Raw genomic sequence first — 57,540 nt, 5'->3', positions numbered from 1 at the left:
TTCCTCACCGACAAGCGGGTGATCGAATGGCCGCGCATCCTGTGGTACCCGATCCTGTTCGGCATCGTCCTCAACACGCGGCCGAAGCGCGTCGGCAAGGCCTATGAGGAGATCTGGAACCACGATCTCGACGAGAGTTATCTCAGAACCTACACCCGCAACCAGTCCGACCAGCTCGGCGCCGCCCTGTCGGACCATCCGGCGGTCATGGTCGATTGGGCCATGCGCTACGGCCAGCCGTCGATTCCCGACCGGATGCAGGCGCTCAAGGATGCCGGCTGCGACCGCATCGTGCTGTTTCCGCTCTATCCGCAATATGCCGCGGCAACCACCGCCACCGTCAACGACAAGGCCTTCCAGGCGATGATGGGCATGCGCTGGCAGCCCGCGCTGCGCACCGTGCCGCCCTATCATGACGATCCCGTCTATATCGACGCCATCGCCCGCTCGATCGAGACTCATATCGCCGGACTGGGCTGGGAGCCGGAGATCGTGCTCACCTCGTTCCACGGCATCCCGCAGTCCTATTTCCTCAAGGGCGACCCCTATCACTGCCAGTGCATGAAGACCGCGCGGCTGGTGCGGGAGCGGCTGGGCTGGCCCAAGGAAAAGCTGATGCCGACCTTCCAGTCCCGCTTCGGCCCGGAGGAGTGGCTGCAGCCCTACACCGACAAGACCGTCGAGAAGCTCGCCCGCGACGGGGTGAAGCGCATCGCGGTGATCAATCCCGGCTTCGTCTCCGACTGCCTGGAGACGCTCGAGGAAATCGCGGGCGAGGCCGGCGAGCTGTTCCACGAGAATGGCGGCGAGCACTTCACCCATATCCCCTGCCTCAACGACAGTCCCGAGGGCATGAAGGTGCTCGAAGCCATCGTCCGGCGCGAACTGCAGGGCTGGATCTGACAGCCGGCCAGATCTCCCCGGAAGGCGCGGGGACGCCGGGCGCGGGGCCGGGCGCAAAGATATTGCCCGGTTAAGATTGCATGCTCCTTCGAGACCAATTACCTGTTGTCGGAGCGGCTTCGCGCCGCCAACCACAAGCCCGCTGCGGCATCGACCCGGAGCTTGATCGGGAGACGCGGCAGGCCGCGTGGACAAGTGTTGGATAGAGCCGCCGCCGCATCGGACCTGACGCGGCAGGCGCGCCAGGGAGGTCACGGGCATGTTGGGACTGGATATTACAGTCATCGTCGTCGTCGTCATTGCGCTGCTGATCCTCGTATCAGGCATCAAGACGGTACCGCAGGGCTATGCCTATACGGTCGAGCGCTTCGGCCGCTACACGAGGACGCTGACGCCGGGGCTCAACATCATCGTCCCCTTCGTCGACCGCATCGGCCGCAAGATCAACATCATGGAGCAGGTGCTCGACATCCCCACCCAGGAGGTCATCACCAGGGACAACGCCTCGGTCTCCGCCGATGCCGTCTCGTTCTACCAGGTGCTCAACGCCGCCGAGGCCGCCTATCAGGTGTCCAATCTCGAGCAGGCGCTGCTGAACCTGACCATGACCAACATCCGTTCCGTCATGGGGTCGATGGATCTCGACGAGCTTCTGTCCAACCGCGACGCCATCAACGACCGCCTGCTGCGCGTCGTCGACCAGGCAGCGGCCCCCTGGGGCATCAAGATCACCCGCGTTGAGATCAAGGACATCGCCCCGCCGGTGGACCTGGTCGAATCGATGGGCCGGCAGATGAAGGCCGAGCGCGAGAAGCGCGCCGAGGTGCTGGAGGCCGAGGGCTTCCGCAACGCCCAGATCCTGCGCGCCGAGGGCGCCAAGCAGTCGGCCATCCTCGAGGCCGAAGGCCGCAGGGACGCAGCCTTCCGCGACGCCGAGGCGCGCGAACGGCTGGCCGAGGCCGAAGCCAAGGCGACGCAGATGATGTCGATCGCCATCTCCGAAGGTGATCCCGCCGCGATCAACTACTTCGTCGCGCAGAAATACACCGAGGCGCTGGGCAAGATCGCGTCGGCCAACAACCAGAAGGTCATCCTCATGCCGCTCGAGGCCTCCGCGCTGATCGGCACGCTGGGGGGCATCGGCGCGATCGCCCGCGAGGTCTTCGGCAAGGATGGCGATGCGCCCTCGGCGATCCCGGTGCGCGCTCCGAGCCAAGCTGGCCGCCCGGCGCGGCCCACGACCCCCGGCTTTTCCGCCGGCACCACGGAACCTGACGCATGATCGCCTGGCTGGTCACCGAACTCGGGCCCTGGACCTGGTGGATCGTCGGCCTGGTGTTCCTGGGACTCGAGATCCTGGTGCCGGGTGTTTTCCTGCTCTGGATCGGGCTGGCGGCCATCATCGTCGGCGCCCTGTCGTTCCCGCTGTGGGGCGCGGCGATCTGGGGCTGGCAGATGCAGATGCTGGTGTTCGCGGTTCTCGCGCTGGTTCTGGCGCTCGCCGGAAGGCGCTTCTCCGGATCCAACACCAAGACGGATCAGCCCATGCTCAACCGGCGCATCGAAGGGCTGGTCGGCCGCACCGCGATGCTGGAGGATCCGATCCGGGAAGGCAGGGGTCGCATCCGGCTCGACGACACCACCTGGTTGGTAGAGGGCCCGGACATGCCTGCGGGCGCGCGGGTGCGGATTGTCATGGCCCAAGCGGGATGCCTGACGGTGGAGCCCGCCGCCTGAGCGGCAGGGCCGCGGTTCAGGCGACGCCGATCCTCAGCAGATCGTGGAAATGCACGATGCCGATCGGCATGAGGCCAGGATCGGTGACGATCAGCGCACCGATGGCGTTCTTGTTCAGGATGGCCATCGCGGTGCTGGCGAGCGCGGTGGGCGCGATGGTCTTGGGCTGGTTGGTCATGATGGCGTCGATCGGCTGATCGACCAGGTTCCGTCCGAGGTTCCGCGCCACGTCGCCATCGGTGACGATGCCGATCAGGCGCCCGTCCGGCCCGGTCACCCCGACACAGCCGAATTTCCGCTGCGACAGCGTCATGATCGCGTCCTGCGCCGGCGTGCCGGACGGCACCAGCGGCACAGAATCGCCGGTGTGCATCACGTCCGCGACATGCGCCAGATTGGCGCCGAGCTGGCCACCGGGATGGAAGGTGTGGAAATCTCCGGCGGTGAAGCCCTTTGCCTCGAGCAGCGCCACGGCCAGCGCGTCGCCGAGCGCAAGCTGCATCAGCGTCGAGGTGGTCGGCGCCAGCCCATGCGGACAGGCCTCCTGCTCGCGCGGCAGCAGCAGGACGATGTCGGCCTCCCGCGCCAGCGCCGAATGCGCGCCCGCGGTGAAGGCGATGAGCGGGATCTGGAACCGGCGCGAATAGGCGACGATGCCCTTGAGCTCGGCGCTTTCGCCCGACCAGGACAGCACGATGATCGCGTCGTCATGGGCGATCATGCCGAGATCGCCATGATTGGCTTCCGCCGGATGGACGAAATGCGACGGCGTGCCGGTCGAGGCCAGCGTCGCGGCGATCTTGGCGCCGATATGGCCGCTCTTGCCCACGCCGGTGACGATCACCCGGCCCGAGATGCCGCCCAGCGCCTCGACCGCACGGATGAAGGGCTCCGCAAGACCATTGTCGAGGGCGGCGGCCAGCGCATCGAGACCGTTCTTCTCCGTGAGGATCGTCCGCCGCGCGGACAGCGTGATCTCGTGGGCTGGGTAATCGGGCAGGATCTTCTTCATGGCGCCGGAATATCGCTTTGCCGCCTCCGTGTCCATCAACCAGACAAGCCTGCGGCAAAAGGCAGGATCGAAACCTTGCGTTAACCACATGTGTTTACGGTTTGACAAGATTTCGATGGCTCCGGATCCGACAAACGCATGCGCAAGCGAGACACGACGGCACTGACACACACGGCGGCCCGACGCCCGCGCTTGCGCGCCTACGCTTCGGCGGTCTGCCTGATCGCGCTGATGTCGGCGGCGCAGGCGCAATCGGTTTCCGGCGCCGATGCCGCCGACGAGACCTACGGGCTGCGCGGCACGACTACGGCTGCCCCGTCGGCGCAATCGAGCGCTGCCGCCACCCTGTACGGAGCCCTGCCCGCGCGCCCCGATACCGGAACTGCGGCCGCCAGGGGCGCGGTCGCGGCCAGCCCCAGCCAGCCGGTACAGCCCGTCGCGGCTCCCGTGGAAGCCGTTGCGGCAGACCAAACCGGCGCCGTTGGCCCCGTCTCGGATCTGAGCCAGGCCGACCGGGACTACGCCGCAAGCCTTGAGCGCCAGAACGAGCGCATCGCCACGGTCGACGGTCTGCCCCTCAATCCGCCCGCAGATGACGCCACCGTGCCGGGCTTCATGCTGGGGACGCTGACCCTGCGGCCAACGCTTTCCGAGCGGCTCGTGCACGAATCGACCAGCTATGGCGGGTCGAAGACCAGCAGGATCTACAGCGAGACCACCGCATCCGGGGTGCTCGAATCCAACTGGTCGCGCCACCAGCTCCGGGTCGAAGGCTCCGGCACGTTCCAGAAGAACATCTCGGGCACGGGCGCCGAGGAGCCGCGCGCCAATCTGGATGCCCGGCTCAACCTCGATCTCGTCAACGACGTGACCGGGATCCTTGGCGCCGGATACAGCTATTCCCAGGAAAGCCGCACCGACCCGAACGCCATCGCCGGGGCGACCACGCAATCGGGGATCCACGAACTGCGCGCGCTCGTAGGCGCCCAGAAGGACCTTGGGATTCTACGCGGCACGACTACGCTCGAAGTGACCCGCAAGATCTATGGCGACGCCACCTCCGCGGATGGCAGCACCATTGCGGTCAACGACCGCGACACGCTGGGGGCCGAACTCACCACGCGCATCGGCTACGCCGTGTCGCCGGCCCTGATTCCGTTCCTGGAAGCCTCGGTCGGCCGCGAGCGCTACGACCAGCGCATCGACAACACCGGCGCCGAACGCTCGTCGACGACCTATGGCGTGCGCGCCGGCTCCGAATTCGACTTCGGCGAGAAGCTAACCGGCGAGCTTGCCGCGGGCTATGTGCTGAGAAACCTGGACGACGGCAAGCTGAGCGACCTGTCGGGGCTGACGCTGGACGGCGTGGTCAACTGGTCGCCCCGGCGCGGGACCGACGTGAGGACCGCGCTCGCCACGACGCTGGAATCGGCGACGGCCGCCGGCCAGTCCGGCTCGGTCGTCTACGCCTTCAATTCCACCCTCACCCAGCAGATCCACAGTTCGGTGGTGGCGCGGTTGGGCGCTGCCGCGGGCCTGAGGGATTACGATTCGGGCAGCGGCCGCAGCAACCAGCGCAGCTACGGCGTCTCCACCGGGCTGACCTGGAGCATCAACCGCTATCTCGACCTGGAGGCGGATGCGAGCTACACCCGCACACGGGAACCCGGCGTCACCGACGAGAAGACGACCCGCGTCGGGCTCGGCCTCAGGCTCAGGAGATGACGGGCCGGGCAACCGCCCGTCCCCTCGATCCGGCCGCGTCCTCTGGGGCGCGCGAGCGCGTCAGGCGCTGGCGATCAGCTTTTTCAGACCGTCCGCCACCAGCGGCCTGATGTCCTCGCGCTCGAGCGCGAAGGCGACATTGGCGAGAATGAAGCCCTCCTTCGAGCCGCAATCATAGGTCTCGCCGGCGAAGGGATAGGCCGAGAACGGCTGGCCCGCGGCAAGCTTGAGCATGGCGTCGGTCACCTGGATTTCATTGCCGGCGCCGCGCTCCTGATTGGACAGGATGTCAAAGATCTCGGGCTGCAGGATATAGCGGCCATTGATGTAGTAATTCGAGGGTGCGGTGCCCTTCGCCGGCTTTTCCACCATTTCGGTGATGCGAAAGCCGCCGTCGAGCGCCTCGCCCTTGCCGACGATGCCGTATTTGTGCGCCAGCTCGGGATCGCACTCGCCCACCGCGACAATGTTGCCGCCCACCTTGTTGTAAAGCTCGACCATGCCCGACAGGCAACCGACCTTGTCGCGCATCACCATGTCCGGGAGCAGCAGCGCGAAGGGCTCGTCGCCGACGATGTCGCGCGCGCACCAGACCGCGTGGCCGAGACCGAGCGGCGCCTGCTGGCGCGTGAAACTGGTCGCGCCGGCCTTGGGCAGCATGTCTTCGAGCGATTTCAGTTCCACCGTCTTGCCGCGCTCGCGCAGCGTCGCCTCGAGTTCGACCTGAATGTCGAAATGATCCTCGATCACCCCCTTGTTGCGGCCGGTGACGAAGATGAAATGCTCGATGCCGGCCTCCATGGCCTCCTCGACGACATATTGCACCACCGGCTTGTCGACCACGGTCAGCATCTCTTTCGGCACCGCCTTGGTGGCGGGCAGAAAGCGGGTGCCAAGACCTGCGACCGGCAGGACGGCTTTTCTGATTTTGCGCGTCAATGTCATGTCTTTTCCTCATTTCTCATAAATGATCTTATCCGGTACATCCCGGCCGCGGCCACCGGCAATAGACGGCATCTCTTAGGAATTGGCAAAAGGAAGCGCCGACGCGGCAAATATGGTAAACGTTTTGTTGACGGCTGAGAGCTAAGATCATTGATCAGTCACCCGATACAGCCTCAAAAACAGGATGCTTGGAACATGATCCGAACACCCAGAAACCTTGTCCGCGCCGCCGGCCTCTGCCTCTTTGCCACACTGTCGGCCCCTCTCTCCGCCCATGCCGATGCGGGGTTTCAGAAGTGGGTCTCCGGCTTTTACGGCACCGCCGCCAAGTCCGGAATCACGCGCTCCACCTATGAAAAGGCGTTCAGCGGCGTGACCGCGCCGGACTCGATCGTGCTCGAGAAGGCGCGCTATCAACCGGAATTCACCACCAAGGTTTGGGACTATCTGGATTCCCGTGTCAACCCCTACACCATCGCCAAGGGCCGCGAGATGGCCTCCCGGCACGCACGGACGCTGTCCGCCATCGAAAGCCATTTCGGCGTGGATGCCAGCGTGCTTCTGGCCATCTGGTCGATGGAATCCAACTATGGCGAGATCCTCACCAAGACCGATCGCCTGCACTACGTGCCGCAGGCGCTGGCGACGCTGGCCTATGCGGACAAGAAGCGCGCGAAATTCGCCCGCCAGCAACTGGTCGCCGCCTTGAAGATCCTGCAGTCGGGCGACATCTCGACGCGGGAGATGACCGGCTCCTGGGCCGGCGCCATGGGCCATACCCAGTTCATTCCCACGAGCTACCTGGCCTACGCCATCGACGCGGACGGCAACGGCCACCGCGATATCTGGAACTCGATTCCCGACGCGCTGGCGACGGCGGCGAACCTTCTCAAGAAGAACGGCTGGAAAACCGGGGAAACCTGGGGCTACGAGGTCGCCGCCCCGCGCGGCGGCGCCAAGTACGACGGCCAGACCAAGACGCTGTCGCAATGGTCCGCGCTCGGATTCGGCCGGACCGGCGGCAGGGCCTTTCCCGACGGAGGCCGGCGCGCGGAGCTGAAGATGCCCGGCGGCGCCGGCGGACCCGCCTTCCTGATGACCAAGAATTTCTTCGTCATCAAGCGCTACAACGCGTCCGATTCCTACGCCCTCGGCGTGGGTGTGCTGGCGGACGAAATCGCCGGATATGGCGGCGTCGACCAGCGCTGGCCGCGCCCCGAAGGCACACTCGACGTCAAGGAAAAGTTCGAACTGCAGACCCGTCTCAAGCAGTTGGGCTATTATGACGGAGACATCGACGGCAACTTCGGATCGGGCTCAAAGGCCGCGATCGCGGCCTTCCAGTCGCGGATTGGCTTGACCGGCGAACCGATTCCGTCGCAGAAGGTACTGGACGCGATCCGCCGTTATTGAGCCTGTGCCAGACGACGGATGGCGGCTGGCCGGCATCCGAACCGGCCGCCATCCGAAATGGAGATCGCTCCCCCGTGCCAGATCGCTTTCCAGTGATTCGTCTTCTCGCCGTCGTGCTGATCGCCCTGGTCGCCGGCCTGGCGGTCCTGCAGGCGGCGCAGCCCGCCGCGGCCCAGGAGCGCGTCGAGCGCAAGTCGATCCTGCAGCTTCTGTTTGGCGGCGGCAGCGGCGGGGAGACCCGAAGCCCGAAGCCGGAAAGCCCGACCACCCGCACCAGCCGGGTGAAGAAGCCGGTTGCCAGCGCCCCGGCCGCGCCCGCGCCGGAGCCCGCCGTCGAGAAGCTCGAGAACGCCCGGAAGATCCTGGTGCTCGGCGACTTCCTGGCAAACGGCGCAGCCGACGGCCTGACCGAGGCCTTCGCCGAGGCGCCGGGTGTGGTGGTGGTCGACCGCACCAACGGATCCTCCGGCCTGGTGCGCGACGATTACTACAACTGGCTCGAACAGGCCCCGGCGATCGTTGAGGAGGTGCAGCCCTCCATCATCGTGGTGCAGATCGGCTCGAACGACCGGCAGCAGCTCATGGTCAACGGCGTGCGCGAACCGGTGCGCTCCGTCAACTGGATGGCCGAGTACGAGCGCCGCAGCCAGAGGCTGATCGATATCCTGCGCGCCCGCAAGACGCCGCTGCTGTGGGTCGGATTGCCCGCTTTCAAATCCCCGGCGATGACCACCGACATGGTCGCGCTCAACGGCGTGCACCGCAAGCTTGTCGAGAAGGCCGGCGGCGAGTTCATCGACATCTGGGACGGCTTTGTCGATGCCGAGGGCAAGTTCATCTTCACCGGTTCGGACATCAATGGCCAGCAGGTGCGGCTGCGCGGCTCGGACGGCATCAACCTGACCGGCGCCGGACGCCGGAAGGTGGCCTTCTATGTCGAGAAATCCGCGCGCCGGCTGCTGGGCGACGCCGCTGCTGCCGGCGTCGCGACGATTTCCTCGCAGGATTTTCCCGAGATCTTCATGCCGCCCGCGCCCGACGACAGCCCGGCGGCGATCATGCGAACGCTGCCGGTGGCGATGACCGACCCGGACCTCGACGGCGGATCGGCGCTGCTGGGCGAAATGCCTGTCTCGGCCACGCTGGTGCGCACGCCGCGCGACATGATGGTGATCGACGGCGTGCTGCCGGAACCGCCCGAGGGCCGCGCCGACAACCACGCCTGGCCGCGCGGCAACCGCTGAGCCGACCGTGAAGGTCGATCAGCGCGGAAGGTCGGTCGCCCCCATCAGACTCAGATCGATGTCCCGGGCCGCCTGTCGGCCTTCGCGGATCGCCCAGACCACCAGGCTCTGACCGCGCCGCACATCGCCCGCCGCCCACAGCTTGTCGACCGATGTCCTGTAATCGTCCTCGTTGGCGGCGATGTTGGTCGAGCCGCGACGATCGACATTGATCGACAGCTTCTCGCCAAGCTCGCTGACGACGCCGGTGTCGAGCACGCCGCGGAAGCCGATGGCGACGAACACCAGGTCGGCCTTGATGACGAATTCCGATCCGGCGATGGGCTTGCGCTTTTCATCCACCTGGCAGCATTTGACGCCGGCGAGAATGCCGTTCTCGCCGACCAGTTCGAGCGTCCCCACTTGGAACTCGCGGATGGCGCCCTCGGCCTGCGAGGACGAGGTCCGCATCTTCGTCGCCCAGTAGGGCCAGACGGCGAGCTTGTCTTCCTTCTCCGGCGGCTGCGGCCGGATGTCGAGCTGGGTCACCTTGACCGCGCCCTGGCGGAAAGCGGTGCCGACGCAGTCGGACGCCGTGTCGCCGCCGCCGATCACCACCACATGCTTGCCGCCGGCAAGCACCGGCGAGGACGGCCAGCCGACATTGTCGATGTTTTCGCGCGCCACGCGCTTGTTCTGCTGGACCAGATAGGGCATCGCGTCATGCACGCCGATCAGGTCGGCGCCGGGAATGCCAACGTCGCGCGGCTTCTCCGAGCCGCCGGTGTAGAGCACCGCATCATACGTGCCGAGCATCTCCTCGACGCTCTTGTCGACGCCGACATTGACGTTGCAGAAGAACGTCACGCCCTCGCCCTGCATCTGCTCGACGCGGCGGTCGATGAAGTGCTTTTCCATCTTGAAGTCGGGGATGCCATAGCGCAGCAGGCCGCCGGGGCGACTTTCGCGCTCGTAGACATGAACCTCGTGCCCTGCGCGGCCAAGCTGCTGCGCCGCAGCCATGCCGGCCGGGCCGGAGCCGATGATGGCGACTTTCTTGCCGGTCTTGGTGGTCACCGCCTGCGGCACGACGAAGCCGAGCTCATAGGCCTTGTCGGCGATCGCCTGCTCCACGGTCTTGATCGCCACCGGCGCATCCTCGAGGTTGAGCGTGCAGGCTTCCTCGCACGGCGCGGGGCAGATCCGGCCGGTGAACTCGGGGAAGTTGTTGGTCGAATGCAGGTTGCGGATCGCCTCTTCCCAATTGTCGTTGTAGACCAGATCGTTCCAGTCGGGGATCTGGTTGTGCACCGGGCATCCGGTGGGGCCATGGCAATAGGGAATGCCGCAATCCATGCAGCGGGCCGCCTGCTTCTGGACTTCCTGGTCGCTCATCCTCAGGGTGAACTCCCCGAAATGGCGAATGCGGTCGGACGCCGGCTGATATTTCGCCGTCTGCCGGTCGATTTCGAGAAAACCCGTTACCTTGCCCATTTATCTGTCCTGTTCGCTCACGGTCCGGCGCTTGACGCACTGTACCGGAATGACTGCACTAATCCGACTTGACTGCCTGGCGTCACTTGGACGACCGGTTCCGGATCACGATCCGGCCAGAACCACGGCCGTGCCGGAAGCGGAAACCATCAGCATCGAGGAGTTGCTGCCGGCGGAGATGTTTTCGTAATCCAGATCGATGCCGATCACGGCATTCGCGCCGATCCGCCTGGCCTCGTCCTGCATTTCCTCGAGCGCGATCTCGCGCGCCTGGCGAAGCGCCTTTTCATAGGCGCCCGACCGGCCACCGACAATGTCGCGGATGCCGGCGAAGAGGTCACGGAAGATATTGGTGCCGAGAATGGCCTCTCCCGTGACGATACCCTTGTACTCGGCGATCTGCCGGCCTTCGATGCTGTGGGTGGTGGATGTGATCATGATGCCTACTCCGCAGCCACGCCCATGCGCATCCGTTCCATCTCGATCAGCGCGCGGCGGTACTCGACCGGCATCACCTTGCGGAACTTCGGACGGAAATCGGCCCAATTGTCGAGGATCTCCTTGGCGCGCGTCGATCCGGTGAAATGCATGTGGTTGGAGATGAGCTGGAACAGCCGCTCCTCGTCATGCCGCGTCATGTCGCCCGACACGTCGACCCGGCCCTTGTGGGCAAGGTCGCCGCCGTGATGGTGCAGCTTCTCGAGGATGTCGTCCTCCTCGGGAACCGGCTCCAGCTCCACCATCGCCATGTTGCAGCGGCTGGCGAAGTCGCCGGCCTCGTCGAGCACATACGCCACGCCGCCGGACATGCCGGCCGCGAAGTTGCGCCCGGTCTCGCCGATGACGACGACAAGCCCGCCGGTCATGTATTCGCAGCCATGGTCACCCACGCCCTCGACCACGGCGATGGCGCCCGAGTTGCGCACCGCGAAGCGCTCGCCGGCGACGCCGCGGAAGTAACACTCGCCCTCGATGGCGCCGTAGAGCACGGTGTTGCCGACGATGATCGAGCGTTCGGCGACGATCGACGAATTCTCCGGCGGCCGGACGATGATGCATCCGCCCGACAGGCCCTTGCCGACATAGTCGTTGGCGTCGCCCGACAGCGTGAAGGTGACGCCATGGGCGAGGAACGCGCCGAACGACTGGCCGGCGGTGCCGCTCAGCCGGACCGAGATCGTGTCCTCGGGAAGTCCCTTGTGGCCGAAGCGCTTGGCGACTTCGCCCGACAGCATGGCGCCGGCGGAGCGGTCGACATTGCGGATCTTGACGTCGAACTCGACCGGTTCCTTGCGCTCGAGCGCAGCCATCGATTTTTCGATCAGCTTACGGTCGAGGACATCGGCGATCGGGTGGTTCTGCCGCTCGGTCCAGTAGGTCTTCTGCTTGGGGGCATCTGGCTTGTGGAAGATCCGGCTGAAGTCCAGCCCCTTGGCCTTCCAGTGCTCGATCATGCCGTCCTTGGAGAGCAGCTCCGACTGGCCGATAATGTCGTCGAACCTGCGGTAGCCCATGGCGGCGAGCCACTCGCGGACCTCTTCGGCCACGAAGAAGAAATAGTTGATGACATGCTCGGGCGTGCCCTTGAAGCGCTTGCGCAACACCGGATCCTGCGTCGCCACGCCCACCGGGCAGGTGTTGAGATGGCACTTGCGCATCATGATGCAGCCTGCGGCGATCAGCGGCGCGGTTGAGAAGCCGAATTCGTCGGCGCCCAGCAGCGCGCCGACGATCACGTCGCGGCCGGTCTTGAGCCCGCCATCGACCTGCAGCGCGATGCGCGAGCGCAAGCCATTGAGCACCAGCGTCTGGTGGGTCTCGGCCAGGCCGATTTCCCAGGGGCTGCCGGCATGCTTGAGCGAGGTCAGCGGCGAGGCGCCGGTGCCGCCGTCATAGCCGGAAATGGTGATGTGGTCGGCGCGCGCCTTGGCGACGCCGGCGGCCACCGTGCCGACGCCCACTTCGGACACCAGCTTGACCGAGATGTCGGCTTCCGGATTGACGTTCTTCAGGTCGAAGATGAGCTGCGCCAGGTCCTCGATCGAATAGATGTCGTGGTGCGGCGGCGGCGAGATCAGGCCCACGCCCGGGGTCGAATGCCGGGTCTTGGCGATCGTCGCGTCGACCTTGTGGCCGGGAAGCTGGCCGCCCTCGCCGGGCTTGGCGCCCTGGGCAACCTTGATCTGGATCATGTCGGCGTTGACCAGGAATTCCGTGGTCACGCCGAAACGTCCCGAGGCCACCTGCTTGATGGCGGAGCGTTCCGGGTTGCGGCCGCCGCCATAGAGCGGCAGGTAGCGGTCGGGCTCCTCGCCGCCCTCGCCGGTGTTCGACTTGCCGCCGATCCGGTTCATGGCGATGGCGAGCGTGGTGTGCGCCTCGCGGCTGATCGAGCCGAACGACATGGCGCCGGTCGAGAACCGCTTGACGATATCGGCCGCGGATTCGACCTCGTCGAGCGGCACCGGCTGGCGTCCGGCGGCCTCGGCGGTGCGGATCTCGAACAGGCCGCGAATGGCGTTCATCCTCAGCGTCGAGCGGTTCACCATGTCGGCGAATTCGCGGTAGCGATCCTTGGCGTTGCCGCGCACGGCATGCTGCAGCGAGGCCACCGCATCGGGCGTCCAGGCGTGTTCCTCGCCGCGCATCCGGTAGGCGTATTCCCCGCCCACTTCCAGCGTCGTGGCCAGGACGGGGTCATTGGAGAAGGCGAGCCGGTGGCGCTCGGCGGTCTCGGTGGCGACTTCCGCCAGGCCCACGCCCTCGATCGTCGTCGCGGTGCCGGTGAAATAGGTGTCGACGAAGTCGCTCGACAGGCCGATGGCGTCGAAGATCTGCGCGCCGCAATAGGACTGGTAGGTGGAAATGCCCATCTTGGACATGACCTTGAGAATGCCCTTGCCGATCGCCTTGGTGTAGCGCGACACGATCTCGTACTGGTCGACTTCCGGCGGGAACTCGCCGCGCTTGTGCATGTCGAGCAGCGTGTCGAAGGCGAGATAGGGGTTGATGGCTTCCGCGCCGTAGCCGGCGAGGCAGCAGAAATGATGCACTTCGCGCGGCTCGCCCGATTCGACCACGAGGCCGACCGAGGTGCGCAGGCCCTTGCGGATCAGGTGATGGTGCACGGCGGCCGTCGCCAGAAGCGCCGGGATCGCGATCCGGTCGGCGCCGACCTGGCGGTCGGACAGGATGATGATGTTATAGCCGCCGGTCACGGCTTCCTCGGCCCGGTCGCACAGCCGCTCGAGCGCGGCCTTCATGCCGTCCGAGCCCTTTTCGCTGGCATAGGTGAAGTCCAGCGTCTTGGTGTCGAAGCGGTCCTCGGTATGGCCGATGGACCGGATCTTCTCGAGATCGCCATTGGTCAGGATCGGCTGGCGGACTTCCAGCCGCTTCTTCTTGGCCGCCCCCTTGTGATCGAGCAGGTTCGGCCGCGGGCCGATGAAGGACACCAGGCTCATCACCAGCTCTTCCCGGATCGGGTCGATCGGCGGATTGGTCACCTGCGCGAAATTCTGCTTGAAATAGGTGTAGAGCAGCTTCGACTTGCGCGACATCGCCGAAATCGGCGTGTCGGTGCCCATCGATCCCACGGCTTCCTGGCCGGTGGTCGCCATCGGCGCCATCAGGATCTTCGTGTCTTCCTGGGTGTAGCCGAAGGCCTGCTGGCGATCGAGCAGCGACACATCCTTGCGCAGCGCGCGCGGCTCGACCGGCTTCAGATCCTCGAGGATCAACTGGGTGCGCTCGAGCCATTCCTTGTAGGGATGCTTGTCCGCCAGGCTCGACTTGACCTCCTCGTCGGAGATGATCCGGCCCTCTTCCATGTCGATCAGCAGCATCTTGCCGGGCTGCAGCCGCCACTTCTTGACGATGGTCCCCTCATCGACCGGCAGCACACCCGCTTCCGACGCCATGATCACCCGGTCGTCATTGGTCACGATATAGCGCGCGGGCCTGAGGCCGTTGCGGTCGAGCGTGGCGCCGATCTGGCGGCCGTCGGTGAAGGCCACGGCGGCAGGGCCGTCCCACGGCTCCATCAGCGCGGCATGATATTCGTAGAACGCCTTGCGGTCGGCGCTCATCAGCGCGTTGCCGGCCCAGGCTTCCGGGATCAGCATCATCACCGCATGCGCCATCGAATAGCCGCCGCGGATCAGGAATTCGAGCGCGTTGTCGAAACAGGCGGTGTCGGACTGCCCCTCGTAGGAGATCGGCCACAGCTTGGAAATGTCGCTCCCGAACAGCGGCGAGGAGACCGAGGCCTGGCGCGCCGCCATCCAGTTGACGTTGCCGCGCAGCGTGTTGATCTCGCCGTTGTGCGCCACCATGCGGTAGGGATGGGCGAGCTTCCAGGACGGGAAGGTGTTGGTCGAAAACCGCTGGTGGACCAGCGCCACGGCGGTTTCGAACCGCGGGTCGCTCAAGTCCTTGTAATAGGCGCCGACCTGGTAGGCCAGGAACATGCCCTTGTAGACGATGGTCTGCGTCGACAGCGACACGAAATAGAAGCCGTTGTCGCGGCCATCGGTCTCGTCATAGACGCGGTTGGAGATGACCTTCCTGAGCACGAAAAGCTGCCGCTCGAACGCGACCTGATCCTCGACGCCGTCGCCGCGGCCGATGAACACCTGCACATGGCGGGGCTCGGTGGCGGCGATTTCCGGCGCCTTGGACAGCGATGCATTGTCGACCGGCACATCCCGAAACCCGAGCAGCCTCTGGCCCTCGGCGGCCACGACCTCGGCGATGATGTTCTTGAGATGCGTGCACAGCGCGTCGTTCTGCGGCATGAACACGAAGCCCACGGCATAGTCGCCCGGCTCGGGCAGGGTCACGCCCTGCGCCGCCATCTCCTCGCGAAACAGCCGGTCGGGAATCTGCGCCAGAAGCCCGGCGCCGTCGCCCATCAGCGGGTCCGCGCCCACCGCGCCGCGGTGGGGGAGGTTTTCGAGCATGAACAGGCCGTCGCGCACGATCTGGTGCGACTTCTGGCCCTTGAGATGGGCGACGAAGCCGACGCCGCAGGCATCATGCTCGTTGCGCGGATCGTAAAGACCCTGTTTCGACGGCATTCCAGAGGTCTGGCCAAAGGCTTGCAGGGCGGCCGGCTTGGTCTCGGCGTTTGCCGGGCCAGCGAGTGCGTCCGTCCGAGATGGTGCATGATCTGCCATCTTCATTCCTCCTTCGTGACCGCCGCGGCGGGTGATCCCGGCCTGCCGTCCGCCACCGCCCGTGCGGCGACGCTTTCGTTCCGGATGCATCTGTTCGTCTGGCCTCGTGCGGCGTGTGGTCCGCACCTTTGATTAAGGGCGCGCGGCGCACTTTTCTACCATGAAGGGGCAAGACGGTCACCTTGTTCGGGTGGAAAGCGCGATCGCCGAGTGCAGCCCAATGCCCCTTGCGCCTGCCAGGACCTTGGCCAGACGGCCCGGGCGGACACAAATAGGACAGCAAGGCTGTCCTATTTCCAGTGTTCTATGACAGAATGCACCCGCTTGCGCAAGAGACCCGGCCCAAAAAACCTGGGCCCGGCGACCGTAAATGATCGACGGGATGCCGATCGCACAAGATTATTGCGCAACCGCGTCAGTTTCCGGCGTTTTGCTGTTTCAGCGCCGGAAATGGGCGGATCGCAAGGGCTGCGCATCAGGCTGCGCGCGCGGGCGGAAATTGTCCGTGCGATTCTCCCCAACGCTTTGAAAGCGGGTCAAATCATGCGATAGCCGGACGGCCATCAGCTTGGGAGCCTTGCACGCATGATCTTCACGTCAGACAATTGGGCCGGCGCCCATCCGGCGATCGCCGCCTCGCTCTCGGCCCATTCGACCGGCTTTGCCGCCGCCTATGGCACGAGCGATCTCGACCGCAAGGTCGAGGCCAGCTTCAACGAGATTTTCGGCCGCGAGGTCGCGGTGTTCTTCGTCGGCACCGGCACGGCCGCCAACTCGCTGGCGCTGTCCGCGGTCAGCAAGCCGGGCGGCGTCTCCTTCTGCCACCGCGAAGCCCATGTCATCGCCGACGAATGCGGCGCGCCCGAATTCTTCAGCCAGGGTTCGCGGCTGGTCCCGGTGGATGGCGCCGAAGGGAAGATGGACCCGGCGCTTCTGGAAGCCGAAATCGCCCGTTTTCCCAAGGGCTTTGTCCACGGCGGCCAGCCGGTGGCAATCACGCTGACCCAGGCGACCGAGGCCGGCACCGTCTACACCGCCGATGAAATCCGGGCGATCTCGAAGATCGCCAGGGCGCACGGCCTGCCGCTGCACATGGATGGCGCGCGCTTCGCCAATGGGCTGGTCGCGCTCAACCTCACGCCCGCGCAGATGACCGTGGATCTGGGCGTCGACATCGTCTCCTTCGGCGGCACCAAGAACGGCTGCTGGTGCGCCGAGGCGCTGGTGTTCCTCGACCCCGGAATGGCCACCCAGGTCCCCTTCATCCGCAAGCGCGCGGCGCAGCTCTTCTCCAAGAGCCGCTTCATCGCCGCCCAGTTCGACGCCTATTTCGAAGGCGGCCTCTGGCTCGATGTCGCCCGCCACGCCAACGCCATGGCGGCGCGGCTGCAGGCGGGCATCGAAGCCTCCACCCGGACGCGGCTGGCCTGGCGAAGCCCCGCCAACGAGATCTTCCCGATCGTGCCCAAGGACCTTGCCAGCGACATGGCCGCCAAGGGCGCGATGTTCTACGAATGGTCCCCGCCGCGCTCGGCCAGGCACCTCGTGGGCGAAGGGGAAACCATGCTGCGGCTCGTCACCAGCTTCGCCACGACCGAAGATCAAGTCGACCGGTTCGTCGACCTGCTCGGCTGACGCGCACCCCGCGCGCCACCCCCGGGGGCGGCGCGCTGCAACGCACCAACAACAGCTATCACACCGCTCTCACACGCAAGTGAAGCCCGATAACGCGCGCTTGATTTCCAAGTGATGCGGGAATTCTCCAAGGTTGTTCTGCCGGGACGAAAAGACCCGGAAAATAGTTTCAAGAACACCTCCAAGGAGAACAGCATGTCCCAGAAGACACTCATCGGCGCTTCGGCTCTCGCTGGCGCGGTTGCCATGGCCATTTCCGGCGCGACCTTCCTCGCCTCGACCGACAGCGCCACCGCGGCCACGGAAAAATGCTACGGCGTCGCCATGGCCGGCAAGAATGACTGCGCCGCCGGTCCCGGCACCACATGCGCGGGTACGTCCAAGGTCGACTTCCAGGGCAACGCCTGGAAGAGCGTCGAAGCCGGCACCTGCACCACCATGAGCCTCGAAGGCGGCCGCATGGGTTCGCTCGAGCCGCTTGACCGCGATCTTCCGGCCTGACCCGAGAAACGCCTGAGAAACGGAGTCCCGACATGATGCGATCCGCCCCTGACCCGCAGACAGGTGGGACCGCCCGTTTTCCGTCCCTCCCGCTCCCGCCACGCGCGGGGGCGGGACTGAAGCCCGAGCATGTCGACCAGATCCTCGCCGACACGCAGAGGATCGGCTTTCTCGAGGTTCATGCCGAGAACTACATGGGCGACGGCGGCGCGCCGCATCGCGCGCTGACCGCCATTCGCCGCGAATTTCCCCTTTCGGTGCACGGCGTGGGCCTGTCGATCGGCTCGGAGAGCGGCATTGACCACGCCCATCTCGAGCGCCTGGCCAGGGTCGTCGAACGCTACGAGCCGGCGATGGTGTCGGAACACCTTGCCTGGTCGAGCCACGACGCCGGCTATTTCAACGATCTCCTGCCGGTGCCCTACAATGCGGAGACGCTCGCCCGCGTGGTCGCCCATGTCGGCCGGATCCAGGACCGGCTCAAGCGCCATATCCTCATCGAAAACCCCTCGACCTACGTGGCCTTCGAAGAGACCACCATGAGCGAGGCCGATTTCATCCGCGAGATCGCCACCCGCTCCGGATGCGGCCTGCTGCTCGACGTCAACAATGTCTTCGTCTCCGCCACCAATCACGGCTGGAAGCCCTTGCAGTATCTCAGGCGCTTTCCCCTCGAACTGGTCGAGGAAATCCATCTCGCCGGCCACGCCGAGGACACCGACGACGAGGGCGATGTTTTGCTGATCGATGCCCATGACCGCCCGGTCGCAGATGCGGTGTGGAAACTCTATGAAATCGTCATCAGCCAGACCGGCGCCCTGCCGACGCTGATCGAATGGGACAATGACGTGCCCGACTGGCCGGTGCTGCGCCGGGAGGCCCGCCTCGCCGACGCCATTCTCGACCGCCTCGGCCCCGCTTCGCTGCTCGGCTCCCGCCATGCCGCCGAGTGAGCCCGCGCGCCGGTCGGCGCAGTCCGAATTCAGCGCGGCGCTGATCAATCCGGACCTGCCGCCGCCCGTGGGCGTGTCCGGCCCCCGCGGCAAGGGCGCGCGGAAACGCTTCGCGGTCTACCGCAACACGGTGACGGTGACCCGGATCGACGCGCTCGCGGATATTTTCCCGGCAGTCCAGCGGCTGGTCGGCGCGGACTTCTTCCGCGGCATGGCGCGGATCTACCTGGCGCAGGAGCCGCCGGTCTCGGCCGTTCTGTTCGAATACGGCCAGGGCTTAGCGGCCTTTCTCGAGCGGTTCGAGCCGGTCTCGGAACTGCCGTATCTGCCCGATGTGTCCCGGCTGGAAAGGGCGTGGCTCGACGCCTTTCACGCCGCCGACGCCGACCCGCTGGCGCCTGCAGCACTGGGCGCCGTCCCGGCCGAAGACCTGGGGGATCTAACCTTCACGCCACATCCGGCGGCGCGCATGGTCCGCAGCCGGACCGCCGCCGTGTCGATCTTTTCGGCCAGCCGCGAACAGCGCCCGCTGGAGACGATCCGGCCGCTCGAGCCCGAGGACGGGCTGATCACCCGCCCCGCCCACGAGGTTCAGGTCCGGTTGCTGCCGCCCGGCGCGGCGGATTTCTTCAAGGCCCTGATGACCGGCGCCACGCTGGCGGAGGCCGCCACTCTCGCGCTCGGGCGACAGCCGGGATTCGATCTTCCCGCAGCCATTTCAGCCATGCTCGAGGCCGGGATTTTCTCGGCCTGTTCCCTGAGCCCGGCAAAGACGGAGCACCCGCAATGACATCCGCGATGACTGTTCTCACCGGGCTGCACGACCGGGTCTTCGGAGCGATCGAACGGGCCGGCGACCGCTGGCTGCTTGGCCTCACCGCCCGCTTCGCCTTTGCCGCGGTGTTGTGGATCTACTTCCTCAATTCGGCCCGGACCAAGGTGGGCGAAGGCATCAGCGGGTTCTTCTCGATAGCGCCGGGGGCCTATTACCAGATCGCGCTGCCGGCGGTCGAAGCGGCGGGCGGCGATGTCGGCGCGGTGCCGTTTCTCCCCTGGGGCCTCCTGGTCTTCCTGGGCACCTATGCGGAGTTCCTGCTGCCTCTGCTGATCGTCATCGGCCTGTTTTCGCGGCTTGCGGCGCTCGGCATGATCGGCTTCATCGCCGTACAGACCCTGGTCGACGTCACCGTGCACCAGATCGGCGCTGAGGCCATCGGCGGCCTGTTCGACCGCTTCCCCGACAGCATCATCGCCGACCAGCGGCTCTTGTGGCTGGTGCCGCTCTCGGTCGTCGTCCTCAAGGGACCGGGGCTCCTGTCGCTCGACCACCTGCTGGCAAGGCGGCGCGACCAGGCGCACACATAGAAATGGCGCCCGGTCTCCCGGGCGCCAGAAAGCCTTCTCCTCTGGGGGGATGGATCAGGCCTTTGTTGCTTCGATCTGCTTGGGTTTGTCGCCGGCGTCGCTGGAAATCGCGATGCGGCGCGGCTTCATGGCTTCGGGAAGCTCGCGGACCAGGTCGACATGCAGGAGGCCGTTGCGCAGCGATGCGCCGGTGACCTCGACATGGTCGGCCAACTGGAAGCGGCGCTCGAAGGCGCGCTTGGCGATGCCGCGATAGAGGAATTCGGTGCCTTCGGCATCCTTCTCGTCGGCCTTCTCGCCCTTGACGGTCAGTACATGTTCGCGGGCTTCGATCGCGATCTCGTCTTCACCGAAACCGGCCACGGCCATGGTGATGCGATAGGTGTTATCGCCGGTGCGCTCGATGTTGTAGGGCGGATAGGACTGGGCCTGCTCGGCGGGCGCCAGACTGTCCAGCATGGTCAGCAGCTTGTCGAAACCGACAGTGGACCGGTAGAGGGGGGAAAAATCAACGTGACGCATGGGTGTCCTCCTTAAGAGCAACGGTTGGTTTAGCGTTTCTGGCCCTGGCGTGCCCCGCATCGGGCGGCACACCGGCCAGCAGGCCCGGTATCCGGCGCCTGCAGGACCAATGTGGGAACTCCGCAAACCGGGTTCAAGAGCCTGCGTGCTCATCCGGCAGACCGGCGAAACGCGCCATGAACCGGGGATGAACGGGGCGTTTGGTCCCGGTTCAGCCGGCCTGGGCCATAGTGAGCGCGTTCAGGCAAAGCAGCCTGACCCGCCCGGGGCATCCTGTCCCTTCTGCTCCGAGCACCTGGCCGGACCCGCGCCCCGCGCGGATCCGGCCTTTTCCGTCCGGCATCCGGCGTTTTCCTTTTGACCAAACAGTGGCGAAGCCGTAATCCGGATCACCATGAGCGATGATCTTCCCAAGCTGATCGAGACGGACGGCAATCCTGTCCCGGACAACCATGTGGTAGGCTGGTTCACCAGCGCCGGCGGCAAGCGGCTGCGCTATGCCATCTTCAAATCGGACGTGCCGGTGGCGCGGGGGACCGTGGTTCTGCTACAGGGCCGCAACGAATGCATCGAGAAATATTACGAGACCATCCGCCATTTCACCGACCGCGGGCTGTGGGTGGCGACCTTCGACTGGCGCGGCCAGGGCCTGTCCGACCGGCTCACGAAGAACCCGTTGCGCGGACACATCCGCCGGTTCCGCGACCTGGAGACGGACCTGTCAATCTTCCTCGAGACGATCGTCCTGCCCGAGACCCGCCTTCCCTTCTGCATGGTCGCCCATTCGATGGGGGCGCTGGTGGCCCTGTCGATGGCGCCCGGACTGGCGAACCGGATCGAACGGATGGTGCTGACCGCCCCCTTCGTCGAACTCTCCAACCAGGCGATCCCGACATGGCTCACGCGCCTCGTCACCCGGCTGTTGCGGTTGACAGGCTTCGGCTGGATCAGTTCCGGCAGGGATCGCTTCCCGCGGCCCTTCGAGAGCAACGCGCTCACCACCGATATCGGCCGCTATGCCCGCAATCAGGCGCTCTACACCGCCCATCCCGAACTGCGGCTGGGTCCGCCCACGGCCCGTTGGCTCAACGAGATGCATCGCGCCATGGACCGGGTCAACCGTCTCGACCATCTCGACCGGATCAAGGTGCCCACCCTGCTGATGGGCGCCGGCAACGACCCCATCGTCGCCCAGCAGGCGATCGAGAGGATCTCCAACCACTTCCGCGCCGGACGGGCCATCATCATCGATGGCGCGCGCCATGAATTGCTGCAGGAGGCTGACCGCTACCGGATGGCGGCGCTGGCGGCGATCGACGCCTTCATCCCGCCCGATCAGGCGCGCCAGCCGCAGCCGGGCGCCGTCAGTCAGCCCGGTTGAGCACGTCCAGAGCCGCGGCATGCAAGTCGGCCGAGCCGGCGGCGACAATGCTGCCGCCATTCTCCGGGCGGTCGCCGCTCCAGGTGGTGATGACGCCGCCGGCCTCTTCGATCAGCGGGATCAGCCCGCCGACGTCATAGGCCTTCAGCCCGGCCTCGACCACCAGGTCGATATAGCCCGAGGCGACCATCGCATAGGCGTAGCAATCACAGCCGTACCGCGCGAGCTGGACGCTCTCTTCCACGCGCCTGTAGCAGGGCTCGAGCTCTTCGGCGAAAATCGAGGGCGACGTCGTCATCAGGATCGCCTGGTCGAGCGACACATTCTTGCGTGAGGTGAGCGGCGAGACCTGGCCGTGGCGCCGCACGCTGGCGCTGCCGGGCCTGCCGATGAAGCGCTCGCCGGTGAACGGCTGGTCCATCATCCCCATCACCGCCCGGCCCTTGTGATAGAGCCCCACCAGCGTGCCCCAGACCGGCAGCCCGGAGATGAAGGCCCGCGTGCCGTCGATCGGGTCGATGACCCAGACATAGTCCCGGTCAAGGCCGACATCGCCATGTTCCTCGCCCAGGATCCCGTGGTCGGGATAGCGCTCGGTGATCAGCCGCCTGATGGCGACCTCCGCCGCGCGGTCGGCTTCCGTCACCGGGTCGAAACCGCCCGCATGCTTGTTGTCGATGGCAGCCGGCATGCGGAACCGGGGCAGCGTTTCCGCCGCAGCGGCTTCGGCGATGGCGTCGAAAAAGGAGATATCGGGAAGCACTGCGGACTCCGGGCAAGTTTCGTGGTGTCGGACGGCGTCGTTCAACCGGTCTGATCCCACGTCTGAACCGGCCGGCGCGGAAAAGCAAGCCACGCAAGCCTGCCGGACAGGCGCCGTTCGCATGCGCACCATGGGGAGCGCAATTCCCGTTGACTTTTGTGCATTGCAGCATTAATCTTCACCCACAGTCTTTGACTGTGAATGCCCTCCTTGGGCGTTTCCTCCCTAGATTTTACCGCGCTTCGAGCGCGGTTTTTTTTGGACCCGGCAGCACTGGGCACCGCGGTCTCGCCGCTCCGAAGCCTATTCCGCGGCCAGGCGGTCCTCGGCAAGATCCTGGCGCACATGCGCCATCATCTGGCCCGCGAACTCGGTCAGGTCCGCCTTGAGCAGGTCAAAGCCGGCGGTCCGCTCCAGCGTCGACTCGTCGACGTAAAGGCCGCGGTTGACCTCGATCTGCAGCGCGTGCAGCCCCCGCGCCGGGCGCCCGTAGTGCTCGGTGATGAAGCCGCCCGCATAGGGCTTGTTGCGCACCACGCGATAGCCGAGTTCCGACAGGAACGAGACGGCGGCCCGGGAGAGGTCGTGGGAGGCGCTGGCGCCATAGCGGTCGCCGACGATGATGTCCGGCCTCTGGTTGCCCCCGGCAATGCGCACATTGGCCGGCATCGAATGGCAATCTATCAGGATCGCCTTGCCGAACTGGACATGGGTCTGGGCGATGATGCGGCGCAGGGTGGCGTGATAGGGGCGGTAGACCCGCTCGATCCGCGTGAGCCCCTCCTCGACGCTGAGCCGTCCCCGGTAGATCTCCATGTTCTCGGCGACGAGGCGCGGGATCGTGCCCAGCCCGCCCGCCACCCGCATCGATCCGACATTGGCGTAGGACGGCAGCGCGCCGTCGAACATGCGCGGGTCAAGCTCGTAGGGCTCGCGGTTGACATCGAGCCAGGCGCGCGGAAACTGGGCCGCGAGCAGCGGCGCGCCGAGCTGGATCACGCCGGCGAACAATTCGTCGACATAATGGTCTTCCGAGCGCCGGATCGCCATCCGGTCGAGCCGCGCCATGGCCAGAAACGAGTCGGGGTAGACGCGGCCCGAATGCGGCGAATTGAACACGAAGGGCTCGGTCTGGTGCAGCGGACGGCGAATCTCAAAGGGCGCAACCGGTTCCGGCTCGTTTCCCGCTTTCAGCACGTCGGCTTCGCGCATATTTGTCCCTCTACCCTGCAACCGCTTGAATCACCTTGCCAGTTGCCCCCGAAGCTGTCCAGTCCGCCTCGCTTGCATCTCAAAATCGCCATCATTCACTTGATGTTTACTGGAATGGCGTACAGATGGGCAAGGCAGCGCTCCGCGCGCACGAAGACAGGTCTGGAAACATAATGACGCCGAAGATTCTCCTCGCCGAAGACGACAACGACATGCGCCGCTTCCTGGTCAAGGCCCTCGAAAAGGCCGGCTATGAAGTCCGCTCCTTTGACAATGGCGCCAGCGCCTATGACCGTCTTCGCGAAGAACCGTTTTCGCTGCTTTTGACCGACATCGTCATGCCGGAGATGGACGGCATCGAACTGGCCCGCCGGGCGACCGAACTCGACCCCGATCTAAAGGTCATGTTCATCACCGGCTTTGCCGCCGTCGCGCTCAATCCCGACTCCAAGGCGCCGCGGGATGCGAAAGTCCTGTCGAAGCCGTTCCACCTCCGCGACCTCGTCGAAGAGGTCAACAAGATGATCCAGGCCGCCTGACCCCCGACAAACCCCTTTGCTCAGGCGCCAGCGCTGACGCAGCGACTCCGTGGATGCGGATCGCCCCGCCGGCATGCCGGGCGCTCCGCGCAAGGCCCGCGCGAGCCCGATTGCCGGCAAAAGGCCATCGGTAAAAAAGCACCGTTTTCTTGTTGACGCCGCGGGGCTTTCTGTGGTGTATGCGGCGCATCGGATGGGCGTATAGCTCAGCGGGAGAGCACTACATTGACATTGTAGGGGTCACAGGTTCAATCCCTGTTACGCCCACCATCCGATCCCCCTTCCTTGACGACAGCATCGACACAGCCCCGGATCCGCCCGTTTGCCCTGTCGCTTCCGAGGGAAGCGCCGTGTCCCGGCGGACGATTCCAAAGTGATTGCGGCCGCAGAAACGGCGAGACTCGGGCCCCGAAATCTGTCTAAACTCGGCCCGGCCGGCGTCTCCCGATGCCGGACATTGTTTCCATCTCACCCGCATTCCGGAGACATCATGGGCGATCCGTTTTTCCATCCCGTGTCGGGCTTTGACCTGCCGCGATTTGCCGGCGTGGCGACGTTCATGCGTCTTCCGCATGTGCCGCTCGAGGACCCGCGCATCGCGGAGGTCCAGATCGGCCTGATCGGCGCCCCCTGGGACGGCGGCACCACCAACCGGCCCGGGCCGCGGCATGGACCGCGCCAGTTGCGCGACCTGTCGACCATGATCCGCGCCGGAAACGGCGCCACCGGCATCCGGCCGTTCGAACTGGTCAATTGCGCCGATCTCGGCGATGTCCCGCCCAACCCGGCCGACCTGATGGATTCGCTCAACCGCATGAGCGCGTTCTACACGCGGGTAAAGCAGGCCGACATAGCGCCGCTGACGGCCGGCGGCGATCATCTGTGCTCCCTGCCGATCCTGCGCGGACTGGCGTCAGATGCGCCGGTCGGCATGATCCATTTCGACAGCCACACCGACCTGTTCGACAGCTATTTCAACGGCTCCAGATTCACCCACGGCACCCCGTTCCGGCGCGCCATCGAGGAAGGCCTGCTCGACCCCAAGCGCGTGGTGCAGATCGGCATCCGCGGCACCAGCTACGACACAGAAGACCTGGATTTCGCGAAGGCCGTCGGCGTCCGCCTGATCCGGATCGAGGAGTTCTTCGCCCGCGGCGTCGCCGACGTGATGGCCGAGGCCCGCGAGATCGCCGGCGGAAAGCCGACCTATGTCTCCTACGACATCGACTTCGTCGATCCGGCCTTCGCGCCGGGAACGGGAACGCCGGAAGTGGGCGGGCCGAACTCGTTCCAGGCGCTTCAGGTTGTCCGTGAACTTGCCGGCGTCGACATCATCGGCGCCGATCTCGTCGAGGTCTCGCCGCCGTTCGACGCCTCCGGCGGCACAGCCTGGCTCGGCATCTCGATCATGTTCGAACTGTTGTGCGTGCTCGCAACCGCCGTCAACGCTCGAAACCCGGCCTGAATCATCTCAATTGGAGCGAAGTGGCGTCCTATTCGGCCGCCTGCAGCATCCGCCGTTCGGCATCGACCATCCGCTCGATCTGCTGGCGGAACTTGATCGGGCCCTTGTCGATCTTCAGGTTGAGGTTGGGCGTCGTCATCGTGTCCATGCCGATCTGCACGGCATTGAGCACGATGCGGTCCTCCTCGAACGCCGCCTGGACGGCGCGTCCGAACTGCGCCGATACCTCCTCGTCGCCCGGCGCGAAATTGCGCATCTGGAACCAGAAGTAGCGGGTCCGTTTCTCGTCGATCGGCGTCATGAAATTGTAGCTGTCCATGAGGAACACGTCCTCGTGCAATGGCTTGCCCGGCCCGCCGGTTCCCGCCGGAACGAAAACGGCGCGGATGATGGCGTGGCACGGATAGCGCACCTCGTAATGCTGCTCGCGGTCGGCGTTGCCCGTAAACTTGACGAACGGCGCGTAGAACGGCGCCACATCGACATCGAGCATCCAGCGCGAGACGACAACACCGTCTTCCTTTTCGAGCGTGTTGACCGGCACGTCCTCGCAGGCCGCATTGCCGAAGGACGATTGATGCACCCAGGCGACATGGGAGGGATCGAGCAGATTGTCGGTGATGTAGAGATAGTTGCAGTCGACCACCATCGCGTCGCCGCGGCTTTTGCCCCAGTCGGGATTGTCCCACTGGTCGATGCTGAAAATCCTGGCGGGATCGGCGAGCGCCGCTTCGCCGGGCCAGATCCACAGCATGCCGTAGCGCTCCACCAGCGGAAAGGCGCGCACCCGGGCGACATGGGGAATGCGTTCGGCGCCCGGAACCCGGGTGCAGGTGCCCTCGCAATCAAACCGCAGCCCGTGATAGCCGCACTCGACCTCGTCGCCCAGCAGCCGCCCCATCGACAGGGGAAGCTTGCGGTGCGGACAGGCGTCTTCGAGCGCCACCGCCACGCCGTCCTGCCGCCTGTAGAGCAGCACGTTCTCGCCCAGGATCCTGACCTGGGTGAGCTTGCGGTCGACCTCGTGATCGAGGGCCGCCACATACCATGCATTCTTCACAAACATCGCACGTCTCCCCGTCGTCCCGGCCTCTCCGAAGTGTCTCATTCCTCTGCGGCTTTGTCACATCAAAGCAGCGTCGCCGCGCCCCGGTCGAGATAGGTGTCGAGGAACTGCTCGATCCGTTCATGCCGCGGCTTGCCGAAAACCTCGTCGGGCTTACCCTCGACGATCTTCTTTCCATGATCCAGGAACACGATCTTCGACCCGACCGAGGCCGCAAATCCGATCTCGTGCGTGACGACCAGCATGGTCATGCCGCTTTGCGCGAGGTCGCGCATGACGTTGAGAACCTCTCCGGTCAGTTCCGGATCGAGCGAAGAGGTCGGCTCGTCAAACAGCATGATGCCTGGATCCAGCGCCAGCGCACGCGCGATGGCGACCCGCTGCTGCTGGCCGCCCGAGAGCTCGCTCGGATAATGGCCGGCCCGCTCCCGCAGGCCCACATTGGACAATTGCGCCATGGCCCGCTCCTCCGCATCCTTGCGCGCCATTCCCCGCACCGTCACCAGTGCCTCGGCGACATTGCCGAGTGCCGTCATGTGCGGCCAGAGATTGAATTGCTGGAACACCATGCCGATGCGCGAGCGCACCTTGCGGGTCTGCGCAGCCGGCAGCCGGTTGCGCTCGCCGAAGTCTCCGCTGCTGAAACCCAGCGGTTCGCCGTCGATCTCGATGAAGCCTTCATTGGCTTCCTCAAGCAGCGCGATGCAGCGCAGGAGCGTGCTCTTGCCCGAGCCCGACGGACCGATCAGGCAGGTGACCTGACCCCGCGGCACGATCAGATCGATGCCGTCAAGCACCGTGTTCTTGCCAAACCGCTTGACGAGCTTTTCAACCTTGATGGCGGGCGTATCGGTCATGTTGCTGCGAACCTGTATTTGGAAAGTCGGCTTTCGGCATAGCGGCCCATTGCGCTGCAGGCTTCCACCAGAGCCCAGTAGACCAGCGCCAGAATGGCGAAGCCCTCGACGAAGGCGTAATATTTCGTGCCCAGCGCGCTGACGGCGAGGGTCAGTTCGGGCACTGATATGATCGACAGGATGGCGGTCTCCTTGAGCATCAGAATGGTCATGTTGACCATGGACGGCAGCAGCAGCATGGTCATTTCGGGCAGGATGATCCGCCTGAGCGTCTGCCTGCGGTTGAGCCCGACGCATTGCGCGGCCTCGATGTGCCCCTTGGGAATGGCGATGAAGCCGCTGCGCCACAGCTCGGAATAATAGGCCGCCCCGTAGATGGTGAGCCCCAGAAGCCCCGCGGTGATGCTGTCGAGCGACAGGCCGATGAAGGGTCCTCCGTAATAGAGCAGGAAAACCTGCACCAGGAACGGCGTGCCGCGGATCAGCTCGACCGGCGCCAGCAGCGCGAGGTCGACCGTCCGCGAGCCGTAACGGCGCAGGACGGCGATCACGAAGCCCAAGATGATGCCGAGGATCGACCCGGCGATCCACAACAGGATGGTGACGCCCAGCGCCCGGACGATATCGGGCAGGAAACTGATGATGAGGTCGAGATCGAAGGTCATAGCCGCCCCCAGCTCATGCGCCGTTCCAGCCCGAGGCCCAGGGCCGCGACCACGATGTTGATGACGAGATAGACGAAGCCTGCGGCGGCATAGAGCTCCAGCGGCCGGTAGGTGCTGGCGGCCAGATCCTGCGCCATGCGCGTGAGTTCGATCACGCCCACCACCGAGACCAGCGACGAGGATTTGAGCATCATGATGGCTTCGCTGGTCAGCGCCGGGATCGTCAGTTGCACGGCGATCGGCAGCCGGATCCTGCGGAAGGTGGCCGCCGGCGAAAAGCCGCACATGTTCGCGGCCTCGACCAGCCCCTTGGGAACGCTCGCAAATCCCCCGCGCAGGATCTCGGCCTGATAGGCGGCGGTGCACAGGGACATGCCGACGATCGCCGCCACCTCGCTCGGGACGTTCAGCCCGATCTGCGGTAGGAGATAGTAGATGAGCAGAAGCTGCACGAGGAGCGGTGTCCCGCGGAAGAAGCTGACGAACAGCTTGCCCGCCATGCGCGCCGTCCGGTTGCCGGACATCACCGCAGCGCAAACCACCGACGAGAGGAGAAACCCGATGGAGATGGAGACCGCGCTGAGGATGATCGTCAGCCTCGACGCCTCGACCAGAAGCCAGAACAGCTTCCATGACATGGGAGGACCTTTCCGGAAACGCGATCATTCACCGCAATGAAACAGACCGCCGCCGAAGCTGGTCTCCGGCGGCGGCATTCAATTGGGGACGGATCAGATATTGGCCTTTTCGATCTTTTCCGGCGTGTCGAATTCGACGCCGAACCACTTCTTCTGGATCTCGCCCATGCGGCCATCGGCCTTGATGGTGGCGAGCGCCGCGTCGATCGCGTCCATCAGCGTGGCGTATTCGGGTTCGGGACGGCCGGGAAAGCCGAAATAGGTCTTGACCCCGAACGGCGGCTCGACAAGCTCGAAGGTTTCCGGGCGCTGCTGCGCGACATAGGCGATGTTGGGGAACGAGTTCGCCACGGCCACCACGCGGCCGGCGGCGAGATCCGCATAGGCCTCGTTGAAGCTCACATATTCCATCGGCTCGATCGGGCTCGGCAGCGTGTTGCCGTACTCGATCACCTGGGCGAGCTGCGCCGTGGCCTTGCCCGAGCCGACCGGCTTGCCGGCGATGTCCTCGGGTTTCATGATGGTTTCGTCACCGGCTTTCTTGAGCAGCGCCACGGTGGCTTCGGCGATCGGCGAGGTGAAGCGGAACCGCTTCATGCGGTCATTGGTGATCGTCGCCGGACCCGCGACCATGTCGAACTTGCCCGATTCCAGGCCCGGGAACACGCCGTCCCAGGGCAGCGTCACCCATTCGATCTCGACACCGAGTTCCTTGCCGATCTCGGCGAACAGATCGACATTGAGGCCGACATGCTCGCCCGCGTCAATGAAATCGAACGGGGCGAAGGCGGTTTCGGTGCCGACCTTGAGGACGCCGGCCGCCTTGACCTTGTCAAGAACATCCTCGGCATGCGCCGCGCCCAGGGCGGCCAGGCCGATGAAACCCGCGATGGCTGTGGTCATGAGTGCTTTGAAGTTCATGTCTGGCTGTCCCTTCTGGATGTCGGCGCCTTCGACGGCGTCCGATCGTTTTGTATGAACAAAAAGAAACTCGGTTCCCGCCCGTTGTCAATCGGCCTTTGCCAAAAAAAAGGTCACGCTCACAATTTGTGCATTCCGGTCTCAAGAGCATGCGCAGGCATGCCCCTGCCCCCGCCACGGACGAGGTTCGCCCCGCCTGCCCGCTTTCACGCCAGAACGGCCAAAAAACAGGCTGGGATGACCGGGGAACCGCGACATTTTCCCGGAGAATGCGCGATCTAATGGATTTAATTCTGGATATTGACGGTAAAATCATTCAATGCTCTGTCAAACGCTCGCTCACGTCAATTCCTGCGCGCCGACGGCGTCCGCCGCGCGCAGGCCCAAGAAGAACGGGACATTTGATGATCACCAAGTCCGCCGACCTCCCCTCTCCCGCCCCGCGAAGCGCCGAACCGGCCACCCTCGCAGCCGAGATCATCGAGCGCCTGACCTATTCCATCGGCAAGGACGCCAAGGTCGCCAAGCCGCATGACTGGATGACCGCCACCATTCTGGTGATCCGCGACCGGGTGATCGACCGGTGGATGGCCTCCACGCGCCAGACCTATGAGACCGGCGGCAAGCGGGTCTATTATCTCTCGCTGGAATTCCTGATCGGCCGGCTGACCCGCGACGCGGTCTCCAATCTCGGCATGATCGACGAGGTCCGCGAGGCGCTCAATTCCCTGGGCGTGGATTTCGATGCAGTGGCCGCGCTCGAACCCGACGCGGCGCTGGGGAATGGCGGCCTAGGACGGCTCGCCGCCTGCTTCATGGAATCCATGGCCACCGTCGATATCCCCGCCTATGGCTACGGCATCCGCTACGTCCACGGCCTGTTCCGCCAGCAGATGAGCGACGGCTGGCAGGTCGAACTGCCCGAGACCTGGCTCGCCAACGGCAACCCCTGGGAGTTCCAGCGCCGCGAGAGCGCTTATGAGATCGGCTTCGGCGGCTCGGTCGACACCATCGGCAACGGCTCGGAGGAAACCCAGCGCTGCATCTGGAAGCCGCAGGAGCGCATGATCGCCACCGCCTACGACACGCCCGTGGTCGGCTGGCGCGCCAAGCGCGTCAACACGCTGAGACTCTGGACCGCCCAGCCGATCGATCCGATCCTGCTCGACGCCTTCAATGCCGGCGACCATATCGGCGCACTGCGCGAGAGCAACAAGGCCGAAGCGCTCGCCCGCGTGCTCTATCCGGCCGACCAGACCCCGGCCGGCCAGGAACTGCGGCTGCGCCAGGAATATTTCTTCTCCTCGGCGTCGCTGCAGGACATCCTTCGCCGGCATCTGCAGCAATATGGCGACCTGCGCTCGCTGTCGCAGAAGGCCGCCATCCAGCTCAACGACACCCATCCGGCGGTCTCCGTCGCCGAACTGATGCGGCTCCTGATCGACATACACCGCATGGACTTCGACCAGGCCTGGGACATCACCCGCGAGACCTTCAGCTACACCAACCACACGCTTCTGCCCGAAGCGCTGGAAAGCTGGCCGGTGCCGCTGTTCGAACGGCTGCTGCCGCGGCACATGCAACTGGTCTACGCCATCAACGCCAAGGTGCTGCGCCATGCCCGCAAGGAGCGCGGCTACGAGGAGGAGCAGATCCGCTCGGTCTCGCTGATCGACGAGGGCGGCGACCGGCGCGTGCGCATGGGCAACCTGGCCTTCCTGGGCTCGCACTCGATCAACGGCGTCTCGGCGCTGCACACCGAGCTGATGAAGAAGACGGTTTTCTCCGACCTGCACGGACTCTATCCCGAACGCATCAACAACAAGACGAACGGCATCACCCCGCGCCGGTGGCTGATGCAGTGCAATCCCGGCCTGTTCTCGCTGGTCCGCGAGGCGATCGGCGACGGCTTCATGGACGACGCCGAAGCGCTGAAAGCGCTGGAGCCCTTCGCGCGGGATTCGGAATTCCGCGCCCGTTTCGCCGCCGTCAAGCGCGACAACAAGGCGCGGCTGTCCAACCTGGTCGCCCGCCGCATGGGCATCAGGCTCGATCCCTCATCCCTGTTCGACATCCAGATCAAGCGCATCCACGAGTACAAGCGGCAATTGCTCAACATCATCGAGGCGGTGGCGCTCTACGACCAGATCCGCTCGCACCCGGAACTGGACTGGACGCCGCGGGTGAAATTCTTCGCCGGCAAGGCGGCGCCGAGCTATCACAACGCCAAGCTGATCATCAAGCTGGCCAATGACGTGGCCCGGGTCATCAACAACGACCCGACCGTGCGCGGCCTGCTCAAGATCGTCTTCATTCCCAACTACAACGTCTCGCTCGCCGAGGTGATGGTTCCCGCCGCCGACCTGTCCGAGCAGATCTCGACGGCCGGCATGGAAGCCTCGGGCACCGGCAACATGAAGTTCGCGCTCAACGGCGCGCTCACCATCGGCACGCTCGACGGCGCCAATGTCGAGATCCTCGAATGCGTCGGCGAAGACAACATCGTCATCTTCGGTCTGACCGCCGAGGAAGTCGCCGAACAGCGCGCCGCCGGCCTCGATCCGCGCGCGACGATCGAAGCCTCGCGCGAATTGTCGCAGGCGCTGACCGCCATCCGCTCAGGCGTTTTCAGCCCCGACGACCGCGACCGGTTTTCGGACCTGATTTCGGGACTTTACGATCACGACTGGTTCATGGTCACGGCCGATTTCGACGCTTATGCCAAGGCGCAACGCCAGGTCGACAGTTTGTGGGTTGACGAAGAGGCCTGGTATGGCCGTACTATCCTCAATACCGCGCGTGTCGGCTGGTTCTCCTCGGACCGCACGATCCGGCAGTATGCGAAGGAAATATGGAAAGCCGGCCCATGACCCAAAAGGGAACCGTGCGCGATGCGATCCGGAAGGACTTTCACCTTCCGGTCGTCGAGGCAGAAGCGATCGCTTCCGGCACGCATGGAAACCCGTTTTCCGTTCTTGGCGTGCAGCAATTTGATGGCGGGTTCATCGCCCGCGTCTTTGCACCCGGCGCCACCGAGATCAGGGCGCTGACGCTCGACGGCAAGCCCGCCGGGCTGCTCGAGCCGGGCGCAGCCCCGGGCCTGTTCGAGGGACCGATCGACATTGCCGGACGACAGCCGCTGCGCTACGCGGCAGCCAACGCCGACGCCGCCTGGGAGATCCCGGACCCCTACTCCTATGGTCCCGTGCTCGGCCCGATGGACGACTACTTCATCGCCGAAGGCTCGCATTTGCGGCTTTTCGACAAGCTCGGCGCCCATCCGATCCATCATGAGGGGTCGGACGGGGTGCATTTCGCCGTCTGGGCGCCCAATGCGCGCCGCGTCTCCGTCGTCGGCGATTTCAACGACTGGGACGGCCGCCGCCATGTCATGCGCCGCCGCGCCGATGTCGGGATCTGGGAAATCTTCGCGCCCGGCGTCAGGCCCGGCTCGGCCTACAAATACGAGATCCTCGGGCCAAACGGCGAGAGACTGCCGCTGAAGGCGGACCCCTTCGCCCGCCGCGCCGAACTCAGGCCGGCCACCGCGTCCATCGTCGCCGCCGACCTCGACCACGAATGGGGCGACAGCGCCCACCGCGCCCACTGGAGCAAGGTCGACGCCCGCCGGCAACCGATGTCGATCTACGAGGTCCACCCCGGCTCCTGGCGCCGGCGCGCCGACGGGACTTTCATGTCCTGGGACGAGCTCGGCGACGAGCTCATTCCCTATTGCGTGGAAATGGGCTTCACCCACATCGAATTCCTGCCGGTCTCCGAGCACCCTTACGATCCCTCCTGGGGATACCAGACCACCGGGCTCTACGCGCCCTCTGCCCGCTTCGGCGAGCCCGAGGGCTTCGCCCGCTTCGTTGACGGCGCACACCAGGTGGGCCTCGGCGTCATCGTCGACTGGGTGCCGGCGCATTTCCCCACCGACGCCCATGGCCTGGCGCATTTCGACGGCACCGCGCTTTATGAGCATGCCGATCCGCGCCAGGGGTTTCATCCGGACTGGAACACCGCGATCTACAATTTTGGCCGGCGCGAGGTCTCGTCCTTCCTCGTCAACAACGCGCTGTTCTGGGCCGAGACCTATCATGTCGACGGCCTGCGCGTGGATGCGGTGGCCTCGATGCTCTATCTCGATTACTCCCGCAAGGAAGGCGAGTGGATCCCCAACAAGGAGGGCGGCCGGGAGAACCTCGACGCGGTCGAATTCCTGCGCCAGATGAACAAGGCCGTCTACGGCAGCCATCCCGGCATCGTCACCATTGCCGAGGAATCGACCTCCTGGCCCAAGGTTTCCGCCCCGGTGCACGAGGGCGGGCTCGGCTTCGGCTTCAAATGGAACATGGGGTTCATGCATGACACGCTGAACTATTTTCAGCGCGACCCGATCCATCGCAGCCACCATCACAATGACCTGACCTTCGGCCTGCTCTACGCCTTCTCGGAGAATTTCGTGCTGCCGATCAGCCACGACGAGGTGGTGCATGGCAAGGGCACGCTGCTGACCCGGATGGCCGGCGACGAATGGCAGAAATTTGCCAATCTGCGCGCCTATTTCGGCTTCATGTGGGGCTACCCGGGCAAGAAGCTGCTGTTCATGGGGCAGGAATTCGCCCAGCGCGGCGAGTGGAGCGAGGCCCGGCAGCTTGACTGGGACCATCTCGACGATCCGCGCCACTCGGGCATGCAGGACCTGGTGCGCGATCTCAACCGGCTGTATGCCCGGACGCCGGCCCTGCACGCCCGCGATTGCGAACCGGAAGGCTTCGAATGGCTGGTCGCCGACGACAGCGCCAATTCGGTGTTTGCCTGGGTCCGCCGCGCGCCCGGTGAAAAGCCGGTGGTGATCGTCGCGAACCTGACGCCGGCCTTCCGGGTCGGCTACCGGGTGGCGATGCCGCAGGAAGGCACCTGGCGTGAGATTTTCAATTCGGACTCAACCATCTATGGTGGGTCCGGCAAGGGCAATCTCGGCGAGGTGGCGACACGTCTGGAGGATGGGCGCTCCATTGCGGAACTGACATTGCCGCCATTGGCGACACTGATGTTCACACCCGCCTAGCGAGGTCGTGAACCGGAACAAAGGGGAGGACTGCATGGAGCAAAAGAGGTCTCAGCCACTGGCGCGCGACGCCATGGCCTATGTTCTGGCGGGGGGCCGCGGCAGCCGCCTGAAGGAACTCACCAACCGCCGCGCCAAGCCTGCGGTCTATTTCGGCGGCAAGTCGCGGATCATCGATTTCGCGCTGTCCAATGCGCTCAACTCGGGCATCCGGCGCATCGGCGTGGCCACCCAGTACAAGGCGCACTCGCTGATCCGGCATCTGCAGCACGGCTGGAACTTCCTGCGCCCGGAACGAAACGAAAGCTTCGACATCCTGCCCGCCAGCCAGCGCGTGTCGGAGACCCAGTGGTATGACGGCACCGCGGACGCCGTGTTCCAGAACATCGACATCATCGAAGGCTACAACCCGAAATTCATGGTCATTCTCGCCGGCGATCACATCTACAAGATGGATTATGAATTGATGCTGCAGCAGCATGTCAATTCCGGCGCGGACGTCACCGTGGGCTGCCTCGAAGTGCCGCGCATGGAGGCGACCGGTTTCGGCGTCATGCATGTCAACGACAAGGACGAGATCATCGCCTTCGTCGAAAAGCCCGCCGACCCGCCGGCGATGCCCGACAAGCCCGACATGGCTCTGGCCTCGATGGGGATCTATGTCTTCAACACCGACTTCCTGATGGACGAGTTGCGCCGCGACGCCGCCACGCCCGGCTCCAGCCGCGACTTCGGCAAGGACATCATTCCCTACATCGTCGAGAACGGCAAAGCCGTGGCGCACCGGTTTGCGGATTCCTGCGTCCGCGAGACGCCGGACAAGGAAGCCTACTGGCGCGATGTCGGAACCATCGACGCCTATTGGCAGGCCAATATCGATCTGACCGAGATCCTGCCGGAGCTCGATCTCTACGACCGGTCCTGGCCGATCTGGACCTATGCGGAAATCAAGCCGCCGGCGAAATTCGTGCACAACGAGGAAGGCCGCCGCGGCACCGCGATCTCCTCTCTGGTGTCGGGCGACTGCATCATCTCCGGCTCCGAAGTGCAGAAATCTCTCCTGTTCACCGGCGTGTTGTGCCGCTCCTACTCCAAGCTGAACGAAGCGGTGGTCCTGCCCGAATGCGTGATCGGCCGCCACGCCAGCCTCTCCCGCGTGGTCATCGACCGGGGCGTCAAGATCCCGGCGGGCCTCATCGTCGGCGAAGACCCGGAGCTCGACGCGACCCGCTTCTATCGCAGCGAAACCGGGATCTGCCTGATCACCCAGGACATGCTCGACCGCGCGGGGCTGATCTACGAATGAAGGTTCTTTCCGTCGCCTCCGAAGTCTACCCGCTGATCAAGACCGGCGGGCTTGCCGATGTCGCGGGCGCCCTGCCCGCGGCCCTGGCGGCCTACGGCGTCGACATGCAGGTGCTGCTGCCGGGCTACAAGCAGGTGATGGCGAAGCTCAGAAACCCGGTGCGGATGCTGGAGTTTGCCGACCTGTTCGGCGCGCCCGCCTCGATCCTCGCCTGCAGGATCGACGGCCTGCAATATCTCGTGCTGGACGCGCCGCATTTGTACGACCGCGACGGCGGACCCTACACGGATGCGGCGGGCGCCGATCACCCCGACAACTGGCGGCGCTTTGCCGCCCTGTGCCGGGCAGCGGCCACCGTCGCCGAGGACGGGCTGGAGCGCTGGTTCCCCGACATCGTCCATGCCCATGACTGGCAGGCGGGACTGGTCCCGGTCTATCTGCGGCAGGGCACGGCCGCGGCGACGCCCACCGTGATGACCGTGCACAATCTGGCGTTCCAGGGCCAGTTCGGGCCGGAGATCTTCCCGCAGCTCGGCCTGCCGCCCTCGGTCTTCTCGGTCGACGGGCTCGAGTATTACGGCGATGTCAGCTTCCTCAAGGGCGGGCTGCAGATGGCCTCGGCCATTACCACGGTCAGCCCGACCTATGCCCAGGAGATCAGGACGGCCGAGTTCGGGATGGGCCTGGACGGGCTGATCAACGCCCGCTCCGGCGACCTGCACGGCATCGTCAACGGCATCGACACCAAGGTCTGGGATCCGGCGACCGATCCGCTGATTGCCGGAACCTACACCCTGTCCAAGCTGAAGCTGCGCCAGGCCAACCGGGTGGCGCTGGCCGAGAGGTTCGGCTTCGCCGACACCGATGGCCCGGTCTTCACCGTGGTCAGCCGGCTGACCTGGCAGAAGGGCATCGACGTGCTTGCCGAGTGTGTCGACGATCTCGTCGCCATGGGCGGCAAGCTTGCGGTGCTGGGCTCCGGCGATCATGCGCTCGAGGCTGCCCTGCAGGCGGCAGCCCACCGCCATCCCGGCCGGGTCGGACTGGCGATCGGCTATGACGAGCAGTTGTCGCATCTGATGCAGGCCGGCGGCGACCTGATCCTGGTGCCGTCGCGCTTCGAGCCCTGTGGCCTGACCCAGCTCTACGGCCTGCGCTACGGCAACGTGCCCGTGGTGTCGCGCACCGGCGGCCTGGCCGACACGGTCATCGACGCCAATGAAGCGGCAATCGCCGCGCGCGTGGCGACGGGCTTCCAGTTTTCGCCCGTCACCGCCGATGCCCTGCGCGAGGCGCTGCGCCGCGCGATCCGGGCGTTTGCCGAGCCCAAGATCTGGGCGCGGCTCCAGAATCAGGGCATGAAGGCCGATGTCTCCTGGGACCGCAGCGCCCTGCGCTATGCCAGCCTTTATGCCCAACTCCTTGCCGCAAAGAGTGAAAATCCATGATCCGGACCGTTTCCGTCACCCCCTTCAAGGACCAGAAACCCGGCACGTCCGGCCTGCGCAAGAAGGTGCCCGTCTTCCAGACGCCGGGCTATACCGAAGCCTTCATCCAGTCGGTGTTCGACAGCCTTGAAGACTATCAGGGCAAGACCCTGGTGATCGGCGGCGACGGCAGGTTCTACAACCGGGAAGTCATCCAGACTGCGATCGCCATGGCCGCCGCCAATGGCTTCGGCCGCGTCCTCGTCGGCCAGGGCGGCATCCTGTCGACACCCGCCGCCTCGCACCTGATCCGCAAATACCAGGCCTTCGGCGGACTGATCCTGTCGGCAAGCCACAATCCCGGCGGCCCCACCGAGGATTTCGGCATCAAGTACAACATCTCCAACGGCGGTCCCGCGCCGGAAAAGATCACCGAGGCGATCTATGCCCGGACCCAGACCATCGACCGCTACAGGATCGCCGATTTCGAGGCCGTCAATCTTGACAGCCTTGGCACCTTCGAAGGCGCGGGCATGACCATCGAGGTCGTCGATCCCGTCGCCGACTATGCCGCCTTGATGGAGACGCTGTTTGATTTCGACGCCATCCGCGCGCTGGTGTCGGGCGGATTCAGGATCGCCTTCGACGCCATGCACGCCGTCACCGGCCCCTATGCGCGCGAGATCCTGGTCAAGCGCCTGGGCGTCGATGAGGCCTCGGTGCTCAACGCCACGCCTCTTGAGGATTTCGGTGGCCATCATCCCGATCCCAACCTGGTCCACGCCAAGGAACTCTATGACCTGATGATGGGGCCTGACGCGCCCGATTTTGGCGCGGCCTCGGATGGCGACGGCGACCGCAACCTGATCATCGGCCGCGGCGTCTTCGTCACGCCGTCGGATTCGCTTGCCATGCTCGCCGCCAACGCCCATCTTGCGCCGGGCTACAAGGGCGGCCTCAAGGGCATCGCCCGCTCGATGCCCACCAGCGGCGCGGCTGACCGCGTCGCCGCCAAGCTCGGCGTCGAGATGCACGAGACGCCGACCGGCTGGAAGTTCTTCGGCAACCTGCTCGACGCCGGCCGCTGCACCATCTGCGGCGAGGAAAGCGCCGGCACCGGCTCCGACCATGTGCGCGAAAAGGACGGGCTCTGGGCCGTGCTGCTGTGGCTCAACATCCTGGCGGTGCGCAAGCAGAGCGTGAAACAGATCGTCGAGGATCACTGGGCCGAATACGGCCGCACCTATTATTCCCGGCATGATTACGAGGCGATCGACACCGACCAGGCCAACGGGCTCGTCGCCGCGCTCGAGGCCAGGCTCGATGGTCTCGCCGGCCATGAGGCCGGATCTCTCACCATCGAGAAGGCCGACAGCTTCACCTATCACGACCCGGTGGACGGGTCGGTGAGCCGCAACCAGGGACTCCGGATCTTCTTCGAGGGCGGGTCGCGGCTGGTGTTCCGCCTGTCGGGCACCGGCACCTCGGGCGCGACGCTGAGGGTCTACATGGAGCGCCATGAACCCGATCCCGCACGCCACGGCCAGGAAACGCAGGACGCACTGGCGCCGGTGATCGCAGCCGCCGAGAGCCTTGCCGGCATCCGCGGATGGACCGGGCGCGACGCCCCCACCGTCATCACCTGATGCGCGAGTCCCTTGACTTTCGCGCCCCGCCGGCCCCCGGCGCGGAGCTGACCGCCGACGGCGTGCGCTTCACCGTCGAGGCGCCTTCGGCCGATTCGGTGTGCGTCTGCCTGTTCGACGCCGACGACCGGGAAACCGCGCGCCGCGAGCTCGCCCTTGCCGGCGACGGGCTATTTTCGGGTTTTCTGCCGGGCGTCGGCGAAGGCGCGCGCTACGGCTTTCGCGCCCGCGGACCATGGCGGCCCGAGGAAGGACACCGCTTCGATCCGGCCAAGCTTCTGGTCGATCCTTACGCGCTGCGCATCGACCGCCCCTTCGCCTACGATCCGCGCCTGGCGGAGCGCGGCACGGAGACCGCACCCCTTGTGCCGAAGGCGCTGGTCGAAAGACCCGGGCCGGCATGGACCGCGCCACGCCCGGCCATGAAGCCCGGCGGGCTGATCTACGAACTGCCGGTGCGCGCCTTCACGCTTCTGCATCCCGACATTCCCCGGGCCGATCGCGGAACCCTGCGGGCGCTCGCCCATCCGGCGATCCTCGAGCACCTCACCTCGCTTCATGTCAGCGCCGTCGAACTGATGCCGGTCACGGCCTGGATCGACGAGCGGCACCTGCCGCCGCTGGGACTGACCAATGCCTGGGGCTACAATCCGGTGACCATGCTGGCGCTCGATCCGCGCCTGGCGCCAGGCGGCATCGCCGACCTGCGCTCCGCCACGACGGCGCTTCATGCGGCGGGCATCGGCGTCATCCTCGATGTCGTCTTCAACCACACCGGCGAAAGCGACATCGAGGGTCCGACGCTGTCGCTGCGCGGGCTCGGCAACCGGACCTATTATCGCCATGACGACCGTGGCCGGCTGGTCAACGACACCGGCTGCGGCAACACGCTCGCCTGCGACCACCCAACGGTTCAGGACCTGGTGCTGGCGGCGATGCGCCATTTCGTGACCCAGGCCGGCATTGACGGGTTCCGCTTCGATCTGGCGCCGATTCTCGGCCGTGACCGGAGCGGGTTTTCCGCCGACGCCGCGCTTCTGCGGCGCATCGTCGAGGACCCGGTGCTCAAGGACACGATGCTGATCGCCGAGCCCTGGGACATCGGCCCGGGCGGCTACCAGCTCGGAAAATTCGGAGCGCCCTGGCTTGAGTGGAACGACCATGCGCGCGACGACATGCGCCGTTTCTGGCGCGGCGATAAGGCCGCGACCGGGGCCTTTGCGACCCGGCTGTCCGGCTCCTCCAACATTTTCGCGCGCGATGGCGCCACCCGGACCCGAAGCGTCAACTTCGTCGCCGCCCATGACGGATTCTCGCTCGCCGATGTCGTGGCCTATGAAACCAAGCACAATCAAGCCAATGGCGAGGACAACCAGGACGGACACGACGCCAATCACTCCTGGAACAACGGCGTGGAAGGCCCGAGCGACGACCCGGCCATCCTCGCCGCCCGCGAGGCCGACGCCCGCGCCCTGATCGCCAGCGTGTTCGCAAGCCGCGGCGCCATCCTGATGACCGCGGGCGACGAATTCGGCCACAGCCAGGGCGGCAACAACAATGCCTATGCCCAGGACAACGCCATCACCTGGCGGGACTGGAGCAAGCTCAATCACGACCGCCTCGACTTCACCCGCGCCTGGGCCGAGTTCAGGGCGAAATCCGACCTCCTCATCCGGACGGAATTCCTCGAGGACGCGAATGGCATCGGCGACCAGGATCACGCCGCCTGGCTGACGCCGGATGGCGGGCCGATGGCGCCCGACCACTGGGAAGACGCCGACGGCCATTGCTTCCTGATGGTGCTGGGAAAGCCCGGGGAGCGGATTGCAATCGCGTTCAACCGGGCCCGCCACGCGATCCCCTGCCGGCTGCCCGACAGCGCGGGCCGCTGGCGACCGGCCACGCCGGGGGCTGCGGAGGACGGCGTGGTTGCGCCCCGCTCCGTCCTGTGCTGGCGGGAAACGCCGAAGCAGGGCTGAGGCGATCGCGGCAAAAAGATGTGGGCTCGTGGCCTCCGGCCACAAGTTGCTGCCCAATTGCAATGAAGTGGTGCAATGATGGCCTTATCGAACTAAGAAATCCGCGCGCCGATTCACCATTTCACACAGGGGGGCCTTTCGTGCAGGGCGAGATCTCAATCACAGAAATCCCGGATCTGGTCGGTCTGGAGGTCGGCATCTCCGACTGGATGGACATACCGCAATCCCGCATCGACATGTTCGCCGAGGCCACCGATGATCACCAGTTCATCCATGTCGATCCCGTGCGCGCGGCCGAGACGCCCTTCGGCGGGACCATCGCCCACGGCTTCCTGACCGTTTCCATGCTGTCGGCCATGCACGCCAACACGATCCCGAAACTGCGCGAGGACAATTACGGCATCAATTACGGCTTCAACAAGATCCGCTTCATGGCGCCGGTTCCTGCCGGAAGCCGCATCCGCGGCCGCTTCGTGCTCAGGGAAGCACGGCTGCGCGGACCCGGCCGCCTGATGATGACCTTCGACGTCACCGTCGAGATCGAAGGCGGAAAGAAGCCGGCGCTGACGGCGGTCTGGCTGACCATCATCCAGTTCGATCCCGAGATCTGGCCCAGGAAGGAAGAGTAGCCGCCGGCGACCGGCGGCTTTCGCCTGTGGCCAACGCCCTCAGGCGAGGCAGTCCCTGGCGCTTTCGCTCAGGAAGTCGAAGGCATAGGTCGAGAACGACCGCCAGCACTCGACCCGGTAGTCCGTGTCCGCGGTGCGGATGATCACCACCTCGATCTTGCCGAGCACCGTCCGGCTCGCTGCCCCGACCGGAAACACCGAGTCGCTGAGGTTCTGCGGACATCCCGATTCGAGCGTGGCGCGCGCGCCCTTGCCCGACACCAGGATCGCGGTGTTGCGGTGGGAAATATCGACCGCCGAACAGAGCACCTCGGCCTTGCCGAGATCGGCGAGCGGGTCGCCGGTCTCGTCGATGACCAGCCATTCATCCGGACCGAGCCAGGCGGCGAGCCGCCCCGGCAGGCTGCCCGCGGAGGTCTTCGGGCGGAGCGGCAGATCGAGGCCGAGCGCCGTGGAAAGCGCCTTTGCGTCGTTAGCGCCGGCGCGCAGCGAGACACGGGCCGCAGGGGCTGCGGGCGTCAGCTGGACGCCGGCTGCGCCACTGATGCGACCGGCAAGCGGCGGGGTCCGGACGGCTTGAGCGGATTTAGCCATTCAGGCGCACTCCTTCTTTGTCGATGAATACGGCATCCGTGACCTCGATTTCGATCGTCCGCTCCGGCATCGGCACATAAAGCGTCTTGCCCTTCAGCGATCGGCCGCCGGCGACCACGCCCATGGCGATCGACCGGCCGCAGTTCTCCGACCAGTAGGACGAGGTGACATGGCCGATCATGGTCATCGGCACGCTCTGGTTCGGATCGGCGACGATCTGCGCGCCTTCCTCGAGCACGATGCTCGGGTCCCTGGTGACAAGGCCCACCAGTTGCTTCCGGCCCGGCGCAATGAGGTCCGGCCGCGTCATGCCGCGGATGCCGACGAAATCCGGCTTCTTCCTGGCCACAGCCCAGTTGAGCCCCGCGTCGTCCGGCGTCACCGTGCCGTCGGTGTCCTGGCCGACGATGATGTAGCCCTTCTCCGCACGAAGCACGTGCATGGCCTCGGTGCCGTAGGCGCAGGCGCCCAGCGGTTCCGCCCGCTCCCACAGCGCCGTCCACACCGCGGCGCCGTAGTCGGCCGGGACGTTGACCTCGAAGCCGGTCTCCCCGGTGAACGACATGCGGAACAGGCGCGTCGGCACACCGCAGATCGTCCCCTCGCGCACGCTCATGTGCGGCATCGCCTCGTTGGACATGTCGATGCCTTCGACCAGCGGCGCGATGATCTCGCGCGCCTTCGGCCCCTGGACGGCGATCACCGCCCATTGCTCGGTGGTCGAGGTGAGCCAGACCTTGAGATGCGGGAACTCGGTCTGCAAATAGTCTTCCATGTGGTGCATCACCCGCGGCGCGCCGCCGGTGGTGGTGGTCACGTGGAAGCGGTCCTCTGCCATCCGCCCGACGACGCCGTCATCATAGATAAAGCCGTCCTCGCGCAGCATGATGCCGTATTTGCAGCGACCCGGCTCGAGCTTGTCCCAACTGTTGGTGTACATCAGGTTGAGGAATTCGGCCGCGTCGGGGCCGACCACCTCGATCTTGCCGAGCGTCGAGGCGTCGAACAGGCCCGCCACCTCGCGCACGGTACGGCACTCGCGGTTGACAGCCTGATGCATGTCCTCGCCCGCGCGCGGATAGTACCAGGCGCGCTTCCATTGGCCGACATCCTCGAACACAGCACCTTGGGCTTCTTCCGCGGCATGCATGGGCGTGCAGCGGGTCGGATCGAACAGGCTCCCACGCGAATGATTGACGATGGCGCCGAAGGTCACCGGCGTATAGGGCGCGCGGAACGTGGTCAGGCCCACCTGCGGCAAAGGCTTGCCCAGCATCTCGGCGGCGATCGCCAGGCCGTGGATGTTGGAGGTCTTGCCCTGGTCGGTGGCCATGCCATTGGTGGTGAAGCGCTTGACATGCTCGATCGAGTGCATGCCTTCGCGCACGGCGAGGCGGATGTCCTTGGCGGTGACGTCGTTCTGGAAATCGACGAAGGCCTTGACGGAGGTCTCCGCACCGGCGCCGCCGGCCGAGCCCATCATGCTTCCGGCCCAGGATGCGGCGCTCGCGGATTGCGGCGCAGTCCAGTCTTTCCCGTCCTTGGCGCCGGCCGCCCTGGCCGCAGCCTGACCCGCCTCGGCTGCGCCGGCGATGGCATCGGCGAGATCGTCCACGCCGGCGCAGGCGCCGACGCTCATGCAGTCCTGCACATTGCGGCCCGGCAGGAAGCGCTGGCTGGCCTCGTCCCAGACCACCTTGCCGCGCGACTGCGAATACATGTGCACCGACGGCGTCCAGCCGGCCGACATGATCAGCGCGTCGATGGCGATGTCTCGGGTCGAGCCGCCCGACGCCCTGCCGACCTTCATCGACTTGACGCGCAGCTTGCCCGACGTGTCGAGCACGCACTGGCCCGCCAGGACCTCGATGCCGAGCTCCCTCGCCCGCGCCACCAGCGCCGGATCGGGGTCGGTGCGGACATCGACGATGGCCGGCACCGAGACGCCGGCCTGCTTGAGATCGAAGGCCGCCGCCCAGGCCGAATCGCAGGCCGTGTAGACCCCGACCTTGGCGCCGACGGCGACGCCGAAATGATTGAGGAAGGTCCGCGCCGCCGAGGCCAGCATGATGCCGGGACGGTCGTTGTTGGCGAACACCATGTGCCGCTCGATCGCGCCGGTGGCGATCACCACCTGCCTGGCGCGCACCTGCCACAGCCGCTCGCGCGGCAGGGCCGGGTCGGGATTGGCGAGATGCTCCGTCACCCGTTCGACCAGCGCCACATGGTTCTGCGCCTGGGAGCCGAAGGCGGTGGTCCGGCTCAGCACCCGGACATTGTCCATGGCGCGGAGCTCCGCGGTCGCCGCCTGCGCCCACTCCCAGCCCTGCACGCCGTCGATCGTGGCATCGGTGTCGTGATGGAATGCGCCGCCGGTCTCAGGCTGCTCGTCGCACAGGATCACCTCCGCCCCCGCATGGGCCGCGGCCAGAGCGGCCGACAGACCCGCGGCGCCGCCGCCGATGACCAGCACATCGCAATGGACATGGTGATTGGCGTAGTGATCCGGATCGGGCTCGACAGGCGCCACGCCGAGGCCCGCCGCGGCGCGGATGATCGGCTCATACACCTTCGTCCACGCGGCCTTCGGCCACATGAATGTCTTGTAGTAAAATCCCGCGGCAAACAGCGGCGAGGCGAAATTGTTGATCCCGCCGATATCGAAGGCGAGCGACGGCCAGCGGTTCTGCGACCTGGCCCGCATGCCGTCGAACACTTCCTGCACGGTCGCCCGCACATTCGGCGTGCGCCGCGCGGCGTCCCGGCTGATGTCGATCAGGGCATTGGGCTCCTCGGGGCCCGCCGACAGCATGCCGCGCGGCCGGTGATACTTGTAGGAGCGGCCGGTCAGATGAATGCCGTTGGAAATCAGCGCCGAGGCGAGCGTGTCGCCCTCAACCGCGGTCAGCGCCTTGCCGTCGAAGGTGAAACGCAGCGTCCTGGCGGGCGTCAGCCGGCCCTTGCCCTTGATCCGGTTCGCGCCGCTCATTGTCCAGATTCCTTGAGTTTCAGCATGCCGTCCTCGCCCCGCTCCACCTCTACGCGCGGTTCGCCCGCCTTGTAGGTGGTGACGAACCGGTCGCTCACCGTGTCCCGAACCGCGTTGAAGAACCGCGCGCAGCCGTGAATGTGCCGCCAGCGCTCATAGGTCACGCCCTTGGGGTTGGTGCGGATGAAGAAGAACTTCTCGAAGTCCGCGTCGCTGATTGAGGCGATGTCCTTCGGCCGTTCGATATGCGCCTCGCCGGTGTTGCGGAATTCCAGTTCCGGCCGGTCTTCCTGGCAGTAGGGACAATGGATCAGAAGCATTGCTTGGTCCTTGGTCAGATCTTGGTTTTGACAGCGGTCTCGGTCACCGGACCGCCCTCAATGCGCCACGGCGGCAGCGGCGGCTTCGTCGATCAGCCGTCCGGTCTGGAAACGCTCCAGGTTGAACGGAGCGTTGATCTTGTGCGGCTCGTCGCGGGCGATGGTGTGGGCGAAGACATGGGCCGAGCCCGGCGTCGCCTTGAACCCGCCGGTGCCCCAGCCGCAGTTCACGTAGAGCCCCTTGATCGGGGTCTTCGACAGGATCGGCGACCGGTCCGGCGTCACGTCGACGATGCCGCCCCAGGTCCTGAGCATCTTCATGCGGGTGAACATCGGGAACATCTCGCAGATGGCGTCGAGCGTATGGCTCAGGATGTGCAGACCGCCGGTCTGGGAATAGGAGGTGTACTGGTCGGTGCCGGCGCCGATCACCAGTTCGCCCTTGTCGGACTGGGATATATAGGCGTGCACGGTGTTCGACATCACCACGCAGGGGAAGACCGGCTTGACCGGCTCGGACACCAGCGCCTGCAGCGGATAGCTCTCGAGCGGCATGCGGATGCCGGCCATCTCCATGATCACCGAGGTGTGGCCGGCGGCCACGACGCCGACCTTCTTGGCGCCGATGACGCCGCGGCTGGTGTCGACGCCCGTCACCGCGCCATTGGCCGAGCGGCGGATGCCGGTGACTTCGCAGTTCTGGATGATGTGCACGCCCATGGCGGCTGCCGCGCGGGCATAGCCCCAGGCCACCGCATCGTGACGCGCGGTGCCGCCGCGGCGCTGCAGCGCCGCGCCCATCACCGGGTAGCGCGCCGACTGGTGGATGTTGAGCGGCGGACAGAACGCCTTGGCCTCTTCGGGCGTCAGCCATTCATTGTCGATGCCGTTCAGCCGGTTGGCGTGGATATGGCGCTTGAACACCTGCGTATCGTGCACATTGTGCGACAGCATCATCACGCCGCGCGCGGAATACATCACATTGTAGTTGAGATCCTGCGACAGCCCGTCCCACAGCTTGAGCGCGTGGTCATACAGCCCCGCGCTCTCGTCATAGAGATAGTTCGAGCGGATGATGGTGGTGTTGCGGCCGGTGTTTCCGCCGCCGAGCCAGCCCTTCTCGATCACCGCGATGTTGGTGATGCCGTGTTCCTTGGCGAGGTAATACGCCGTGCCGAGCCCATGCCCGCCGGCGCCGACGATGATGACATCATAGTCCTTCCGCGGTTCGGGCGAGGTCCATTGCGCGGGCCAGCCCTTGTGGCCGCGCATCGCCTCACGGGCGACGGCAAAAGCGGAGTATTTGCGCATGGCTGTCATGGCTCCAACGGTTCGGGTGGACTTGACCCAGCAAAAGCAAATTCAACGGGTCGACATCGGCTCTTTTGCGACTTCCGGACGGCCATGAATGTCGCAGTGCGTTTTGTCGCAGGCCGGGACGGATTGTCCTCTGCCACCCGGCATGGCATGGACAGGGCGGAAAAATACCCCGGCGCGGCCAATGTCAAGCTGGCAAGGACTGGACTTCGGCCGTTGAAACTGGTATTTGCCCGTTCAATCGTAACGCCCATGGCCGAGCGAATGGGATTTATTTGTTTGCCAAGGTTGTTTGAGCCAACCGAAAACTCGAAGGAACGGGATTAACGTGCAGGTACTTGTCCGCGATAACAATGTCGATCAGGCGCTCCGCGCTCTCAAGAAGAAGATGCAGCGCGAAGGCATCTTCCGTGAAATGAAGATGCGTGATTTTTACGAGAAGCCGTCGCAGAAGCGCGCACGCGAAAAGGCCGAAGCCGTTCGCCGGGTCCGCAAGCTGGCGCGTAAGCGCGCCCAGCGCGAAGGCCTCATCGGCGGCGGTCGCCCGGCAGCCGCTCGCTGATCCAGCCGTTTTTTCGCCCTTATAGGGTTGCATGTATGTGAGGCGGAGGCGATGATTCGTCTCCGCCTTTTTCAGTGTGGCGGACCGGGGTGTTCCCGTAACAAACGAATTGGGGCTCAAATAATGCGGTTGATTGCGGCTATGCACACACGAGACCGGACATTCCGGGCTCCTCGCGCCCTGATGCTGGCCGCCATGTCCGCTATCGCCCTGACCCTGGTGTCGGGTTGCTCCACCACATCGCCGGTCGACGCCATCTCCATCGACAAGACCCAGGGCACGACCGAGAACATCTCGTCGCTCACCGAAGTCATCCAGCGCAACCCCAACGACCCCGAAGGCTACAATGTGCGCGGCGCGGCCTACGGGCGGTCCGGGCAGTTCCGCAATGCGATGGATGATTTCAACCGCGCCCTCCAGCTCAATCCCCGATTCTATCAGGCCTATGCCAACCGGGCGCTGATCAACCGGTCGATGGGCAATGTCGCCGAGGCCGCCAACGACTACAACCGCGCCCTGCAGATCAACCCGCGCTACGACGTGGCCTATATCGGCCGGGGCAATCTCTACCGCCAGGCCGGGCGGTTGGATGAGGCGATGAACGATTACAACCGCGCCATCAACCTGCAGACCACCGACCCGCGGGCCTACCACAACCGCGGCCTGATCAAGCAGGTGCGGGGCCAGCACCCGCAGGCGATCGAGGATTTTTCGGCGTCGATCTCGCTCGCGCCCAATTCGCCCGAGCCCTACAATGGCCGCGGCATTTCCTATGTCGCGCTCAATGACGACGACAACGCCTTCGCCGATTTCAACCGCGCGGTCGAACTCGACCAGGGCGTCGCCGAATCCTGGGCCAACCAGGCTTTGATCTATGAGCGCCGCGGCGACTTGAAACGCGCCTCGAAATCCTATGCCCGCGCGGCACAGCTCGATCCCAAATACCGCCCCGCCCTCGATGGTCTGGCGCGCGTGCGCGGCGGCTGAGCGCGGGCCTCGCCCCCTCTCCCGCACGCGGACCTGAGGGTCGCAGCGAAGCTCCGGCGATTTGCGGTTTGCCATCCCGACAGTCCCTGTCCTTCATCTTGGTTGACGCACCCGCGTCCGTCGCCGGTTGCGGCGTGACCGGCCCACGGTCATTTTTCCCTCCCTTGTTCCGTCCAGGCATCAAAGCCGGCCAATTCGGAACAATTCCGCTTCCACCCCGTTGTCGTGGCGAACCAACCAACTGGAAAGCGAGTTCATCATGATCACCAAGACCAAATCCGTCGCCGCCGCAGCCATCCTTGCGACTGCAGCTTTCAGCGCCGCAACCCTTCCTGCCAAGGCCGACAGCGTCGAAGTGGGTCTGCTTGAATGCGTCGTCGAAGGCGGCACCGGCTTCATCTTCGGCTCTTCCAAGGATCTGTCCTGCGAGTACACGCCGGCAAATGATTCTCAGTCGAAGGAAGCCTATTTCGGCGTCATCAACAAATACGGCATCGACATCGGCGTGACCGGCACGACGCTGATCGCATGGGCCGTCCTCGCACCCACCACCGATTTCGAATACCAGAAGGGCTCGCTGGCCGGCGACTACACCGGCGTTTCGGCTGAAGCTTCCGCCGCGGCCGGCGGCGGCGTCAACGTCCTGGTCGGCGGATCGGACCAGACCCTGTCCCTGCAGCCGCTCAGCGTGCAGGCTCAGGAAGGCGTCAATGTCGCCGTGGCGATTTCCGAGCTGCAGTTGCGCTCGGCAGCCGACTAAGGCCTGACGGCTTACCTAAAAAAAGAGCGGCCCGGTTTTCCAACCGGGCCGCTTTTTTGTCTCGATGGTCGCCGCAGGCGATGCCGTCAGTGGCCGATGGCCTTGACGATGTCGTCGGTCATCTTCTTCGCGTCGCCAAGCAGCATCATCGTGCCTTCCTTGTAGAACAGCGTGTTGTCGATGCCGGCATAGCCGGAGCCGAGCGAGCGCTTGACGAACAGGCAGGTGCGGGCCTTGTCCACGTCGAGGATCGGCATGCCGTAGATCGGCGACGACTTGTCGTCGCGCGCCGCCGGATTGGTCACGTCATTGGCGCCGATCACATAGGCCACGTCGGCCTGGGCGAATTCGGAGTTGATGTCCTCGAGCTCGAACACCTCGTCATAGGGCACGTTGGCTTCCGCCAGCAGCACGTTCATGTGGCCGGGCATGCGGCCCGCCACCGGGTGAATGGCGTATTTGACCTCGACGCCATGTTCCTTGAGCTTGTCGGCAAGTTCGCGGGTGGCGTGCTGCGCCTGCGCCACCGCCATGCCATAGCCGGGCACGATGATGACCTTGGAGGCGTTCGCCATCAGGAAGGCGGCATCGTCCGCGGAGCCGAGCTTGACCGTACGATCGATGCCATCATCCGCGGCCGCCGCGGTCTCGCCGCCGAAGCCGCCCAGGATCACCGACACGAAGGACCGGTTCATGCCCTTGCACATGATGTAGCTGAGGATCGCGCCCGAGGAGCCGACCAGCGCGCCGGTGATGATCAGCGCGAGGTTGCCGAGCGTGAAGCCGATGCCGGCCGCGGCCCAGCCCGAATAGGAGTTGAGCATCGACACGACGACCGGCATGTCGGCGCCGCCGATCGGCACGATCAGCAGGACGCCGAGGGCCAGCGACAGCGCAACCACCAGCCAGAACACGGTGTAGCTTTCCGTCGCCACCAGCACGCCGACAAGCACGACGATGCCGATGGCCAGGCCCGCATTGATGACATGGCGCATCGGCAGCATGATCGGCTTGCCCGACATGCGTCCGTCCAGCTTCAAAAAGGCGATGATCGAGCCGGTGAAGGTCACCGCGCCGATGGCGACGCCGAGCGACATCTCGATCAGCGCCTGGGCGTGGATCCCGCCCACCTCGCCGATGCCGAAGGCATGCGGCGAATAGAGCGCGGCGGCCGCCACCAGCACTGCGGCGAGGCCGACCAGGCTGTGAAAGCCCGCGACAAGCTGCGGCATCGAGGTCATGGCGATCTTGCGGGCGATATAGGCGCCCGCGCCGCCGCCGATGGCAAGGCCGGCGATGATCAGCACGAAGCCGCCGAAGGAGGGCTTGGCCAGCAGCAGCGTCGTGACGATGGCGATCGCCATGCCGACCATGCCGTAGGTGTTACCCTGGCGGCTGGTGGTCGGATGCGACAGGCCCCTCAGCGCCATGATGAAAAGAACGCCCGAAACGAGGTAGGCGAATGCGGCAAAATTCTCTGACATCAGCCGGCCCTCACTTCTCTTTTTTCTTGTACATGGCCAGCATGCGCTGGGTGACGAGGAAGCCGCCGAAGATATTGACCGAAGCCAGCACCAGCGCGACGAACCCGAACCCGGTCGCCCAGCCGGACAGCGATGCGCCCACGGCGAGCAACGCGCCGACCACGATCACCGAGGAGATCGCGTTGGTCACCGCCATCAGCGGCGTGTGCAGGGCCGGCGTCACCGACCAGACCACGTAGTAGCCGACGAAAATCGCCAGCACGAAGATCGCAAGCCGGAAGACGAACGGATCGATCACCCCGCCGCTCGCGGCATGCACGGCGACAGCGATGCCATCGCCGGCCGGACCGGCGCTGTCGGCCGCCGCGCGAACGGCGGCGACAGCCTGCTCGAGATTTTCAAGAGCGGTATCAAGTGCGGATCCTGCCATCACGCTGCTCCCTTGCTGGATTCGCCGCCAAACGCGGGATGGATAAGGGCGCCGCCATGGGTCAGCGCCGTTGCCTTGACCAACTCGTCCTCAAGATTGACCGAAACGGTCTTCGTTTCCTTGTCGATCATGGTGTCGAGGAAGGTCAGCAGATTCTTTGCGTACAGCAGCGAGGCGCTTGCCGCGATCCTGCCGGGCATGTTGAGGATGCCGATCACGGTGACGCCCTCGACGACGACCGTCTCGCCGGGCTTGGAGCCCTCGATATTGCCGCCGCGCTCGACCGCCAGATCGACGGCCACCGAGCCCAGCCGCATGCTCTTGAGCATGTCGCGGGTGATCAGCTTCGGCGCGGGCCGGCCCGGGATCAGCGCGGTGGTGATGACGATGTCCTGCTTGGCGATATGATCGGCCACCAGCGCCGCCTGCTTGTCCTGGTATTCCTTCGACATCTCCTTGGCATAGCCGCCCGATGTCTCCGCCGCCTTGAACTCGTCGTCCTCGACGGCCACGAACTTGGCGCCGAGCGAGGCCACCTGCTCCTTCACAGCCGGGCGCACATCGGTGGCCGAAACCGCCGCGCCGAGGCGGCGGGCCGTGGCGATGGCCTGCAGGCCGGCAACGCCGGCCCCCATCACGAACACCTTGGCGGCGGCCACCGTGCCGGCGGCCGTCATCATCATCGGCATCGCCCGGTCGAACGCATGCGCGGCCTCGATGACCGCCTGATACCCGGCGAGGTTCGCCTGCGAAGACAGGACGTCCATCGACTGCGCCCGCGTGATGCGCGGCATCAGCTCCATGGCGAGGCTGGTGACGCCCGCCTTGGCCAGCGCCGCGAGCGCCTTCTCGTTGCCGTAGGGGTCCATCTGCGCCAGCACGATGGCGCCGGACTTGAGCGACTTGATCTCCGTCTCCGACGGGCGGCGCACGCGCAGCATGACATCGGCCTTCTTGGCGTCAGCCGCCGTTCCTGTTGCCGCTCCTGCGGCAACAAAGTCCGCGTCGGAGATCCGTGATTTCTCGCCGGCGCCCTTCTGGACGATGACGTCCAGTCCGAGCGCCGTCATCTTCTTCACCGTCTCCGGCGATGCGGCGACGCGTGATTCAAGCGGATCGGATTCTTTTGCTACGAAAACGGTGGCGCCCACGAGAGCCCCTCCTCTAAAAAGCGGATGAGACGAATCGGAGCGGAATATTCAGGAAACCGCCCGAAAAGTGGCAGCGTTTCAGCGGGCCAGGATGATGGCGCCGATGCTGAGAACGATGAACAGCAGGACGCTGAGAATGGCGCCGGCGCCGGTGAAAAAATAGGCCGCCATGGCGATCAGCAGAGCCACCAGGTGGATCGTGCCGTATTTGGCGCCGGCGAGGAACAATGAATAGGTTTTTTCGTGCTCGGAATAATCCATTGCGGCACCGGTTTCGACAGGACCGTTCATCTGTTCAGCCATGCTGTAGCTCCCATTTGACAATTCAAGGAGGGATTACACAAACCGCCCGCGTTGTGCAATGGACAAGCCGTCGCAAACATGACGGGGATTTCGCCCGGACCGGCGAAATCCCCATGAAAACCGCCACTTCATTCAGTTCGATTGCTGAAGCGCGTAGCGTGCCGTCGGAAGGATGGTCAGCGGCGTCTGGCCGAGGATTTCCCGCGGCGCGAACATCATCTTGCGCTCGTAGGGCTGCGAGTTGAAGAACGGAAACCGCTTGAACAGGGTCCTCTTGAGCTCTTCCGCATTGGCGGCGTGCAGCTCGAGATTGTTGTTGTATTGCTCGATGAAGCGCGGCCCGGCCAGCTCGATCGTCTGGAACACCCTCTTGTAGAAAGCGCGGTGGTTCGGCTTGATCACCGACAGGCAGTAATCGACATCGAAAAACACCGTCGCCATCGTCGCCACGCGCAGGGTCAGATAGGGCAGCGCCGGATAGTCCCGCATGATCTCGGGATCGGCGGCAAACCGCACCGGGTCGATGAAGGTGTTGCCGGCATCCAGCAGCGGATTCATGACATCGGGAAACCGGGCGACGGCAACGCTGTCGCGTTGCGCCGCCGTGACGTGATGCACGCGGATCGTGGAGACGAGCTGTTCGTCAAAGAAGATGCCCATCACATGGGCGTTGGGCTTGAAGTCCAACTCGTCGATCAGCAGGGATTCGTGATTTTCCTGCGCCAGCCCCACCATGGTGAAGGCCTTGTAGCGAAGCCGGGCGATATCCTCGATATCATCCGCGCTTTCGATCCTGCGATATTCGATGCTCTCGAGCAAGCGCATCACGCCGTCGCTGAAAGTCGAAACCTTGCCTTGTGTCGCCGCCGCCATCGATGACAAGTCCCCGCAATTGAATTGAAGGGAATTTTATCGTTAATTTTTCACTAATCAATTGCGCGGCTCTGCCCGGGACCCATTAACTCTTTATTATGGTTAATGAAAACGGTAAAACTTTAAGGAAAACAGTGCGGCTACCAGAAAGTACCGGAGAGATTTCAAGCCCGGTTTGAGCGATGGATTGGGGCGGAGCGGGCTTAACGGGTTGATTTGGCGGCTTCGGAGAGCCGGCGCGCCTCGGTCGAGGCGACCACCTGCTGCTTGGACAGCTTGGTGGCCAGTTCATGGAACGCGCCCCTCGGCATCGGCGTGCCGAAGATATAGCCCTGGATCAAATCGGCGCACTCGTTCTCGCGGATCATCACCAGTTGCGCTTCCGTCTCGACGCCCTCCACCACCACTTCCAGCCCGAGTTCGCGGGCCAGATGGACGACGCCGCGCAGCAGCTTCAGCTTGCGGTCGTCCGCGGCGAGGTTGCTGACAAAGGACCGGTCGATCTTGACCTTGTTGAGCGGCAGCATGTCGAGGTAGCTGAGGCTCGAATAGCCGGTGCCGAAATCGTCGATGGCGATCGACATCCCCATCGAGCGCAATTCCGTCAGGATCACCCGTGCGGTGTCGAGATCGTTCATCAGGCCGCTTTCGGTGATCTCCAGTTGCAGCCGGTCCGGCGACAGACCGCTCCGGTCGAGCGCGTCGGCGACCACCGAGATGATCGCCCGGTCGCCGAGGTCGAACGCGGAGAGATTGACCGAGACGAACAGGTTGTCGGGCCAGGAGGCGCATTCCTGCGCAGCCTTCTCGATCACGCACCGCGTCAGGTCGCCAATGATGCCCATTTCCTCGGCGAGCGGGATATAGACCGCGGGAGAGATGGGCCCAAGCTGCGGATGGTTCCAGCGCGACAGCGCCTCGGCGCCGGCGATGCGGGCGCCGTCGGGAGTGAACATCGGCTGGTAGAACAGATCCATCGCGTTGGTGCGGATCGCCTCGCGCAGGTCGAACTTCATGCGCTGCCGCTCGGAGTACTGCAGGTCCATCGATTCTTCGAAGAGGGTCCAGCGGTTCTTGTCGCGACGCTTTGCCTCGTAAAGGGCCAGGTCGGCCTGGATATGCAGATCCTCGATCTGCGCGCCCTCCACGGGCGCCATCGACGCCCCGCCGGACAGGCTGATGAAGAGCTTGTGCCCGTCGATCATGTAGGTGCCGCGCAGCGTGTCGATGACATGGTCCATCGTCCGCTTCAGATCCGCCAGGTCCTCCACGTCGGGGAGGAACAGCACGAATTCATCGCCGCCGAAGCGCGAGATCACGAATTTCTGCCGGGACAGCGAGCGAAGCCGGTTGGCGATGGCGCTGAGCAGCTTGTCGCCGCTGACATGGCCCATGGTGTCGTTGACATGCTTGAAGTCGTCGATGTCCAGCACTGCCAGCGCCAGCTTCTGGCCGGGCTTGGCCTTCGCCATCTTCACCGCCACGACATCCTTGAACCAGGAGCGGTTCGGCAGGTCGGTCAGGCTGTCGAACCGCGCCATGTGCAGGATGCGCTTTTCGGACTGGATTCGGGCGGAGACGTCCTCGAATATGAGAACCACGCCCTTTTCGCCGCGATGGCGGGCGCTGAACTCCAGCCAGGAGTTCTTGTCCAGACGCACCAGCGAACGGTCCTCCCGCCCACTGATGAGGTGGTCGAGATGCTCGTTGATCTGATGGAAATTCTCGCGCGCGATCACCCCGTTGCGGGCGCCGAGCCTAAGCGCGGCTTTCAGGACGCGGCCGCTGAGGTCGATGTCGGCATCGATGTTGAAGAACTCGCGCGCCTTGCGGTTGGCGACCTCGATCCGCCCGTCGCCATCGAGCATGAACAGGCCGTGCGACATGTTGTTGAGCGCGGTGTCGAACCGTTCGGCAATTTCGGAGGCCTTGCGTTCGGCGGTGACTGCGTTGAACAGAAAATCGCGAACGCCATTGGCCATCGACCGCGTGGTCAGGAACAGCGGCAGCATCAGCAGCGCCATCAGGATCATGAACGGATCGGCGGCCATGGAAAGCCCGGCCATGATCGGCAGGCAGGCGGCCAGGATGATCATGTCGACATTGAGCTTGGAGCCGAAATTCCGGCCCACGACCGAGATCATGCTGGCAAGGGTCACCGAGACGGTGACGAGTTCGGCGAAGGGATCCTGCGCCACCACCAGCGCGTGGCCGCAGATCGTGCCCAGGATCGAACAGGTGACGAAGGAGCCGACGACGTAGCGCTTTTCCCAGTGCAGCGTGTCGGCCAGCTTGAAGTCGGCCTTCGGTAATCTGTCAAACGCCATCATGTCGAGGTTGCGCACCAGCCAGACGACAAAAAGCGCCAGCGCCGCATAGAGATAGAACGGATCGTCTATCCGCAGATAGACCGCCATGGCCGTCACGACATGCGCAACCATGCCGGCAAACAACGTCCCGCGCTGCTGGTACAGCGAGGCCACGAAGGAAAGCCGGACATCATCCGCGAATGCTGTGTTGTCTGCCGCTTGCATGAACACCGATCCCTGAATTCAAGTCGGCAATCTAGCAAGCGGACCTTAAGAACCCATTTATCGGCGCCCGATTCCCGCCGCAAATCGCGCGCGAAACATGATTAATTTCTTTGGGTTAAGATAAATGTAATATCGACCTGAAACCTCGACGCGCCAGACTACTCCGCCGCGATCGAGTGGGGCATGCTTTCCCCTGCAAGTATCGCCTTCCTGAGAGCATCCTTTTTCGGGTAGGTTTCTTCCTTGTTCCTGATCTTGACATGGCCATATCCCCTTATCCCCATCGGATAAGCCAGAAACTCGGTGATCTTGTCGATGTTTTCGGCGCGCATGGCGCCGGCCATCTGTCCCAGTTCTGCGATGAATTCCGCAAGCACATCGCGCTCCATGCGCCGTTCCGCGCTGTAGCCGAAGACATCCAGCGGCGTTCCCCGCAGGAACCTGAGCGATGCGAGCACCGGGAAAAGCGCGGCCATTCCGCGGCCAAAGGATGTCTTGACGGCATGGCCACGGGAGTCCTTGCGCCCCAGCACCGGCGGCGCCATGTGGTATTCCAGCTTGCCGAAACTCTCGAACTGCTTGGCCAATTGCCGCTTGAAGCTGCCGTCGCTGTAAAGCCGCGCCACTTCATACTCGTCCTTGGTCGCCATCAGCTTGAACAGGGAGCGCGCCGCGGCAGTCGATGCGGGTCCGGCCTGGCCGGCCACACGGGTCTCGGCCTCGACCAGCGGCCTGAGGCTCTCCCGGTATTTGGCGGCCCAGGCCTCGTTCTGATAGTCCCTGAGAAAGGCGGCGCGGCGATCGATCAGATCCGCCACCGTTTCCTCCGCCGCGGCGGAGGCGTCCGGTGCAGGTCCGGATACGATGGCCTCGACCGCCTCCGGATCATGTCCCGCCTTACGTCCCCAGCGGAACGCTGCGAGGTTCATCTCGACGGCCTGGCCATTGAGGCGAATGGCTTCCTCGACCGACTGGGGCGACAGCGGCAGGGCGCCTTTCTGCGAGGCCATGCCGAGCATGAACATGTTGGCGGCAATCGCATTGCCGAACAGGCGGGTGGCGG

General features: G+C 65.1%; 48 protein-coding genes and 1 tRNA gene (1 of these 49 only partly in view). 25 read left to right on the top strand and 24 right to left on the bottom strand.

From position 1 onward, the window contains the following. The 3 genes from hemH to LL06_RS09985 all read left to right on the top strand — a co-directional run. Positions 1 to 903, top strand: partial view of a ferrochelatase gene (gene hemH, locus LL06_RS09995; RefSeq protein ID WP_244447090.1) — the 3' portion only. Its footprint begins 174 nt before the window's first position; 903 of the gene's 1,077 nt are visible here — the last part of the coding sequence; its start codon lies beyond the left edge, outside the window; the stop codon is at positions 901 to 903. A 259-nt stretch (positions 904 to 1,162) separates the two neighbouring features. Continuing rightward, complete coding sequence (locus tag LL06_RS09990) at positions 1,163 to 2,185, top strand: SPFH domain-containing protein (protein ID WP_052161376.1); 1,023 nt, start codon at positions 1,163 to 1,165, stop codon at positions 2,183 to 2,185. After that, the gene (locus LL06_RS09985) at positions 2,182 to 2,640 is read left to right on the top strand and encodes an NfeD family protein (RefSeq protein WP_035525659.1); all 459 of its coding nucleotides are present in this window, start codon (positions 2,182 to 2,184) and stop codon (positions 2,638 to 2,640) included. Before LL06_RS09990 ends, LL06_RS09985 begins: the two co-directional genes overlap by 4 nt. Positions 2,641 to 2,656: 16 nt before the next feature. Here LL06_RS09985 and LL06_RS09980 read toward each other — a convergent pair whose 3' ends face one another. After that, on the bottom strand, positions 2,657 to 3,652 hold the full coding sequence (locus LL06_RS09980) for a KpsF/GutQ family sugar-phosphate isomerase (RefSeq protein ID WP_035525657.1): 996 nt from the start codon (positions 3,650 to 3,652) through the stop codon (positions 2,657 to 2,659). A 138-nt stretch (positions 3,653 to 3,790) separates the two neighbouring features. Here LL06_RS09980 and LL06_RS09975 point away from each other — a divergent pair, with 138 nt between their 5' ends. Beyond that, positions 3,791 to 5,377 (top strand): outer membrane beta-barrel protein, encoded by a 1,587-nt coding sequence (locus LL06_RS09975; protein WP_152599557.1) that lies wholly within the window; start codon positions 3,791 to 3,793, stop codon positions 5,375 to 5,377. Between the two features lie 60 nt (positions 5,378 to 5,437). On the opposite strand, the gene galU is transcribed toward LL06_RS09975, so the two are convergent. After that, the gene (galU, locus tag LL06_RS09970; protein WP_035525654.1) at positions 5,438 to 6,322 is read right to left on the bottom strand and encodes a UTP--glucose-1-phosphate uridylyltransferase GalU; all 885 of its coding nucleotides are present in this window, start codon (positions 6,320 to 6,322) and stop codon (positions 5,438 to 5,440) included. Between the two features lie 195 nt (positions 6,323 to 6,517). On the opposite strand from galU, the gene LL06_RS09965 reads away from it, so the two are divergent. Beyond that, positions 6,518 to 7,735 (top strand): lytic murein transglycosylase, encoded by a 1,218-nt coding sequence (locus LL06_RS09965; protein WP_035525652.1) that lies wholly within the window; start codon positions 6,518 to 6,520, stop codon positions 7,733 to 7,735. A 92-nt stretch (positions 7,736 to 7,827) separates the two neighbouring features. Further along, a complete protein-coding gene (locus LL06_RS09960) occupies positions 7,828 to 8,979 on the top strand; it encodes a DUF459 domain-containing protein (protein WP_052161374.1) in 1,152 nt (383 codons plus the stop codon). A gap of 18 nt (positions 8,980 to 8,997) precedes the next feature. Here the strand turns inward: LL06_RS09960 and LL06_RS09955 are convergent, their stop codons facing one another. The 3 genes from LL06_RS09955 to gltB all read right to left on the bottom strand — a co-directional run bounded on the left by LL06_RS09955 (position 8,998) and on the right by gltB (position 15,629). Beyond that, complete coding sequence (locus LL06_RS09955) at positions 8,998 to 10,452, bottom strand: glutamate synthase subunit beta (RefSeq protein ID WP_035525648.1); 1,455 nt, start codon at positions 10,450 to 10,452, stop codon at positions 8,998 to 9,000. A gap of 105 nt (positions 10,453 to 10,557) precedes the next feature. After that, positions 10,558 to 10,890 carry a heavy metal-binding domain-containing protein gene (locus LL06_RS09950; protein ID WP_035525646.1) on the bottom strand — a complete coding sequence of 111 codons (333 nt, stop codon included), beginning with the start codon at positions 10,888 to 10,890 and terminating at the stop codon, positions 10,558 to 10,560. Between the two features lie 5 nt (positions 10,891 to 10,895). Next, positions 10,896 to 15,629: a glutamate synthase large subunit gene (gene gltB / locus LL06_RS09945; protein WP_035525696.1), complete on the bottom strand. Its 4,734-nt coding sequence runs from the start codon at positions 15,627 to 15,629 to the stop codon at positions 10,896 to 10,898. A 585-nt stretch (positions 15,630 to 16,214) separates the two neighbouring features. On the opposite strand from gltB, the gene LL06_RS09940 reads away from it, so the two are divergent. From LL06_RS09940 to LL06_RS09920, 5 genes are all read left to right on the top strand, one after another. After that, positions 16,215 to 17,264, top strand: a complete 1,050-nt coding sequence (locus LL06_RS09940; protein ID WP_035525644.1) for a low specificity L-threonine aldolase — start codon at positions 16,215 to 16,217, stop codon at positions 17,262 to 17,264. Between the two features lie 195 nt (positions 17,265 to 17,459). Next, positions 17,460 to 17,765: a DUF2282 domain-containing protein gene (locus LL06_RS09935; protein ID WP_035525642.1), complete on the top strand. Its 306-nt coding sequence runs from the start codon at positions 17,460 to 17,462 to the stop codon at positions 17,763 to 17,765. A 32-nt stretch (positions 17,766 to 17,797) separates the two neighbouring features. After that, positions 17,798 to 18,718 (top strand): DUF692 domain-containing protein, encoded by a 921-nt coding sequence (locus tag LL06_RS09930; RefSeq protein WP_173426113.1) that lies wholly within the window; start codon positions 17,798 to 17,800, stop codon positions 18,716 to 18,718. Beyond that, on the top strand, positions 18,705 to 19,508 hold the full coding sequence (locus LL06_RS09925) for a DNA-binding domain-containing protein (RefSeq protein WP_035525640.1): 804 nt from the start codon (positions 18,705 to 18,707) through the stop codon (positions 19,506 to 19,508). Before LL06_RS09930 ends, LL06_RS09925 begins: the two co-directional genes overlap by 14 nt. Positions 19,509 to 19,516: 8 nt before the next feature. Further along, positions 19,517 to 20,083, top strand: a complete 567-nt coding sequence (locus tag LL06_RS09920; RefSeq protein WP_035525638.1) for a DoxX family protein — start codon at positions 19,517 to 19,519, stop codon at positions 20,081 to 20,083. A gap of 54 nt (positions 20,084 to 20,137) precedes the next feature. On the opposite strand, the gene LL06_RS09915 is transcribed toward LL06_RS09920, so the two are convergent. Continuing rightward, positions 20,138 to 20,605: an Hsp20 family protein gene (locus tag LL06_RS09915; protein WP_035525636.1), complete on the bottom strand. Its 468-nt coding sequence runs from the start codon at positions 20,603 to 20,605 to the stop codon at positions 20,138 to 20,140. Positions 20,606 to 20,999: 394 nt separating this feature from the next. On the opposite strand from LL06_RS09915, the gene LL06_RS09910 reads away from it, so the two are divergent. Beyond that, complete coding sequence (locus LL06_RS09910) at positions 21,000 to 21,986, top strand: alpha/beta hydrolase (protein WP_052161372.1); 987 nt, start codon at positions 21,000 to 21,002, stop codon at positions 21,984 to 21,986. Here the strand turns inward: LL06_RS09910 and hisN are convergent. Together hisN and LL06_RS09900 are read right to left on the bottom strand one after the other, a co-directional pair. Further along, on the bottom strand, positions 21,970 to 22,749 hold the full coding sequence (gene hisN, locus LL06_RS09905) for a histidinol-phosphatase (protein ID WP_035525633.1): 780 nt from the start codon (positions 22,747 to 22,749) through the stop codon (positions 21,970 to 21,972). The two genes, LL06_RS09910 and hisN, sit on opposite strands and share 17 nt — an antisense overlap. Positions 22,750 to 23,052: 303 nt before the next feature. Beyond that, positions 23,053 to 23,961 (bottom strand): N-formylglutamate amidohydrolase, encoded by a 909-nt coding sequence (locus tag LL06_RS09900; protein WP_052161371.1) that lies wholly within the window; start codon positions 23,959 to 23,961, stop codon positions 23,053 to 23,055. Between the two features lie 173 nt (positions 23,962 to 24,134). Here LL06_RS09900 and LL06_RS09895 point away from each other — a divergent pair, with 173 nt between their 5' ends. The 3 genes from LL06_RS09895 (at position 24,135) to LL06_RS09885 (ending at position 25,965) form a co-directional block, all read left to right on the top strand. Beyond that, entirely contained in the window at positions 24,135 to 24,500 is a 366-nt protein-coding gene (locus LL06_RS09895; RefSeq protein ID WP_035525632.1) for a response regulator, read from the top strand. A 195-nt stretch (positions 24,501 to 24,695) separates the two neighbouring features. After that, positions 24,696 to 24,770, top strand: a tRNA-Val gene (locus tag LL06_RS09890). A 220-nt stretch (positions 24,771 to 24,990) separates the two neighbouring features. Then, positions 24,991 to 25,965, top strand: a complete 975-nt coding sequence (locus tag LL06_RS09885; RefSeq protein WP_035525630.1) for an agmatinase — start codon at positions 24,991 to 24,993, stop codon at positions 25,963 to 25,965. Positions 25,966 to 25,993: 28 nt separating this feature from the next. On the opposite strand, the gene LL06_RS09880 is transcribed toward LL06_RS09885, so the two are convergent. The 5 genes from LL06_RS09880 to LL06_RS09860 all read right to left on the bottom strand — a co-directional run bounded on the left by LL06_RS09880 (position 25,994) and on the right by LL06_RS09860 (position 30,112). Continuing rightward, complete coding sequence (locus LL06_RS09880) at positions 25,994 to 27,031, bottom strand: aromatic ring-hydroxylating dioxygenase subunit alpha (protein ID WP_035525628.1); 1,038 nt, start codon at positions 27,029 to 27,031, stop codon at positions 25,994 to 25,996. 62 nt (positions 27,032 to 27,093) lie between these two features. Next, on the bottom strand, positions 27,094 to 27,888 hold the full coding sequence (locus LL06_RS09875) for an amino acid ABC transporter ATP-binding protein (protein WP_035525626.1): 795 nt from the start codon (positions 27,886 to 27,888) through the stop codon (positions 27,094 to 27,096). Beyond that, positions 27,885 to 28,553 (bottom strand): amino acid ABC transporter permease, encoded by a 669-nt coding sequence (locus tag LL06_RS09870; RefSeq protein WP_035525624.1) that lies wholly within the window; start codon positions 28,551 to 28,553, stop codon positions 27,885 to 27,887. The genes LL06_RS09875 and LL06_RS09870 overlap by 4 nt, the downstream gene beginning before the upstream one ends. Further along, positions 28,550 to 29,191 (bottom strand): amino acid ABC transporter permease, encoded by a 642-nt coding sequence (locus tag LL06_RS09865; RefSeq protein WP_035525622.1) that lies wholly within the window; start codon positions 29,189 to 29,191, stop codon positions 28,550 to 28,552. The genes LL06_RS09870 and LL06_RS09865 overlap by 4 nt, the downstream gene beginning before the upstream one ends. Before the next feature lie 93 nt (positions 29,192 to 29,284). Beyond that, entirely contained in the window at positions 29,285 to 30,112 is an 828-nt protein-coding gene (locus LL06_RS09860; protein ID WP_152599556.1) for a transporter substrate-binding domain-containing protein, read from the bottom strand. Between the two features lie 404 nt (positions 30,113 to 30,516). Between LL06_RS09860 and LL06_RS09855 the strand changes: the two genes are divergently transcribed. From LL06_RS09855 to LL06_RS09825, 7 genes are all read left to right on the top strand, one after another. Beyond that, positions 30,517 to 32,982 (top strand): glycogen/starch/alpha-glucan phosphorylase, encoded by a 2,466-nt coding sequence (locus tag LL06_RS09855; RefSeq protein ID WP_035525619.1) that lies wholly within the window; start codon positions 30,517 to 30,519, stop codon positions 32,980 to 32,982. Beyond that, on the top strand, positions 32,979 to 35,186 hold the full coding sequence (gene glgB / locus LL06_RS09850) for a 1,4-alpha-glucan branching protein GlgB (RefSeq protein WP_052161378.1): 2,208 nt from the start codon (positions 32,979 to 32,981) through the stop codon (positions 35,184 to 35,186). The genes LL06_RS09855 and glgB overlap by 4 nt, the downstream gene beginning before the upstream one ends. Positions 35,187 to 35,220: 34 nt before the next feature. Beyond that, a complete protein-coding gene (glgC, locus tag LL06_RS09845; RefSeq protein ID WP_035525617.1) occupies positions 35,221 to 36,492 on the top strand; it encodes a glucose-1-phosphate adenylyltransferase in 1,272 nt (423 codons plus the stop codon). Beyond that, complete coding sequence (glgA, locus tag LL06_RS09840; RefSeq protein WP_035525615.1) at positions 36,489 to 37,940, top strand: glycogen synthase GlgA; 1,452 nt, start codon at positions 36,489 to 36,491, stop codon at positions 37,938 to 37,940. The genes glgC and glgA overlap by 4 nt, the downstream gene beginning before the upstream one ends. Continuing rightward, the gene (locus LL06_RS09835) at positions 37,937 to 39,565 is read left to right on the top strand and encodes an alpha-D-glucose phosphate-specific phosphoglucomutase (RefSeq protein WP_035525613.1); all 1,629 of its coding nucleotides are present in this window, start codon (positions 37,937 to 37,939) and stop codon (positions 39,563 to 39,565) included. Before glgA ends, LL06_RS09835 begins: the two co-directional genes overlap by 4 nt. After that, the gene (glgX, locus tag LL06_RS09830) at positions 39,565 to 41,544 is read left to right on the top strand and encodes a glycogen debranching protein GlgX (protein ID WP_052161370.1); all 1,980 of its coding nucleotides are present in this window, start codon (positions 39,565 to 39,567) and stop codon (positions 41,542 to 41,544) included. Before LL06_RS09835 ends, glgX begins: the two co-directional genes overlap by 1 nt. 140 nt (positions 41,545 to 41,684) lie before the next feature. After that, complete coding sequence (locus LL06_RS09825; RefSeq protein WP_035525611.1) at positions 41,685 to 42,173, top strand: MaoC family dehydratase; 489 nt, start codon at positions 41,685 to 41,687, stop codon at positions 42,171 to 42,173. A gap of 39 nt (positions 42,174 to 42,212) precedes the next feature. Here the strand turns inward: LL06_RS09825 and LL06_RS09820 are convergent, their stop codons facing one another. The 4 genes from LL06_RS09820 to LL06_RS09805 are packed head-to-tail and all read right to left on the bottom strand — an operon-like array spanning position 42,213 to position 47,387. Next, positions 42,213 to 42,767: a sarcosine oxidase subunit gamma gene (locus tag LL06_RS09820; protein WP_035525609.1), complete on the bottom strand. Its 555-nt coding sequence runs from the start codon at positions 42,765 to 42,767 to the stop codon at positions 42,213 to 42,215. Then, the gene (locus LL06_RS09815; protein WP_035525606.1) at positions 42,760 to 45,756 is read right to left on the bottom strand and encodes a sarcosine oxidase subunit alpha; all 2,997 of its coding nucleotides are present in this window, start codon (positions 45,754 to 45,756) and stop codon (positions 42,760 to 42,762) included. Before LL06_RS09815 ends, LL06_RS09820 begins: the two co-directional genes overlap by 8 nt. Continuing rightward, the gene (locus tag LL06_RS09810) at positions 45,753 to 46,076 is read right to left on the bottom strand and encodes a sarcosine oxidase subunit delta (RefSeq protein ID WP_035525605.1); all 324 of its coding nucleotides are present in this window, start codon (positions 46,074 to 46,076) and stop codon (positions 45,753 to 45,755) included. The genes LL06_RS09815 and LL06_RS09810 overlap by 4 nt, the downstream gene beginning before the upstream one ends. Before the next feature lie 57 nt (positions 46,077 to 46,133). Further along, a complete protein-coding gene (locus LL06_RS09805) occupies positions 46,134 to 47,387 on the bottom strand; it encodes a sarcosine oxidase subunit beta family protein (RefSeq protein ID WP_035525603.1) in 1,254 nt (417 codons plus the stop codon). Positions 47,388 to 47,721: 334 nt separating this feature from the next. Here LL06_RS09805 and rpsU point away from each other — a divergent pair, with 334 nt between their 5' ends. The 3 genes from rpsU to LL06_RS09790 all read left to right on the top strand — a co-directional run bounded on the left by rpsU (position 47,722) and on the right by LL06_RS09790 (position 49,702). Beyond that, positions 47,722 to 47,955, top strand: coding sequence for a 30S ribosomal protein S21 (rpsU, locus tag LL06_RS09800; protein ID WP_035525601.1), 234 nt, complete (start codon positions 47,722 to 47,724; stop codon positions 47,953 to 47,955). 141 nt (positions 47,956 to 48,096) lie between these two features. Beyond that, complete coding sequence (locus LL06_RS09795) at positions 48,097 to 48,942, top strand: tetratricopeptide repeat protein (protein ID WP_052161369.1); 846 nt, start codon at positions 48,097 to 48,099, stop codon at positions 48,940 to 48,942. A 259-nt stretch (positions 48,943 to 49,201) separates the two neighbouring features. Continuing rightward, positions 49,202 to 49,702, top strand: coding sequence for a DUF992 domain-containing protein (locus tag LL06_RS09790; RefSeq protein WP_035525598.1), 501 nt, complete (start codon positions 49,202 to 49,204; stop codon positions 49,700 to 49,702). Between the two features lie 86 nt (positions 49,703 to 49,788). Here the strand turns inward: LL06_RS09790 and LL06_RS09785 are convergent, their stop codons facing one another. From LL06_RS09785 to LL06_RS09755, 7 genes are all read right to left on the bottom strand, one after another. After that, positions 49,789 to 51,186, bottom strand: a complete 1,398-nt coding sequence (locus LL06_RS09785) for an NAD(P)(+) transhydrogenase (Re/Si-specific) subunit beta (protein WP_035525596.1) — start codon at positions 51,184 to 51,186, stop codon at positions 49,789 to 49,791. A 10-nt stretch (positions 51,187 to 51,196) separates the two neighbouring features. Continuing rightward, the gene (locus LL06_RS09780) at positions 51,197 to 51,616 is read right to left on the bottom strand and encodes an NAD(P) transhydrogenase subunit alpha (protein WP_035525593.1); all 420 of its coding nucleotides are present in this window, start codon (positions 51,614 to 51,616) and stop codon (positions 51,197 to 51,199) included. Further along, entirely contained in the window at positions 51,616 to 52,767 is a 1,152-nt protein-coding gene (locus LL06_RS09775; protein WP_035525591.1) for a Re/Si-specific NAD(P)(+) transhydrogenase subunit alpha, read from the bottom strand. Before LL06_RS09775 ends, LL06_RS09780 begins: the two co-directional genes overlap by 1 nt. A 78-nt stretch (positions 52,768 to 52,845) precedes the next feature. Then, positions 52,846 to 53,070: an aa3-type cytochrome c oxidase subunit IV gene (locus tag LL06_RS09770; RefSeq protein ID WP_035525589.1), complete on the bottom strand. Its 225-nt coding sequence runs from the start codon at positions 53,068 to 53,070 to the stop codon at positions 52,846 to 52,848. A 132-nt stretch (positions 53,071 to 53,202) separates the two neighbouring features. Then, positions 53,203 to 53,943, bottom strand: a complete 741-nt coding sequence (locus LL06_RS09765; RefSeq protein WP_035525588.1) for a hypothetical protein — start codon at positions 53,941 to 53,943, stop codon at positions 53,203 to 53,205. A 203-nt stretch (positions 53,944 to 54,146) separates the two neighbouring features. Continuing rightward, positions 54,147 to 56,477: an EAL domain-containing protein gene (locus tag LL06_RS09760; protein ID WP_035525676.1), complete on the bottom strand. Its 2,331-nt coding sequence runs from the start codon at positions 56,475 to 56,477 to the stop codon at positions 54,147 to 54,149. A gap of 158 nt (positions 56,478 to 56,635) precedes the next feature. Further along, the coding region (locus LL06_RS09755) for a DUF6537 domain-containing protein (protein ID WP_035525586.1) at positions 56,636 to 57,540 on the bottom strand (905 nt) is incomplete at its 5' end.

Origin of the sequence: Hoeflea sp. BAL378 (assembly GCF_000759435.1) — a bacterium.
Taxonomy (GTDB): Bacteria; Pseudomonadota; Alphaproteobacteria; order Rhizobiales; family Rhizobiaceae; genus Hoeflea.
Note: the sequence above shows the minus strand (reverse complement) of the source record. Positions and strands in the feature narration are given on the sequence as shown.

What these genes read in the sequence shown, in the direction of transcription:
- LL06_RS09780 (WP_035525593.1), bottom strand. Translation starts at nt 51,616, where the DNA reads ATGGCAGGATCCGCACTTGATACCGCTCTTGAAAATCTCGAGCAGGCT.
- LL06_RS09940 (WP_035525644.1), top strand. Translation starts at nt 16,215, where the DNA reads ATGATCTTCACGTCAGACAATTGGGCCGGCGCCCATCCGGCGATCGCC.
- LL06_RS09975 (WP_152599557.1), top strand. Translation starts at nt 3,791, where the DNA reads ATGCGCAAGCGAGACACGACGGCACTGACACACACGGCGGCCCGACGC.
- LL06_RS09935 (WP_035525642.1), top strand. Translation starts at nt 17,460, where the DNA reads ATGTCCCAGAAGACACTCATCGGCGCTTCGGCTCTCGCTGGCGCGGTT.
- LL06_RS09955 (WP_035525648.1), bottom strand. Translation starts at nt 10,452, where the DNA reads ATGGGCAAGGTAACGGGTTTTCTCGAAATCGACCGGCAGACGGCGAAA.
- glgX (WP_052161370.1), top strand. Translation starts at nt 39,565, where the DNA reads ATGCGCGAGTCCCTTGACTTTCGCGCCCCGCCGGCCCCCGGCGCGGAG.
- LL06_RS09805 (WP_035525603.1), bottom strand. Translation starts at nt 47,387, where the DNA reads ATGCGCAAATACTCCGCTTTTGCCGTCGCCCGTGAGGCGATGCGCGGC.
- LL06_RS09860 (WP_152599556.1), bottom strand. Translation starts at nt 30,112, where the DNA reads ATGAACTTCAAAGCACTCATGACCACAGCCATCGCGGGTTTCATCGGC.
- glgC (WP_035525617.1), top strand. Translation starts at nt 35,221, where the DNA reads ATGGAGCAAAAGAGGTCTCAGCCACTGGCGCGCGACGCCATGGCCTAT.
- LL06_RS09985 (WP_035525659.1), top strand. Translation starts at nt 2,182, where the DNA reads ATGATCGCCTGGCTGGTCACCGAACTCGGGCCCTGGACCTGGTGGATC.
- LL06_RS09950 (WP_035525646.1), bottom strand. Translation starts at nt 10,890, where the DNA reads ATGATCACATCCACCACCCACAGCATCGAAGGCCGGCAGATCGCCGAG.
- LL06_RS09900 (WP_052161371.1), bottom strand. Translation starts at nt 23,961, where the DNA reads ATGCGCGAAGCCGACGTGCTGAAAGCGGGAAACGAGCCGGAACCGGTT.
- LL06_RS09910 (WP_052161372.1), top strand. Translation starts at nt 21,000, where the DNA reads ATGAGCGATGATCTTCCCAAGCTGATCGAGACGGACGGCAATCCTGTC.
- galU (WP_035525654.1), bottom strand. Translation starts at nt 6,322, where the DNA reads ATGACATTGACGCGCAAAATCAGAAAAGCCGTCCTGCCGGTCGCAGGT.
- LL06_RS09765 (WP_035525588.1), bottom strand. Translation starts at nt 53,943, where the DNA reads ATGGCGGCGGCGACACAAGGCAAGGTTTCGACTTTCAGCGACGGCGTG.
- LL06_RS09930 (WP_173426113.1), top strand. Translation starts at nt 17,798, where the DNA reads ATGATGCGATCCGCCCCTGACCCGCAGACAGGTGGGACCGCCCGTTTT.
- LL06_RS09785 (WP_035525596.1), bottom strand. Translation starts at nt 51,186, where the DNA reads ATGTCAGAGAATTTTGCCGCATTCGCCTACCTCGTTTCGGGCGTTCTT.
- glgA (WP_035525615.1), top strand. Translation starts at nt 36,489, where the DNA reads ATGAAGGTTCTTTCCGTCGCCTCCGAAGTCTACCCGCTGATCAAGACC.
- LL06_RS09895 (WP_035525632.1), top strand. Translation starts at nt 24,135, where the DNA reads ATGACGCCGAAGATTCTCCTCGCCGAAGACGACAACGACATGCGCCGC.
- LL06_RS09870 (WP_035525624.1), bottom strand. Translation starts at nt 28,553, where the DNA reads ATGACCTTCGATCTCGACCTCATCATCAGTTTCCTGCCCGATATCGTC.
- LL06_RS09810 (WP_035525605.1), bottom strand. Translation starts at nt 46,076, where the DNA reads ATGCTTCTGATCCATTGTCCCTACTGCCAGGAAGACCGGCCGGAACTG.
- LL06_RS09980 (WP_035525657.1), bottom strand. Translation starts at nt 3,652, where the DNA reads ATGAAGAAGATCCTGCCCGATTACCCAGCCCACGAGATCACGCTGTCC.
- LL06_RS09925 (WP_035525640.1), top strand. Translation starts at nt 18,705, where the DNA reads ATGCCGCCGAGTGAGCCCGCGCGCCGGTCGGCGCAGTCCGAATTCAGC.
- LL06_RS09835 (WP_035525613.1), top strand. Translation starts at nt 37,937, where the DNA reads ATGATCCGGACCGTTTCCGTCACCCCCTTCAAGGACCAGAAACCCGGC.
- LL06_RS09965 (WP_035525652.1), top strand. Translation starts at nt 6,518, where the DNA reads ATGATCCGAACACCCAGAAACCTTGTCCGCGCCGCCGGCCTCTGCCTC.
- LL06_RS09875 (WP_035525626.1), bottom strand. Translation starts at nt 27,888, where the DNA reads ATGACCGATACGCCCGCCATCAAGGTTGAAAAGCTCGTCAAGCGGTTT.
- LL06_RS09920 (WP_035525638.1), top strand. Translation starts at nt 19,517, where the DNA reads ATGACTGTTCTCACCGGGCTGCACGACCGGGTCTTCGGAGCGATCGAA.
- glgB (WP_052161378.1), top strand. Translation starts at nt 32,979, where the DNA reads ATGACCCAAAAGGGAACCGTGCGCGATGCGATCCGGAAGGACTTTCAC.
- LL06_RS09880 (WP_035525628.1), bottom strand. Translation starts at nt 27,031, where the DNA reads ATGTTTGTGAAGAATGCATGGTATGTGGCGGCCCTCGATCACGAGGTC.
- LL06_RS09820 (WP_035525609.1), bottom strand. Translation starts at nt 42,767, where the DNA reads ATGGCTAAATCCGCTCAAGCCGTCCGGACCCCGCCGCTTGCCGGTCGC.
- LL06_RS09815 (WP_035525606.1), bottom strand. Translation starts at nt 45,756, where the DNA reads ATGAGCGGCGCGAACCGGATCAAGGGCAAGGGCCGGCTGACGCCCGCC.
- LL06_RS09865 (WP_035525622.1), bottom strand. Translation starts at nt 29,191, where the DNA reads ATGTCATGGAAGCTGTTCTGGCTTCTGGTCGAGGCGTCGAGGCTGACG.
- LL06_RS09760 (WP_035525676.1), bottom strand. Translation starts at nt 56,477, where the DNA reads ATGCAAGCGGCAGACAACACAGCATTCGCGGATGATGTCCGGCTTTCC.
- LL06_RS09855 (WP_035525619.1), top strand. Translation starts at nt 30,517, where the DNA reads ATGATCACCAAGTCCGCCGACCTCCCCTCTCCCGCCCCGCGAAGCGCC.
- LL06_RS09990 (WP_052161376.1), top strand. Translation starts at nt 1,163, where the DNA reads ATGTTGGGACTGGATATTACAGTCATCGTCGTCGTCGTCATTGCGCTG.
- LL06_RS09770 (WP_035525589.1), bottom strand. Translation starts at nt 53,070, where the DNA reads ATGGCTGAACAGATGAACGGTCCTGTCGAAACCGGTGCCGCAATGGAT.
- gltB (WP_035525696.1), bottom strand. Translation starts at nt 15,629, where the DNA reads ATGGCAGATCATGCACCATCTCGGACGGACGCACTCGCTGGCCCGGCA.
- LL06_RS09790 (WP_035525598.1), top strand. Translation starts at nt 49,202, where the DNA reads ATGATCACCAAGACCAAATCCGTCGCCGCCGCAGCCATCCTTGCGACT.
- LL06_RS09885 (WP_035525630.1), top strand. Translation starts at nt 24,991, where the DNA reads ATGGGCGATCCGTTTTTCCATCCCGTGTCGGGCTTTGACCTGCCGCGA.
- LL06_RS09915 (WP_035525636.1), bottom strand. Translation starts at nt 20,605, where the DNA reads ATGCGTCACGTTGATTTTTCCCCCCTCTACCGGTCCACTGTCGGTTTC.
- LL06_RS09795 (WP_052161369.1), top strand. Translation starts at nt 48,097, where the DNA reads ATGCACACACGAGACCGGACATTCCGGGCTCCTCGCGCCCTGATGCTG.